This window comes from Halobellus captivus (assembly GCF_007655485.1).
GTDB classification, from domain to species: Archaea; Halobacteriota; Halobacteria; order Halobacteriales; family Haloferacaceae; genus Haloquadratum; species Haloquadratum captivum.
In genome coordinates this window covers 184063-225390 of record NZ_VJXQ01000005.1, presented here as the reverse complement: position 1 = coordinate 225390, position 41328 = coordinate 184063, and the positions used below count along the sequence as shown (strand labels likewise).

The following is a 41328-nucleotide window of genomic DNA, read 5'->3' as shown; positions in this document are numbered from 1 at the left end:
CCTCACCCTTCATCCTTAACTAAACACGACCGTTGACAGACACCGAGAGGTGATCCGGGAGGTTAGCGACGAGACGCTTGAGAGCGTCCTGTTCACCGGCGATCTCGAAGACCATCTCACTGTCAGTGCCGTACTCGACCGGTGGCACGATGAGCAGTTCCGTATCGGTGAGGAGATCCCGAAGACGACCGGCGAATCCTTCACCACTCTCCCGGATGTAGACATAGAAACTGCGGTCATCGATCAGTGTCACATCGAACTCTTGGATGGACTCTGTGGCTTCGAGTGCCGCGAGGTATTCCTCACGTCCGTTCTCACCGTTTCCGACGATCTGGAGTAACGTAGCGACGTACTCAGGGTTCGAGAAGTTCCAGTGCCGCAGGTACACCCGTTGAATCGAATTTTGCTCGGTGAGGAACTGGTGCATTGGGTGCCGTGCCCCGGGGGGGATCCGGATCTGTAACTGGAGGTACCGCATTACTAGAGGGTTATCTCCAACGATAGTTAAATAGAGGTGGACGTGTCCGACAGAAAGCCGGAGTTCGAGTATCGAAAATACGTATATATGAGTTCAAAAGTGACATATCCTCCCGGTCCACGCGGACTGCCAGTTATCGGCAACACTGTTGATTTGAGCCGTGACATCCTCGATTTTTATGAGCAGTTGCGTGATGACTATGGTCGCGTCGCAAGCTACGAAGTATTCGGGACAGACGCGTGTATGGTCGCCCACCCGAATGCGATCCAGCAGGTGCTCCTTGACAACCACGAGGCTTTCGAGAAAGGTGAGGTTCTAACCCGGAACCTCTCCGACGCGATGGGAGAAGGGGTATTTTTGACCGGCGGCGATCAGTGGCGGAACCAGCGGACGCAGATACAACCAGCGTTCTACCGCGAACAATTGAACACGTACGTCCCCGAGATGCGTGCTACTGCAGCAGAGACAGTCGAACAGTGGCGCGACGGGATGGTCGTCGACGTTAACGACTGGATGACTAGGACGACGATCGACGTGCTCGGTCGGACGTTATTCGGTGTGGATGTGACGGAGAACCCCGTCATTTCGGAGGCATCGGATGCAATCCTCGCACGATTCGATACGAGTCGGTTCTGGTCGTTTCTTCCAGACCGGATTCCAACACCGACGAATCGGCGGTATAGACGGAAACTCACCGAACTCCAGACGTTCGTTGATGAGCTAGCCGACCGGCGCCGGGAACAACACCCCGAGAACCGTGGCGATGACCTACTATCGATCCTCGTGAACTTTGTCGAGGCAGGCGATTTGACCCAAGAAGAGCTCCGTGATAACATCGTTACGTTCCTCTTTGCGGGGCACGAGACGACGGCTCTAGGACTGACGTACACATTACTCTGTCTCGCTCAGCACCCCGACGAGCAAGCCAAGCTCCAAGCCGAAGTGGGTGCGGTCTGTGAGGGCGTCGTAACCGCAGAAAGCCTACCGGAACTCGAACGACTGGAGTCCGTGATCGACGAGGCGCTGCGTCTCTATCCTCCAGTGTATATGTTCTTCCGCGAAGCGACGCAGGACGTAGAACTACAGGTCTTCGATATTCCTGCTGGCACGACGTTAGTCATACCACAATGGGCTGTCCACCGTGACTCGAAGTGGTGGGACGATCCTGAGACGTTCCGTCCGGAACGGTTCGCCAGCGATACCGACAGGCCAGAATACGCGTACTTCCCGTTCGGTGGTGGGCCCCGTCACTGTATCGGGATGCGCTTCGCACGGATGGAGATGAAGGTCGTCCTAGCGACGATTCTCGGAGAGTACACGTTCGAACTGTCATCCGACCCGAATCCGGACCTAATCGCCAGCACGAACCTCAAGCCTGGCGAGCCGATCGAAATCAAGCTAGGAAACGATGACGCAGAGGATCGCAGTCGGTGAGGGAAGCGATCAGAGGAGTATTGTTGTGACTTATTGCCGTCTTGCGATTTTCTGGAAAGATAGTTTTCATCGAATCATCAAAAACGGGATGGTGCGTTACTTATCTGGAGATCGTCAGTAGAGGATGTCAGATGTACCAAGAAGACGACATATATTACGAGCGCCCGCTGCTGTCAGCAGTGCAGTTAATCGAGCATACAGTGTCGATATCGTCGAATTGCGTACCGGTACGATCCATATGAGATCCCTACAGTCAACAGTAGATAGATCCCGAAGCTCACGAGGAAGACGGGCGTGAAGACGGGATTGCCGGTGGCGGCAAACCACGTCACTACCAATCCGAGGATTGCCCCGCCCAGAGCTTCCGGATGCCGTCGCGGAGGACCTTGAGTTCGATGAGCCCGATCTCGACGTCGTCGATGGTGGTACAACCCGATAGTTCGTCGTCGAGTAGCACTGTTCTCAACGCTGGAATCTGGACGTACGTTCGACCTCGTACCTTGGCCAGGACCCCGACAGTGCCAGCGTGGCCGGTTTCAACCGTCGTTCACCACTGGTTTGACTGATCCCACGCTTCTCAGGGCCACCAAACAGGGCGGAGGTAAGTTCAAAAACTCATTTGACAATTAGAGCATACTATCCTCACAATGGCTGTACTGAATGAACTCTCGGGATGTCGTCGAGGAACTCTCTCGGGGGGAACCACGATGTCGCCATAACCAGCGTATTCGGTACCCACCCATTGGCCAGTGTTGGACAATTAACGATCGTCTAGATCGGGAATGAGCCGATTCATCAGGAAAACGTACTACTTCTGGCGAAGGTATTTACAGTAGTCCGATGAATCGAAATTATGCAACGCCGAGTATTCATCGGTGGCATCGCATCAGGAGGGATCGGATTTTTCGCTGGTTGTCTCTCCGCAGACCGGGACGGTGGTGAGGTCAGGGGGGAGTACACGATCGATCCAGCGACGACCGAATTCGACTACGACTGTCAGGAGGCAGAACTCTTCGAAGACACGTTCAGTCTCTCGGGGAAACTAACCTCTCGTGTTGTCGGCCACTCGAGTGTCGAGTGGCACATCGATATGGACGCAGACAGGAGACTCGACGTCTCCATCTACAGTACCGAGCCTCGCTCGAGAACCAATGGTCGATTCCCAGCTATCGAGATCGTCGACCCGGACGGCGAGGTCGTCCTCGAGGGCCGGGATTCGTCGAACCTTTACGATATCGCGACGGAAACCGAGGGTCGATACGTGGTGCGGGCTCTGAGTAGAAATTTGACGAAAGGTGGAGACAGGTGGCGGGTCGAGGTTTCGTGGTACCAGAGTGCTGACTGTGAATGATCCAATACTCGATTGGTTGTGTCACCTGCTTGTTCTCGCCATCGCTCAGTTCGCCGCTGTTCCCGTCCTCGGAACCGACACCTGTCGGCAAGGGATCGATGCACCCACGGTCGGCGAATCTGCAGACGGCGGGGGAAGAACTTGACCAGAGCTGGATGAGAAACTCGAACGGCCTGTGACCCCGAATCAACCCAGACAGCAGAGCTTTCCGTGCCTACTGGTCGCTCCACCTCATCAACGCTTGGAACGGAACAGCTGCGACTCCTTGATAGGCGTGGTAGCTGACGACGGTCGCCCGGGGACAATGGGATACACTCGATCATCAATGTCTGCGGTCTCGGTGGCCTTTCGCGAAGTTCGTCAAAAGGTGAACTGATGAAGTCTGTGATCGTCCAGTAGTTGGGCCCCATACAGCATATTGTTCGAAATATTGTTGGATAGGTTTACGCCGATGAGCGATTCACGCTCTGTATCTCACACGCCGATCTGAACCGCTTATCGAATTGGAATCTCAGTTGCGATGTTGTTGGATCTGTACTCGTTCTGAGATCATCGATTCAGCAGTATTCTCCCAACTACCCCAGAGAAATCCCACACCAATAATTATAACCCAACAAATATACGACAGAACAATCCCCATATAAATCCCCATCAATCCAAGATTTAGTACAATTCCAAGCAGATAGGACCCTCCAAGCATAACTACGAAGGAACCAATTAAACGTGCATAGAAGGGTGTCCGGGTATCACCAGCCCCCCGAAGTGCGCCCGCAAGAGGGAAGAAAATACCGAAGAGGAACATTGATACGGCAAACACTCGCGTGAACGTGACTGCATAATTGAGTGTTGACGCATCCTGGGTAAATAGCCCCACAATCTGATTAGCACTCACAAATAGTATGCTACCAGCAATCGTGAGTGTAATAACACTGAATCCGAGGATTACAGTTGCAGTATTCCGTGCACTACCAGGATCTCCCGCTCCTAATTCTTGGCCAACCATAATACTTGTCACAGTACTAAACGTTCGATGTAACGGACCGCTCACTTGCTGATAGATCCGTCGGCCGATATGGAATGCAGCGTTTACTTCGGTGCCAAATAACAACAACAGTGCATTGAATGGAAAGTTTGCGAGAGAGGTAGCCATTCCTTCTGCGAAGGTTGGAATACTAATCGTGATCAGCTGCCGAGTAATCGTGAACGATTCAGGTCGAGTGAATGAGAGAGATGTCCAACCCAGACCAATCACCGAAACTGTTGCGAACGCCTCAAATGTTCGACTAATCGCGGTGGCAACGCCAACACCAATTATCCCCCACCTCGGCGCGATCCAGATCCCAAGTCCCAAACTTACTGTTAACAGGATATTGATGACATTTGTGCTGACATTGATGAGCATAGGCGTCCGTGTATCACTTGCTCCTTGAAGCGCGCGAGAGCCAACGAGCCCGATAATTCTCATCGGTGCAACAGCAAAAATGATTGCTAAGTAAATCCCTCCTTGGCGTACAACTGCTGAGTTAGCACCGAGTATCTCGATAAGTGAATGACTAAATAAGAGTCCGACAATAACTATTGGGATACCGCAAACTGCACCAATGAGGAGAGCCTGCGTAATCGATTCATCACGAGTTAGCGTAGCACCTCGCCCTGTATCTTGACTTGAGAGAGCAATTGATCCTGCACCAAGCCCAAGTCCGACTCGAAGTGGAATCTGTGCATACAAATCTGCAAGCCCAATTGCGGCTACCGCAGCAGGTGAGAAAAGGCCTGTGACAATAATATCGACAGTTCGCATTAGCGTATTTAACATCTCTTGAACAGCAATGGGCCATCCGAGAGTCAACATCCGTGACCAAATTGAGAAAGCTCGGTCCGGGATCCATAGCATACAGTCCTAAAAGAGGTACTGTATGTATAAGAGGGTGGTTCAAAAGACAGCACTTCTGTATGTATACTCTCTACTGACTCTGGGGAAGAGTACCGTCAGGCTGTTTTCGACCAAGGAATCGAGACCGGTCAATATCTACGGCGGTACGGTCACAAAGTTTTCAGTGTTGATAAATTTATGATAATCTAAGTTAGCCCGGCGGTAGCAACCTCGGAACAGCGGGGCGAATAGAGCCAAGACTAACGCAGAAAGTAACATCATCGATAGTCGAACTATTTCCTGTTGCTGATAGAAATTTATTTGATTCCTCGGTGTCTCATTTCACTATGGCTATCCTAGCTGCGGTTGATGAAAATGAACGGTCAAGGCAGGTTGTAAAAATCGGCTACGATCTCGCAGAGAAATACGACGATACACTTATTGCACTACACGTTGCCCCACAGGAAGAATTTGAGGCACACAAGGATTCGCTTCGGGAGATCTCGGGATTCAATGATATCTCATTCACACAGCACGAGGACAGTGCCAAGCGGTTTGTACAAAAATTCGTCCAAGATACGATTGAGGACCTTGATGAGGATCGACTTGACCCACGCGGACGGGTTGGAGACGTCACAACCCAGATACTCGCAGAGGTGTCGGCTGTTGACCCCCGGTTCCTTGTCATTAGCGGCCGCCGTCGGTCCCCGACCGGGAAGGCGGTCTTCGGAAGCACCGCACAGAACATCTTGTTGCAAGCGGAGTGCCCTGTAGTGTCCAAATTAGATTCCTGAGTACGTGTTCTGAGATTTCGACAAGTTCGGATCAACAAGGGTTTTGACGATACGTATCGTTTCGACGCTGGAGTTACAAATCGAACTGCTCGATTACTTCCGGAACCACGTCGAAGAGGTCATCAACGATACCATAGTCGGCAATATCAAAAATTGGCGCATTAGGGTCACTGTTGATTGCGACGATCGTATCGGAGTCTTTCATTCCTGCCACGTGTTGGACGGCACCGGAGATACCGATCGCGATGTACACCTGCGGTGAGACGACCTTCCCTGACTGACCGACCTGATGGTTGGCAGGGAGCCAGTCGTTGTCGATAATTGGCCGCGAGGCTGCGACAGTCGCATCGAGAGCATCCGCGAGATCGAAGACGAGAGAGAGGTTTTCCTCACTATCGATACCCCGGCCGACGGACACGAGCACGTCAGCCTCGGTGATATCGACATCTCCGGCTGCTACTTCACCGAACCCGGTTACTGTCGATCGAATCGCGTCTTCGTCGATCGATACATTAACCGCTTCAACAGCGGCCTTCCCGGGTGCGATAGTGGGATCCCATTCCGATGGCCGAATCGTAATCACGGAACGGTCGCTTCTGATACCGATCGTGGTCTCGACTTTCGAGCCGTACATTTCTCGGGTCACAATGAGACCATCTTCGGTTTTGATCGAAACCACGTCAGTGACGATCGGACGATTAAGTCGAACGGCCAGAGCAGGAGCGAAATCCAAGCTGTTCGACGTGTGTGGAAGGAGAATCGTACTCGGATCAATCGCATCCACGAGTTGGACGATCACCTGGAGGTAGACATTATGGTTGAATTCCTCGTTGCGATCAAAAGTGTGAACGGTGTCTACCCCATCGAGATTTAGCTCCGAAGCAAAGTGGTCGACCGGGTTTCCAATGACGACCACGTGGAGAGGTTCGCCCCGGTCCTCAGCCAGTTCACGCCCAGCAGTGATGAGCTCAAAACTCACGTCGCGGATCTCACCATTCCGATGCTCAGCGACGGCGAGCACACTCATTCTTTCACCCCCAACTCCTGCAGAACGCCAGAAAGCTCCGTGGCTGTTTCCTCGGGGGTTCCTTCGAGGAACCGCACTTCTGATTCGCTTTCGGGTTCATTCATAGAAAGTAAGTGAATAGAGGAGTCAAGATCGCTTTCCGAGAGACCCAGGTCAGTTAAGTCCTTGACGTTCAGGGGTTGGCCCTGAGCCCGTCGGATACCCCGCATACTGGCGTAGCGGGGTTCATTGATCCCCGTCTGGATCGTAAACACTGCAGGCAACTCGATATCGACAAATTCCTCGATACCACCTTCGAGTTCCCGGTGAACGCTCGCAACACTGCTATCCGATCCGATATCGAGAGCGTTCACGACTGCTGCCCACTCGTATCCGAGTTCCTCAGCCAGTGCCACCCCCGTCGCCCCGAATCCATCGTCGCTTGCCTGAACGCCGGTCAGAACGATGTCTGGATCCTCCTCACGTGCAACTGCGGCGAGAATTGTTGCCTTCACATTGGGACTGACTAGACTCTGCTCAGTGAGCCTGTCGTCCCAAACCCGGATGGCACGATCCGCTCCCTTTGCAAGGGCCATTCGGATGGTTTCCTCGCACCGCTGTGGCCCGATAGAAACGACGACTACCTCGACATCGTCGTTTGATTCAGCGAACGATACTGCCTCTTCGATGGCGTAGTTATCCCATTCGTTCAGAGTGTAGTTCAGCGATGATTCAGCAACCTCAAGCCCCGAGATTTCGAAGTCGTCGTATACCTCTGCGACTTCCTTGACTGTGACAAGGATTTTCACACCGTCGAGCTACCACTAGCGGTGTAATGAAGATTTTGTTTCCCTCGCTGAAAAAGGTCTGCCGTCACCGTCACTTATATATCAGTACTATATGGTGGAATATGTAGGTTATGGTGAATTCGCTGGAGACCTCAACGGTAGTTGTGACAGGGGCGGCGTCCGGTATTGGAGCGGAAACCGCGCGAAAGTTTGCCCACAAGGGTGCGAACGTCATTGGATTCGACATCGAAGCAGAAGACCTCCGTGAGCATTTTGACGACTTAGAGGAGGAAACGGGAGCGGAACTCGTTCCAATTCAGGTAGATCTCACGGTTGAAGACCAAGTCGAGGCCGCGGTCCAACGGGCGGCATCAACGTTCGACGGCATCGATATCCTCGTAAACAACGCGGGCGTGGCTTTATCCGACGAGGTTGAGGGAATGGAGACGGAAACGTACCGCGCCGAAATGGGCGTGAATGTTGACGGCACGTTCTTTACGACTCGCGCCGCGCTTCCGCACATCCGAGCCGTCAGTGGGAACATAATTTTCCTGGGGAGTTACGCAGGCTGTTTCCCTCGACCGTACTCACCCGTCTACGCGGCAACAAAGTGGTGGATCCGGGGGTTCGCTAAGAGCCTTGCCGGACAGATCGCCGATGATGAGGTCGCGATCACAGTAATCAACCCCTCGGAAGTGCACACGAATCTCGCTGACGGAGCGATGAAAGAGCGGTTCGATGAGGAGAAGATCGCGAGTCCAAAAGATATCGCATCGGCGATTACGTTCGCCGCCTCACAAGAAGAACCGCTGACCGTGAGTGAACTCGATCTGTACCGTCGTAACCGGTTCAGAGATTTCTGAACTGAGACTCACTCAATCGGGAAACCTCGACATTCAAGCATTGATAACGCCGGTTCCGTCCTCGAAGCAGACGTTGGTTCCGAACGGTTCCGAGATCGTACTGATGTACTCAATGATTGCTTCCGCCTCGGCGACCGATGGTTTCGTTGGGATCCCGGAGTGAGAGATTGGTTCATCCTGCAACCGTGCAGGATGGAGCGTGATCGTTTGTACGCGCCCCTCGTCGGTAAACTCGCAAACGGGAACCACAGGGCGACGGCCGAACGGTGGTCCCAAGTAGCCGTCGGGTGGGGAGATTGCACGCTTGTATGCGGTGGGCCGAGCAGCCTGACCGTCAGACGGAGAAGCCAAGTGCGGGTCAACATCCAATGTGTGCGGGAATCGCTCGTAAAACTCCATAGGGAGCCGATCGACAGTGTTGTTCGTCATAATCAGATCCCCGGGATCGTAGAAGATCGGTTTTCCATCGTAGATTTCGATTGGACGCAGCACGTGGCTTCCCTGACCGACAAAGAGATCGGTCCCTGCGTCGATGCAGTCCCGGGCAAACTGTTGGACGAATGCTGGTGGGTCGGCGAGCCCACCATCCGGATCCCACGCGTGGGTGTGGAGATGCGTAATGACGAAGTCAGCCTGTCTTGCTGCAGAGCGAATCGCCCGTAGATTTCCCTCGCGGTCACGTTCGTCCGCGATCATTTGGGGTTTCTTGTGGTCGCTCTCGTAAAATTTTGTGAGCGTATTATGTAGCCCTGGGGGGTGTAGGGCCCATTCACCGTCACGAAGTTCTGTGATCCACAACCCGAGCTGTTCGGCGAGTGATTTGATGCGTTCCAGCGTCGGCTTATCCACCGCGTGATGGAACCCAAGCGGGTTCAATCCTGGTCGCCCGCGGTGATCATACCGCGCTGCTCCCGCGCGACTCCACGGCGCAAAAGATGTGGTCATCGATACGAGCGCGACGCGTCCTATGTTAGTATCGAGAAACACAGGTTCACGGGCTTCGCTCAAGTCTTCACCAGTTCCGGCGATGGGGAAATCTGCGGAATCAAACGCGTCCCACGTGCGTCGGAGAGCACCATACCCGTAATCAAGCGCGTGGTTTGAGGCGTGAGAGACTACATCGATCCCGAGCCACTGTAACTCCTCAACCACAAATGATGGCGACCGCATCCATGTCCCACCCGCCTCGGCTGCTGCGTAGACACCGTCATCGTTGTAGTCGTGAATGAGTGTCTCGAAGTGTGTAAAGCCGACATCCGCGGAGCGGAATATCTCAGCGATGTCGTTAAGTCCGGGGTCGTTCAATGACGAGAGACGGCGGTTGATAATCGAATCGCCCGAAATCGCGATTGAGTCAGTCACAGATAATGACCTCCTCAGGACTGATCTTCTGCCCGGCTGACACTATATGGGGGCTGTACATCTTGTGAGTAGCGTACTGGACCAGTCTGCTTATAGATTCGGTTCACGTGCCGGAATCGGACAGCGACAATTACGGTCCATTATCGGGGTTAGTGAAAGCCGACGGAAGTAGATTAGCTAAATTCAACCAGATCAAACAGATCATCGATCGATTCCTTTGTCTCAAGCGTATCGATCCACGAGATTACTGCATCGAGACGGTCTGTTGGCAATCGGTTCCCGGCTGCGATACGAAGCTTGGTTCGCATTTCATCGCTTCTCAGCTCGAAGGTGTTGGTGGGTCCTTCTCTGACTTTTCGTTCGAAGGAGTCTGTTTCAGTCTCAATTCGGAGTACAAACGGGTCGCGGTGTTCTGTTACTTCAATTCGGTCAATAAGTGTGTGTACCCGTTCATCGTCGATGTTCTTTTCGGCGAACTGCTGGGGTCCCATCTCTTGATCAATCAGTGCTCGGGCAACACACCACGGGAGGGAATGATCCGCGGTGTTTCGATTCTGCGGCTTCCATTTCGCGCCCGTTGCACACACGTCGATAGTGTGTTTTGAGACACCCATCTGGATACCGACAATCTCCGTCCAGTGGAACTCTTGTTCCGCTAACAGAGAAAAGACCGCATCCATCGCGTCCTGAATGCCACCACAGACCGGATAGGGTTTGATCGACGTATCGGCGATCAAAAAGTCTCCCCCGTTTCCAGCAAGATCACCGACTTCGATATCGATGGGGTGTGTGAGGAGGTTCGAGAACCCGGACTCACCTTCAACTACGTGCGTCGGGCCAGAGAGTCCTGACTTCGCTAGTTTTACCGCTACAACAGCGTTACGAGCGCCGTTTCCAAATGCAAGACCCTTCCATTCTGTGAGTTCCCCAGCTCGAGCCTGCCACAGGCCTATGTGACTGCTTAGCGCGATGTTCACCGCCTCCGCGAGCTCCGTTTCAGTGAGTCCGAGAAGTCTCCCGATCGCGAGCGTACAGGATGCCTGTCCGATCGTCACATGATCGATTCCGTCAACGTGCAACGCGGTCTCGTCGATGAGTCTGCAGTATATCTCGTAGGCGAGGACGGTCGCGGTTAGCAACTCTCGACCATCACTCCCGGTGGCCTGAACGACCGGCAGGAGCGCACCGATGTTGCTTGACGGATGACCAGCGGATGGCGACTCGTATCGATCGTTCCAGCTCAAGTAGCTGTCATTCCAGTCGAGATAGCGAACCAACCCGGCGTTAGCGAAAGCGGCGTACTCAAGCGGAGCCACCTTCTGTGTAGTCAGAATCCGGCCCGATCTTTTGGCCGGTTGAGAAGCCGAAAATTCGATGAGCCGTTCGAGTGCCGGGTCTTCACTCCGTGCACCTCCGATTCCACATACTATCGTGTCGAGGATTCGCCCCTTCGCTATCCGAACCGTATTGTCGTCAAGGTCAGCGTAGGAAAGATTCGAAGCGTACTCAGCGAGATGATCGACGACTGATTCATCGGGCATACTGTCGGGCACGGCGTGGTCAGAAATAAAGGTGGCAGTTGGAAACAAACAGAAGTCTGCGTGGTCGAATGGAGCGGTTATACTTCGATATTTATGCCGACGTTCTTCGTCTGTGTGTAAGTTCTGATCGCCTCTAGACCTTTCTCTCGGCCGATCCCGCTTTGTTTGAAGCCGCCGTGCGGAGTTTGAGTACCGAAAGCATAGTACTCGTTGACGAATACGGACCCTGCTTGGATGTTCCGTGCGAACCGAAGAGCTCTGCCGACATCACTCGTGAAAATACCGGCTGCGAGTCCGTAATCTGTGTCGTTGGCGATTTCGAGCGCTTCAGATTCGTCGCTGAATTCGATAACGGTCAGCACCGGCCCGAAAATCTCCTCACGTGCAATCCGCGAATCGTTGCTCACACCGTCAAATATTGTTGGTTCGACGTAGTATCCGGTTCGGTCAGGTGCGCCACCAATAATCGGCTCTCCGACCTCTTCCCTGCCGATCTCAATGTAGTCGGTGACGCGTTCGTACTGGGCGGCGGAGACTAACGGTCCCATATCTGGATCATCCATCGGTGGACCGAGTGTAAGTTCGCTTGCGGCCGCAACGACGCGGTCGACCAGTTCATCGTGAATGTCCTGGTGTACGAGGAGGCGAGAACCTGCCGTACAGGACTGTCCGGAGTTTGCACTGAATATCCCACGGAGGATGCTAGGAACTGCGGCGTCGAAATCGGCGTCCGGGAAGATCACGTGAGGACTTTTTCCACCGAGTTCCAAGTGAGGTGCTGCAACGTTGTCAACCGCCAATCGGGCCACTTCACGGCCGGTTTCCACTGAGCCGGTGAAGGTGAGGCTGTCGATATCTCGGTGGCCAGCAAGCGCGGCACCAGCCTCCGTCCCTCTGCCGGGAACCACGTTGAACACTCCCGGTGGGAGACCAGCATCAACCGCCAGACGGGCTACTTCAAGCGCACTGATTGAAGTCTCTTCGGCAGGCTTGTGGACCACAGTGTTCCCAAAGGCAAGTGCCGGAGCTATCGAACGCCCGATGATGCTCGTAGGAAAGTTCCACGGCGTGATGTGGGCGGTAACGCCCATCGGCTCCCGGATTGTAAAATCGACGTACTCCCATCCCATTGGGATAGTGTCGCCCTGTACCTTGTCGGCGAGCCCAGCGAAATACTCAAAGTAATCGATGCAGCTTTTGATGCTGAACACCGCCTGTGTATACGGTTTGCCAGATTCCAGTGCCTCGATGACGGCCAGCATCTCCGAATGATCTCGAATCGCATCCGCAATTTGGAAGAGCACCTGACCCCGTTCCGTGGCTGAGGTCGCACGCCACTCATCTAGTGCTTGTCGTGCAGACGATACAGCGCGGTCAACATCTGCTTCGGTTCCTGCACTGATCTCGACAAGCGGCTGTTCCGTCGAAGGGTCGACGGTTTCGAAGCGTTCTCTGTCGACAGGCGTGTCCGGCTTTCCGTCGATGAAGAAACCGTATTCCTCCCGTAATTTACCCTCTGGTGGCTCAAATTGTCCCATACGAGGTTGAAATCCTCCCCACGCATATATATTTCCCCGGGTTGGGAAACCAGCTATCAATGAAAAGTGCGGCACGAAACGGGGATCGAGGGACCGAATTATGTTGTTCAATACTCGAATCGGTTACCGATCAGCCGTCGATCGAATCCGGGAGTTTCTCACACTTCTTGGCCTCTTCGACGAGGACTGAGACAGTATCGCTCGCTGTGTGCATACTGAGCACGCTTGCCGTCTCAATAGCAGCCATAATTTCATCAGTGGAGGCCCCACAATCGAGGGCGTTGTTGACGTGCCGCCGGACTGCATCTGCGTTAAGGTAGGTCGGCGAAACGCAGATGGCAATACAGATCAGTTCCAAGTCGACGTCGTCAAGCGGGCCGTTCTCCACTGGGTGTATCCAGTACTCGAGCGCATACTCTGCCCAATCTTCGTCAAATGCCGAAATCGCCTCGAACGCATCCGCCCAGTCGCCAACAGGCCGGTCTGCTGTGACTCTCCCGTGCCCATCCGTGGCGTCTCCCGTCTCTCCATTGAGTTCCTCTCGAAGTATCTGTGAGCCCTCCATTGCTGAATGGACCCCGATGGTGCTCGCGAGCTCTATCACCTGTAAAATCTCCCAAAACGTAGCCCCGTGATCCTGCATAGCCATACTGATGTGAGCCCGCGTCGCTGGGACGTGGAGGTGTGTAACGGAACAATCGATGGCGATGTGGATCAGGTGCTTCAACTTCGTCCCAAGGACGTCCTTCGGGTGTGCAGAAAAGTCGAGGTAATATTCGAGGAACGCCGGGTCCGCCTGGAGGAGATAATCTTGGGGAACCCAGAAGCCCCGACGATCCCTGTACTGTTCTTTGACCCGGCGTTGCTGGTCGGTTAGCTGTTGGTCGCTCACCATCTATACCGGCTACAACTAAGCACCTTCTAATAAAATTGCGTTACCTAACAACTGATCGGATGAACAGTCGGACACTGAATGATAGCGGCCACGCACTGAGGAGTGGTGATTCCAATAAAACAGAAGACGTCCGGATATTGAACTCGGCTCCTTGATGCAAGTTTGGCGGACCAGACGATGTGCGCGTTTTACCAGGCACATCAACGTTATCCAGGCAAAATAAACTCGACAGGAGCGTGACGCAAAATTTAATGACTCAGGCGATGCCCGCTACGCATATGGGAAAGACCCACAAAGCAACTCGTACCGCCTACTTGGCACTGACCAAATTCACTAACGTACAAGAGGGGGAACACGTCTCTATTATCGCGGATGAATCAGGGATGGAGGAAAACGGAGAGATCGTCGATGCAATGTTCGGCATCGCGAGACAGATCGGTGCGACGACAAACTTGATCGTCATCGAAGATAAAGCACCCGGGCAAGAAGAAGGTGATACGCTGACAGCGGTGGCCAAAGCTGGGATTGAGGCCGCAGATGTACTGATCGGGATCACGCTGACGACAATCGCGTCGGTCACTCACCACGAATTTCCAGATACGCTGCGCGAACAGGGCGAACACCGCGGACTCGTGATGGCAAAACGGTCCTACGAGACACTGACGAGTCCATTCACGCTCGAGGCCGACTACGAGCGTATTATGGAGATTCAAGATGCGATAGCGGAGGTCTTCAACGACGGAGAGGTGGCTCACGTCACGAGCGAGAAGGGGACAGATGTCACGATGCGCATTGACGAACACGGCAGACCCCACGGTGGCGGTGGGTTTGCCACTGAACCGGGCGGATTTACCACTATGACGTGGGGAGAGTACGGACAGGCACCGAATGCGGGGAGCGCGAACGGCACGTTTGTCGTCGATGGTCCGGTCCAAGATCACGGCTGGCCGGAATCGCCGCTGGAGGTCGAAGTTGAGGACGGACGTGTGACGAACCTATCCGGAAACAGCGAGTACGTTCGGATGGTCGGCAACACCGTCGAGGAAAATAACAATGGGGGCAATATCGCCGAAATCGCGCTGGGAACAAATCCCATCCAGATGGAATCAGAGGACGAGAACGTAGTCAAAAAGACATTGGGGACGTTCCATACGGCTATCGGTAGTGGTGCGGCTTACGGTCAAGATGTCTACTCACCAGTCCACCACGATCTGGTGCTAATGAGTCCAACTGTCGAGGTCGATGGGACCACAATCCTCGACGAGGGTGAGTACGTGCTGTAAGCAACGCGATCCGCAGTCAACGGCGTTTCAAAACCATATCAACACGACCCAGATCAGTCATTGACCGCAACTGAACAAGTTGTAACCGCGATCAGTGATGGAACGTTACTCAGCTAGTGTTTCAGACGTGTCTGATATTCGGATGCGGTGCTGTTCACATAGGATAAATCCGGAACAGCACCTGTCTCCGTAGATGGTGCACGGACGTGGTCTCAATAACCAAAGTTGCGAAATTCACTGGTCTTGGCATCTCAACACGGCTCGGTTGTGGATTTCCAAATCTATATGACAATGTAAGCCTGTGAACGTAGTATGCGTCTAGAGAGTCGAAACACTGATGTCGTAGTCGTCGGATCGGGAATGGGTGGCCTTGTTTCTGCGGTTAGAGCGCTTGAAGAGGGTGCAGACGTGATTGTGCTGGAAAAAGGAGACAAGGTTGGTGGGACGACACGTGTCACAGGAGGGTACATCGCGGTCGACGAAGACGCAGACCGAAACGTCGACCTATCTGAACCGATCGAAGACGGGCTGCAGTGGCTCGAAGGTAACGACGTCGAGGTCAACCGGATGCAGGAATGGGAGCACGGAGAATCCGTAACGTCGCGGATTCGGATCAATCCACCTCAGTTTGCCGATCGAATGCAGGAGCTTATCGAGGAGATGGGTGGAGAGTTGCTGACCGAAACGCCGTTCAAGGAATTGCGTACTGATGAAGACGGAGAGGTTACCGGTGTGGTCGCAGCCACGCCGGAAAACGAGCCGTTTGAGATCAACGCGCCAAGTGTCGTTCTCGCTGCCGGTGGTCGGAGCGCGAACGGAGCGATCCTCTCAGAGTACTTTCCACACTCTGACCTCCTTTTGGGGCGTGATCCGTGGTCAACGGGCGACGGGTATTTCGCGGCGAAAGAGGTGGGAGCGAAGTCTACCGAAAATCTCTCCGAGCCGATCGGGGTAACACGTCCCTCACCGCCAGCAGAGATCGCGTTCGAGGATATGCGTTGTGGGCAGATATACGACACGTCATCAATCGCAGTCACGACCGAGGGATATCGATTCACGGATGAATCGGCCTCCGCCTCCCAGAGTGATAAATTCGTGAAGGATTATCTGAAGGACGTTGAAGGCGAGGTCTACCTGATCATCGATCAGGACATATACGAGATGGATAGTCGGTACCAAAGCACAGTCGAAGAACGGCTTGAAATGGCCCGGGAGTTTGGCGGTACGGTAATCCAGACCGACTCTCTCGATCAACTGTGTGATAAACTTGATGCACAGGGCGTCGACGGGGATCAGGTCCACAAGACAATTACAGAGTTCAACGCCGTTGTTCGCGGTGAACGCGACACGGCACTCCAACCACCACGGGAAGGGTACCGGGATCCGATCGACCGTGCACCGTTCTACGCAGTCAAGGTGCTGCCAGCCATTTTGTATTTTGTCGGCGGCCTCGATATCGATGAAAATGCCCAGGTTGTGTCTCGTACGGTCTCTACAAGCACACTACCGTATAAGCCGGAAACAAACGGTGAGTCTGCACGGGAACCCATTCCAGGATTGTATGCCGCCGGAGTTGAGGTTGGAAAACGCACGGAGGAAGGTTACTATGGCGGTGGCCTTTCACTTGGACTTGCGGCGGGACGAGTGGCAGGAGAGCACGCAGCGAAGCGGGCGAAACAGACGGTATCCGGTCAACACTGAGGCGCTGCCGTTAGTCGGTTCGATGACGATCGATCTCCGTCTCCAAGACGGACTGGGCGTACGCACCATACATTCGTGCTTCGACCTGCCCATCGGAGAAAAATAGCGTCGCGGGTCCGCCGACCACATCGTACCATTCATCCAATTTTTTTGCGGCGTCAGGCCCATAGGTCGCAAAGAGTGCAATATCAGTTGGTGCAGAATCAAATATGGCGTCGAAGGTTGTGCGTACCTCTTCACATGGCGGGCAATCGTCGCGCCAAACGTAAATGATCGCCGTATCGTGAAGCAGTACGTAGAGCGGGAGTCGCTCTCCAGAGATTGAAACGAACGCTTCGGGGGCACCTCCGTCTGGCGGAGAATTGAGAACGGTATCGAAGAACGGGAGTGTCCGCAACCGGTCGGTGTGTGTCAAACCGGTCTGTTCGGCGAGCGTCAGATATTCGGGAACGATAGCTGGTACTTGATCACTCAGCGTTAGTAGAGTGTCTGTTTCTGTTGCGTCCGTTGTCACTGCATCGACGATGGGTCGCTTGTCGTCCCGACTCGTTCCGTTCAGGCGATCACGTGTCCGATCGAGTTCTCGGAGAAAATCATCAGAAAACGCGATTGAGTCGGCTTGCAACTGGAATACGCCTGCCTCGATCAGGGATTCGAGGAGGTTTTCGGGATCGACGTGAGGTTCGGCATTCATACGATCGGGGCTTGGGATTACTGCCGGTTAAATATTGATCCCCGTTCCAATCCTCTCGTTCAGTACCCCACTTACCGGTAATGCCCCAACAAATACTTATATCACGAAGAGAATTCAGCGCTATGCCGGAGATTACTGTTGGCCAGATAGGACTTGGAAGTATGGGCGGAAGTGTGGCTAAGTGTCTGATAGATGATGGCTTTGACGTACTCGGGTTCGACATCAGTGAGGAGGCTTGCGATTCACTTTCCGAATACGGTGGTGACATCGCTGCTTCGGGAGCCGAAGTCGCTGCAGAGTCAGATATTCTCCTAACCGCACTCAATTACCCCGAAATCGTCGAAGAGGTGTACCTTGGGGACGGCGGAATCGTTGAGGGTGCCCACGACGGACTAGTGTGCATCGAACAGAGTACGATCCCACCAGAACCAGCGAGACAGCTCGCAAAGGAACTCGACGAGCGAGGTATTGAAATGTTGGATGCTCCATTTCTCTCTGGCGGGCCACAATTCGCCCGAAATGGGACGATGGTGCTACCCATCGGCGGCGACAGAGCACTATACGACGATGAAGACATCCAGTCAGTGTTGGCTTCAATGTCACGGGAGTTCCATTATATGGGTGCCGTCGGGAACGGAAAAGCGACGAAGCTTGTGAGCAATATCATGGCGCTAGGACACGTGGTCCTTTCACTCGAAGCACTGTCACTGGGCGTAGCGCAAGGCCTCGACAGTCAGGACCTCTTTGAAACGCTGAAGTATGGTGCGGGTAGTTCGGTGATGTTTAGGGTTGCGGTGCCGTCTGCGCTGAACCGGGATTTCTCCCCGAGCTTCCCGGTGAAATCTTCACAAAAGGATCTTCGGTTTGCGCTCCGGGCTGGCGAAGACATCGACTTCCCAATGCACGTTACGAATTCGATACTGCAGCTCTACACTGCTGCCGCGGCGAGCGGATACGCCGACGAAGGATCTAGTGCCGTGGTGAAGGTATTCGAGGAGTGGACAGGAAGCTCCCTCGAATCTGATGACGAGGTCGAAGTTGACATTGACGACCCGGTTTACACCGCCTAATTGAAACTGACCCTGGCGAGTCACCGGACCGATTCGCTGAGGTAGTCGGGTGAGGAATTATATACAAGTCGATCATTGGTCGGGTATGGAATACACCACACTGGGTGAGACTGGGATGACTGTTTCGAAGATTTGTCTTGGCTGTATGAGCTTCGGCTCGAACGCACGACGGGACTGGGTGCTTGGTGAGGAACAGTCCAGAGAGATAATCGAGCGAGCGATTGATTTGGGTGTCAATTTTTTCGATACTGCAAACGTATACTCCTACGGAGATTCAGAGCGGGTCCTCGGGAATGTGCTCTCCGAATACGATCGGGAACGACTCGTCGTTGGAACGAAAGTCCTTGGACAGATGGACGAGGACAACCCGAACTCTGGTGGACTCTCCCGAAAGTCAATCGATCAAGAGCTACGACATAGTCTAGACCGCCTCTCGATGGACCGAGTCGATCTCTATCAGATTCACCGGTGGGATTACTCCACTCCGATTGATGAGACGCTGAAAGCACTCGATACGGCTGTTGAAGACGGGTTAGTCCACAACATCGGTGCCTGCTCAATGTGGGCGTATCAGTTCGCAGAGTCGCTACGTCAAAGCGAGATCCTACACACCGAGTCATTTTCGACGATGCAGAATCAGTATAATTTGACCTACCGGGAAGAAGAACGGGAGATGCTTCCGTTGTGTGAACAGAAAGGAATCGGCGTCGTCCCGTGGAGCGCACTCGCGCGTGGGTTTTTAACTCGACCGCACGAGGAATTTACTCGGACTGAACGCGGACAGCACATCAGCAAGGATGATCGGATCAGCAAACGCATCGATGCCTACAGAGCCAACGGCGGAATCGAAATCAACGAGCGTGTGGAGGCGCTCGCTGAAGAGAAGGGTGTGAGTATGGCCCAGATCGCTCTCGCGTGGTTATTCCAGAATGACTACGTTGATGCCCCTCTTATTGGCGTGACAAGTATTGAGCACCTTGAAGATGCAGTCGAGGCACTGGAAATCTCGCTGTCGAAAAGCAACGTCACTTACCTAGAGGAGCCCTATAATGCAGTCAATGTTGTGGGTCACAAGTAGGCGGGAAACTTCGCCGCTACCGTATCTCTAGATTTGTTGGCCTATTCTAGCCGCGGAGCGAAGTACATCGCTGATATCGGTCGCACTGTCGATCTCCTCGATAGCTGTTCGGAGATCATCGACGGCTGTTGGTGAGCAGTGGGAGTGGTTGAGAACCTTGTCGGCCACATCCTGGGTTTTGAGCGGATTCTTGAAATGCCCTTGGGGATAATCGACACGATGCTCAACCTCGTCAGTGGTTGTTTCGATAGTTACCCTGTGTGAGAAGGTATCTCCGTATCGCTCGGTGAATGACTCATCATGATGAACCTCGATCGTATCCATCAATGCCACGACATCGTCTTCCTCCAATCGGCTCTCGTCAAGTTCATCGGGACCGATTGTCCCGTCGATAAGCGTCCGTGCGAGGCAGTAGGGAAGCGAGTGGTCTGCGGTACCACGAGTCGTCGGACGCCATCTTCCGGATCCGGCAGTTGCTCGAATCGCGATGTCGTAGGTATCTACGTCTATGGAGCGAATGTCTGTGGGATCTAAACCTGTCTCTTCGACAATGTCGGTTACACAGTCGATACCAGCAAGGATGTGGTGACAAATTGGGTACCGCTTGAGATGTGTCTTGTCGATTAGAAACCCATCACTAAGGGCCAGGTCAGCGGGATTCAAACCAGGATCAACAACGCTATCAATACCGTATGTCCCGGTAAATACCTGGGATGGACCCCGGATTCCACTCTGGGCCAACTCCGCCGCGACTACCCCATTGCGCGCAACGTTGCCAAACGCGAAGCTCTTCCACTCCGAGAGCGGGGCTTGTCGCGCCTGCAGGAGCCCGAGGTGACCAGTTAACGAAATGCTCACAGCTTCTTTTAGCTGCTTTTTCGAGAGGTTCATCAGTTTCCCGACGGCGAGGGGAATGGAGGCCAGACCGTAATTCACGTGATCAAACCCGTTGCCGGTAAAGCTGGCCAGGTCGCAAAGTCGGCACTGGATCTCATAAGCGAGAACTGTTGCCAAGAGTATGTCGCGCCCGTTGCTCTCATTAACTTCACCGGCTGCCAAGATGGCACCCACGTTACCGGATGGGTGAGCAGCCTCGGCTGTCAGGTATGTATCGTTCCAATCGAGGTATCGAATCATTCCAGCGTTGGAGAAAGCGGCATACTCCAGAGAGGCGGTCTGATCTGTTCCAAGTATCGACGCGTTCTCAGTACTACTTTTCGTTGCTGCGTGGGAAACCAGTCGTTGTACGGGCTCCTCTTTGAGGGCCATCAGACCGACCGCTACTGAATCAAAGAGCCGGAGTTTCGCCGTTTCAATCGTCTCTGGGGGAATATCCTCGTATGATAGCTCAGTGGCGAACGAGCATAGTGCATCTACGAGATCGTCGTTTGCGGATGAATTACTGGTGGACACTGATCGATTGATCAGCGGAGTAGTCACAAATAATTACTGGTGGATGTGGTCGTTCTGTGAGTAGTACTGTGCCGATGGGTCCAGCACTACAAACAGGATGTGAAGGCTGATAAGCGGAGAATATAGCTCAATATTGGCAGTTATTTTATAGATCCCACATATGCGGATGTGGTATGAATTAACATTACAAGCCATAGGTCACTTGTGAACGAATAACAATTAGGTTTTGAGATACCAAATGGAACAAGACACCAAAAATCCCGATCGAACTACCAAAGGATATCATAGATGTACGCTTGTTATTTCCACAGTGCACAATCCAAATTTAAACTCAAATCCGGCAATATTGGATATTGTATGCCCGGCTCGTATCCTCGATTGTCAACTCGGAGCATCCAAAGCGGACGGATGCTTCTCACGATCCAGCCCTCTGAACTCCGTTGAGGGATGAAATATGGGTGATCTAAGCGTCGGTTGCCTCGGTGAGCAGATTCGCTATGTGGAACCACCACCGCCGTATTGGTAATTAACAATAATTGTATCAGCAGCCTCTCTGACGTATCGTATCAATTTAGTCCGATACTCCTGTTCACGAATACGCCCTGTTGGGCAGTTGATAGTCACTGATCCAAGTATGTCGACGTCAACGCCCCGAACGCTGTTGGAATCCGCCTTGTTGATGAGAAGTGGCGCGGCAACCATCCCCATTCCAATCACCTGCTCGTCCCAGTCGGCAGCGTATCCATTCTCTCGAACAGCCTCTAACTCATCAGTGAGCGTCGGGAGGTCCGTGATTGAATGCTCAGTAACGGGGTCCAGACCTCGTTTCTCCGCAATTTCGCGAACACGATCCTGAGAGTAGTGTGCGAGGATAGCTTTCCCGCCTGCAATCGTATGTAGCGGTGCACTGATCCCAGGGTAAATTCCAACATCAACTGCTTGTGACCCCTCTTCGATGTGAAATACAACCGCTTTCCCCTTGTATTCAATGTGGAGCACAGCGGCTTCCCCAGTTTCGTTGGCTATTCGCTGCAGCTCCGGTTTGGCTTTGTGGAAGAGTGCTTCTCGGTGTTTCAATTTATTGCCGTTTGTGAAAAATAATAACCCCGGTTTATAACGGCCCTTCTCTCGGTCCACATATCCTGTTTCCGCAAGCGTGTGCAAATAGCTATGCGCGGTACTCAAAGGAATATCCATCTTATTAGCCAATTCTTTTGGGGTCAAGCTTTCGTGTTCCCACAGAATATCAAGAACAGTGAATGCCCGCGTGACGGTGGTGAGCGTTGATTTAGATTCCATATCAGAGGATAGATATCCAAGATAATTAAACCCATTCACGGAGCCGACGCGCGGGTTCCGATAAGTTTGAGAGGTCGTGGAGAATCGTAATCCGACATCCGTTACCGCAGTAGTATGGGTAATTGCTAGAGAGTCAGCTGAGACGGTGGTAGTTACCCGTCTGTAGAATTATCGCTTGCCCGTTCGAGGATATTTTCAGCCTGCTTGAGTACCGGTGCGTCGATCATTTGACCGTCAACACTGAATGCGCCATCAGAAGCGTCCTTGTTGGCCTTGACGACCTTTTTTGCCCAAGCAATCTCTGCATCGTCCGGGGTGAACGCAGTGGTGATAACCTCTACCTGTGATGGATGGATCGCGAGCTTCCCATCAAATCCCAAATCCACGGCTTGCTTCGATACTTTCTGAAGCTCTTCAGTATCCTCATAGTTGGTATACACCGTATCTATCGCATCCACATTGTGTGCAGCTGCTGCCACAATCAAGTGCTGACGGGCATACTGTATCTCTGCTCCTGTCGCCGTGCGCCGGGCATTGATATCCGTTGCAAAGTCTTCACCACCTAATACTAATGCGTCAGTCTGCGATCCACTTGCGATCTCAGCGGCCGAAAGAATCCCTTTTGCAGTTTCGATGAGAGCGAATACCTTGAGTGAGTCACCCTTATCGGGGAGCGCCTGTCCAATCCGATTGACATCAGCTACAGACTCTGTTTTGGGGAGCATCACGGCGTCAAGGTTCGGAAGTACACCATCCCGTTTGAACGATTGGAGCTCGGCTATCCCATCATCTCCCCGATTGAGACGGACACAGAGTTCCGTACCGGGGGGCGTTGAAACCTCTGTCAAGAACCTCGAAACGGCACCGATCGCCGAATCTTTTTGTGTTGATGGAACAGCGTCCTCAAGATCAAAAACGACCGTGTCAGGGCTCACTTTGACTGCCTTGCTGAACAGGTCCGGTTTGTTACCAGGCGTGAATAATACACTTCTTCGGGGCATACGACCGTAGATTAGCGATTTCAAAATAAGGATTCCGGTCGGGTAATTGAAGGACTTCTATTCGGTTGCGGTTCATTCCAGAGCCGAGTGAGTCCACAGATTGGACAGTATTCCCGCGAAACAGTGCTGGTCGATACTACTGTAACGTAGACTGCTCAAATTGAACGCCGTACAGTGGTTCTCCGCTAGGATGCGAAAGCCGTCAGAGACACCACCGAACCGAGAGATACGAACGTTTTTTACAGAGTCTTGCTTCAGACCATATTACTGAAGTCTACGACTATGACAGACAACGACCCCAAAAGCAAACAGATAGTTGAGGGATGGCACGGAAGGTATTACGAGGACTTTGAGGTCGGCGACGTGTACAAACATCCGTTTGGTAGAACCGTAACCGAGACAGACAATGTCTGGATGACAAACATCACAATGAATCTGAATCCAATGCATTTCAACGAGGCCTACGCCGCCGAAACGGAGTTCGGCGAGCGACTCGTCGATGGAACGTTCGTCATCGCTCTGTCAGTCGGAATGTCCGTTATCGACATCTCGGTTAACGCTACGGCAAATCTGGGCTATGATGATATCAGACATCACGCACCGGTATATCACGGAGACACCCTCTTTGCGGAGTCCGAAGTAACCGCAAAACGTGAGAGTTCTTCGCGAGACCACGTCGGAATCGTCACCACGAAGCTGCGGACCTACAACCAAGATGGAGAACTAGTCCTCTCATTAGAGCGTACACCGATGGTGCTGAAGCGCGAGTACGCGAAACCATCTGCGGAACGACCGCCAGGATGGCCGGAAGACGTTGGTACCACGTCGGAGGACGTATCGTGACCGTCGAAAACCGGATAAACGGCGCGTTACCCATACAGACTGCCACGGAGGCGGCTTCCAAGGTCCCGTCTGAGGCTACTGTACTCGTAAGTGGCTTCGGGAGCGTTGGATATCCCAAAGCCGTTCCACTAGCACTCGCAGAAAGTGCACAGAACCATTCGCTGACCGTTATCAGCGGTGGAAGCGTCGGTGAAGAGATCGACGAAGCACTCGTGACAGCGGAAAAGATAGAACGGCGGTTCCCATATCAATCCCAGCCACAGCTACGTGCAGCCATTAACGAAAATCGTGTCGCCTATCACGATAGAAACGTTTCTGACGTTGCTGATGAACTCCAATATGGAAACCTAGCAGATCCCGATATCGCGATCATCGAAGCAATTGCCGTCGGCGAGGATTGGTTAATCCCATCGACGTCAATCGGCCAGACACCAGCGTTCGTCGAGAGCGTCGACCAGTTGATCGTTGAAGTCAACTCCTCACAGCCTCTCGCGCTCCAAGCGGTGCACGATATCTATCGGCCAGGACCACCTCCTGAGAGAGAACCAATTCCGCTGTCGTCACCGGGAGACCGGATCGGACAGTCGAAAGTAGAGTTCTCACCGGATGCGCTGTGTGCGGTCGTTGAGACCGACCGCGCAGATTCCCCGTACTCATTTCGATCACCAACAGAGACGGACAGAGCCATCGCAACGCAGTTTGGAGAATTCGTCCGTGAAGAGATGGAACGCTCATCTGTGTACGACGATTCATTGCGTCTCCAATTCGGGGTTGGCAGTCTAGGAAACGCGCTGATGGGCGAACTAAACGAGATGTCATTCGACGGCCGAGAGGTGATCTACTACGGGGAAGTAATTCAGGACGGATTGCTCGATATGATTGACTCTGGCAGGCTTTCGAGTACGAGTGCCACCTCCCTCGCACTTTCCGAAGACGGACAAAAACGGCTGTTTGAGGATATCGATCGATATAGTGAGAACATTGTTCTCCGACCCACAGATGTATCTAATAATGGGGCAGTTATCGATCGGTTCGGCGTGATGGCCGTCAACAGCGCCGTGGAAGTCGATATCTATGGAAACGTAAATTCCACACACGTCGGGGGGACGACGGTGCTGAACGGAATCGGAGGAAGCGCTGATTTCAATCAGAATGCACTTGTTGCCGTCTGTACGCTCCCCTCTGTATTAGCGGATAAAGGGATCTCACGAATCGTCCCGAAAGCAGAGCATATCGACCACACAGAACACGACATTGACGTGGTGGTCACCGAACAAGGTGTAGCGGACCTTCGTGGCCTGTCACCACTGGAACGAGCCACTGAAATCATTGAGAGCTGCGCTCACCCGGATCATAGAGACAGCCTGAGAGAGTACCTTCAAAAAGCGAAAACACAGGGTGGCCACATCCCGCACACCACCTAGATATCCAGGCGCATACTGACCAGAATAATAAGCAGGCAGATTGGCTTCCGAAACCACCCAATTCCAGGTCTCCGACTGAATCATCAATGAACGGTCATCACAGGAATCACATTCTCGTTCTATGCACGTCCGCATTTTTTGTCACGATGGCCGCTCGATTAGCGGTTAGTCCGCTGACACCGTTCGTGCTCGACGAGTTCGAGATTTCCAAATCGTTAATTGGGGTAGCACTGACGGGGATGTGGCTTGCATATGCCCTGACACAGTATCCTAGTGGGGTCCTCGGTGAACAGCACGGAGAAAAGAAAGTTATCCTGTTATCTCTCGGTGGAGTTTGTGTTATGAGCGTGTTGTTAGGCCTCACACCCGTATTTGAGCTATTTTTTGTAGGATGTATTCTTCTCGGTGGATTCGCCGGTTTGGAGTACGCCGCAGCAACGACGTTTCTGACGAGGAAGTTCGACAGAGATGGCAGAGTCATAGGGATTCATGCTTTCGGGGCTCCATTTGCCGGTCTCGTTGTACCTGTGCTTATAACGTGGATTGGAGTCCGATACGGATGGCGGCTGGCGGTTATATCTACAGTAGCGGTATCGCTCCCGGTGTTCGTACTATTTTATTCGAAGGTCGGACCAACCGCGCCCACGAACCCAACACAATCGTTTACTGACAGCGTTAATCTGGATATCGTCACCGAGTTAATCCGACAACCGCCGATATCTTTCTCGATCGGCATCGCAGTCGTGGGCGAATTTTATAATCAAGGGCTGATTTCATTTCTCCCCGTGTTTCTCGTCCAGTACCACGGCTACAGCGCAACGGCTTCTGGAGCCCTTTTCTCGCTCTTCTTCCTGGGCTCCGCGCTTGGTAGCGTTACTATCGGATCAGTCTCGGATCGCTTCGGACAGGATCTGACAATCGCGGGGTGTCTGCTACTGGTGGTCGTCGGCATCGCTGTGATTTTGACACCCTTCAGTTTGGCTCCTCTTCTCGGTGTTACACTGCTCGCGTTTGGAACATGTCTCGTTATCGTAGTTCAGACCCGTTTTCTCGACCGAATGACGGACGGAGACCGTGGTACCGAGTTCGGTCTCGTCAGAACCGTATATATGATTCTGGGATCGCTTGGATCGGTTACGGTCGGTATCCTCGCGGAATCGTTCGGTTGGACCGTTGCATTTGGTTTGCTTGCAGCATTATGTGTAATGAGTATGGCGTCTATTGCGGTAAATCGATGGCTCCAGCTAGGGTTGTGAGCCAAGGATCTCAGCAGAATCGCCTCGGGTCAAACGGTTTACAGGGATAATGATTTATTATGAGTGAGATGTTTCATTTGCGTATGGCCCTACGTGAACAATCTGAGCACTACCAGCATTTTATTAATGGCGAGTTCGTCGAATCGACCGGAGATACGCGGATAGACGTCGAATTCCCCTATAACGGAGAGATCTGGGGATCCGTACCGCACGGAACCAAAGAAGACGTTGATCAAGCGGTCAACGCCGCGAAAAAAGCCTTCCGAGAGTGGAGACGAACGACCATTTCAGAGCGATACGACTACCTGCATTCGATCGCGGACGCGCTCGACGATCACGCCGAAGAACTCGGCGAACTCGAAACGAGACAAAACGGTAAACTGATCCGCGAGATGCAGGGTCAGGCCTCTGGATTCGGTGGTACACTCCGTCACTACGCAAGTCTCATCGATTCTGACCGTGGTGAGGTCATCCCGGTCAACACCAAGGATGAGGGAATGTTCAACTACGTTGTTCACGAACCCTACGGAGTCGTTGGTGCAATTACGCCCTGGAACTCCCCGCTCCTATTAACAGTCGGAAAGCTCGGTGCCGCACTAGCAGCGGGGAACACATTTGTTCACAAGCCGAGCGAACAGACACCGGTGAGCGCACTTCGGATGGCTGAGATCATCACTGAAGAAACGAATCTCCCAAAGGGAGTGTACAACGTCGTCACCGGACACGGAGACACCGGTGCGGCGCTCGTCGACAATGAGGATGTAGATAAACTGGCGTTCACTGGAAGTTCCTCGACCGGGCGGAGTATCGCAGAGAGCGCCGGTCGTAACCTGAGTCCAGTGACGCTCGAACTCGGAGGGAAGAGCCCGAACATTATGTTCCCCAGTGCTGAACTCGAGAACGCCGTAACTGGGGCGGTTAAGGGTATCTTCGCTGCGACCGGCCAAACGTGTGTTGCGGGTTCGAGAGTGTTGGTGCACGAGGAGATTTACGATGAGTTCGTCGACAGGTTTGTCGATCGAGCGTCGCAGATCCGTCTCGGCGACCCGCGAGAGCCTGAAACAGAGATGGGGCCGATCGCCTTCGACAAACAGTGGGAAAAAGTGCGGAAGTACATCGACATCGGAACGTCCGAGGGAGCGACAATCGCGTACGGTGGCGACCGACCGGATGATCTCCCGGGCGACTGTTTCATCGAGCCAACCATCTTTGTCGATGTAGACAACGAGATGACGATCGCCAGAGACGAAATATTCGGGCCTGTCGCAGCCGTTATTCAGTTTTCCGATGAAGAGGAGGCAATTGAAATCGCAAACGACACGCGGTACGGACTCGCCGCTGGCGTCTGGACCGAAGATATGCGACAAGCACAGCGCGTGGCGAATCAAATCGATGCTGGAACAGTCTGGATAAATGAATACCGTACGGGTGCGACTCGTGCGCCGATCGGCGGCTTCAAAGATAGCGGACTCGGACGAGAAGGTGGAAAGGAAGGGCTAGATGAATATCGACAAGAGAAGTGCATCTACATTGACCAGACTGGTGAAGTAGCGAACCCGTTCCAACTACGCTAAGTGCGCTATTAGCCGTAGATTCGTCGAGACAGTTTATCGTCGTCCCCAGTAACCCAAAGCGCTTAATATTTCCCACATTTTATCCTGACGTATGGACTTCGATGCGGACGTAGTCGTTGTCGGCGGAGGTATTGCTGGGCTCGTGTCGACCCTTCGATCGTTAGAGTACAGCGAAAACGTGGTTTTGCTCGAAAAAGCTCCCACACTAGGGGGGACACTCCCAGTAACTGGCGGCACGTTCGCCGTAGAGAAGAACAAAGATCCAGCGATTGACGTGTTTGAGCCGGTCGAAACGGGAATCGAATGGCTAAGAGATCATGGAATCTCCGTCAATGATCCCGATGATCGGTGGTTGACTGACGATGCCGAACGGATCGGTCGGATAGATACGTTACAGTTCATCGACGAGATGGCAGCGTTAATCGAGGAGAACGGCGGCGAGATCCACAGGGAGACGGCGTTCAAGCGACTGAAACTTGACGACGAGGATGAAATCTCTGGTGTGGTTGCCCACAACGAGAATGGAAAATTCGAGATTAATGCAGCCAGCGTAATCTTGGCGACCGGCGGGTTCAGTGGAAACGCGGATCTCATCGAACAGTATTTTCCGCACTCAAATATCTGGAATGGCCGCCACCCGTGGTCAACGGGAGAGGGCTTCATCGCAGCACGAAACATCGGTGCGAAGACCACGCGAGGGCTCTCGAACGCGCTGGGCGGGGTTCGACCAGCGCCGCCTGCTCAGATCACAGACGACAACCGTCGAGACACAAGTACCGTATACCGGGACCAAACGGTTATTCTCAACGCCGACGGTATCCGATTCACCGACGAGTCGAAAGCCGTGAGCGGATCAACCGGTCTCGTCTCACAGTTCCTCAACAACGTCGAGGAAGACGGGTATCTCGTCTTAGATCACGATATCTACGAGTCCCATACGGATCAAATGGCCTTCAGCCCCAAAATCGGAACACTCGTTGAGGGCGCACGAGATGCAGGTGCGCCCGTCGTCGAGGCTGAGACGCTTGAGGAGTTAGGGAACGGACTCGATGAACTCGGCGCGGATGGCTATCAAGCGGTGGAGACGATCAGGACGTTCAACGCAGCCGTCCGCGGCGAGAGCGACGAGCGGCTTCGACCACCAAGGGAGGATAACCGGTATGCGATCGATGAACCACCGTTCTATGCGATCGCGGTTCAACCAACTATCGTGTACATCCGCGGTGGACTCGACATTAATCATAATGCAGAGGTAGTCTCACAGCAGCGATCGACAACCGGACTGGAGTACGTTCCGACGGATATGACCCAGATTAGCATCGAACCGATTCCGGGTCTGTACGCCGCTGGGATCGAAGTCGGTCGTTCTGAAGATCACAGCTATTACCACCTTGGGCTCTCTCTCGGTCTCGCTACTGGTCGAACTGCAGGTAAACACGCTGCGAAGCGTGCCAAAGCCAAACAAGGAGAGCAGCCTCCTGCTGGAACGTCATAGGCTCGTTACTGACTGCATCTCCTCTGTTGGTTTGCACCGGAGATAGTATCTAAATACCTGTCCAAAAGTCCCTACTATTTGTCCGAAAATATTCTGTTGGTGACGTGTTACAACAACTTATTTATACTTGCAGATTTTTGGTAGGGCCGAATCTATGAGTGAAGAATCACCACAGATTACAGGGGGTACTATCAGCCGACGGAGGGCCTTGCAAGTTCTAGGAACGACGTCAATTGCAGGACTCGCAGGCTGTGGCGGAAATAGTGGGTCTAGTGACGGGGGCGATGACAGCGACAGCGGGGGAGGCGACTCAGGCGGGGGCGAACTTGGCGAGCGGGTCGCTACACAGCAGTTCGAGTTCTGGTCCAATCTTGGGGGAACCTCAAGTATGCTAGAGCGCGTCTGTCCAATCGTTCAAAGCAATATGCAAGACCGAATGGGAGTGGAGGTCGAACTAGTCCCCACCGAATGGGCTACGAACGTCGAAAATTTCCTGCACGACGAACGAACAGCTTCCCTGACGCTCTGGGCGCACACTAACAATCTCTCCCGACTCGATCCGCAGGGGTTGACGCGTCGGTTTTCGGCTGATTATGCAGGTGCGAATGGACAGTCCAACACGCCGAACTGGGCAAACTGTGAGTACACGTATCACGCTGTCCAGCAAGGGCAGGCACCGGACGACGAGACACGCAGAGAGCACGTGAACAGCGCGATGGAGATCTGGAGCGAAGAGATGGCTGGCGTTCCCGTGTTCAGTTATCTCGCATACGGTGCAGTCAACACTGAGCAAGTCAACCCCGGGAGTATTGGTGATGCCGGAGTTCTCGACCAGAACCCGCTCGCGCTCATCAACTCCGAGCCCATTGATGATAACCAGATCGTGTACAATATATCATCAGTGACGGTCCAGACAACAAACTTCCCAACGATCGATTACGTACCGGGAATATGGACGCGTCTCGTTCACTCGCCGCTCGTTTCCTACGACGAGAACTACGAACTTCAGAACGTGCTGGCAGACAGCATCCAAACATCCAATGAGGGTAGGCAAGTAACGGTAGAGCTCATTGACGGTGGTACCTTCCACAACGGCGATCCGATTACTGCCGAGGACGTACAGTTCACGTTCCAGCTTATGTCCGAGAATGCCACCAACTACCCGTACGCATCGTCGCCGCCGTACGAATCGATAGAGGTTGTCGACGATCAAACGGTCCAGTTTAACCTCGAGGAGCCGTACCCACCGCTAGAGGGCAATGTCTTCGCGCGCTGGGGAATTCTCCATAAGGACACCTGGGAGCCAGCGATGGATGATCCGGACGGATTCGAATTTGATCCGATTATCGGGTCGGGACCGTTCGAGGTGTCGAATATCACGATTGGTTCGAGTATGCAACTTACTCCAGCTGATTCCCACCCAGTATACAGCCCGGACCACGATCTGTACCTTCAGGTGTATCAGGACACCCAAACGATCATCCAAGCATTCCTAGCTGGTGAGATTGATATGGCTGCGCGGCTCTCGACGGGTACCGCACAGCGGGTGCGAGACGAAATGGGAGATGCCGGAGATGTTGTCATTGCTGGCGGCATCGCCAATTACGCTGTGTACCCGCAGGCCAACTGGGGCCCGACGAAGTTCCAGGAGTTCCGGGCCGCTATCGGCGCTGCAATCGACCGGCAGCAAGCGAATGAACTGGGTTGGCGGGGCGATTCAAATGTGGAACTCTACTCGTGTCCGTTCACCGAGATTCATCCGTGGCGACCACCAGAGGACAGGCTAACACAAATGACTGATGACCCGACGGGAGACGAGGAACTGGCACGCCAGCACCTCTCAGAGGCAGGTTGGGGGTGGGACGACCAAGGTCGGCTCCACTACCCACCGGATGCTGATCTTGATGCACTCTGGCCGCAAGGTGAGACGCCATCCCCTGAGGATTTCGCGTGTGTGACTGGGGAAAACGATTACAATTCGGACTACACTCCCTCCTAGCTGATCTCCAGACCCAGTTTCGCATCGTATAACCGTTTACTCGAGCTGCTGACTCTGCGTGACGTGTTCACTCCGTGGAATTCCGCTGATTCTCTGTTAGTTCTTGTTTCACGGAGTCGCGATCCAATCATTGGCCGATGATTACCCCTTCCATTTTTCTCCGCGTATGACACCTAACTACAATTCTAATTCTCTTCCTTCTCTGTGTGTGAACTGATCAGTATTCGTCTGCCGCTTCCCAGTTGGGTTTCGTGATATCGAATACGGTAGTGTAGAAATCCTCGTGTCGTCGTGTGCTTTTCTGAGCGACCTGTTCCGAATTGAGTCCACAGCAAGTGGTGGAAGTGTAGCTTTTCCTGATGTCACTACTGGCGGGTTTACCCACCTCGAATATCGAAACAGGAGTTTCCCCGCAAGCAAGTCACCAACTGAGAAAAATAGGTTGGGTTAGTTGTTATCGACTGAGACTCGTGGGTCGATGTAGCCGTACAGGATATCGACCGCGAAGTTCCCGACGACGACGAAGGTTGCGACTAAGAAGAAAACGAATTGTACCACCGGGAAGTCACGGGCGAACACAGCCTGTACGAGTGCGTAGCCAATTCCTGGCCAGTTGAAGACCATTTCGATCACGACGAGACCTCCGATGGCTCGCGTCATCGAGATCGGGTACAGCGTGACGACTGGGAGGATTGCGTGGTTCATCAGCCGTTTGAGTTGCTGTTCTCCAGGAAGACCAGTCATCCTGTGATAGTAGAAGAAGTCCTGCCCAAGGACCTCAACGACGTTGGTTCGCATAACGAGTGCCGGTAGGTAGGTATATCTGGCCACGATCGTCAGGAACGGCAGCGCGTAGTGGATTGCGAAGTCTTTGGTTAAGTAGGGCCGCCACCACGCGAATTCGCTGCTGTTGTACGGGTTGGAAAAGCCGAACATTCCGGACGTCGGCACCAAGTTTAGCCATCCCGCGAACACGATGATAAACATAATTGCTGTGACGAACGATGGGAATGATCCGGTCAGGATGAGCGGGATCAGACCATATTTCTCTTCCTTTGATCCCCGTCTGTTCCCGAGGAATCCACCGATCAAGGTACCGAAGATGTAGCCAACCGTGATCGCGGGGCCAACAAGGAGAAGTGAGTTGAAGATTTTCATCTTCACGAAGTCCCAAACGGGGATTCGGAACTGGAGTGACGATCCAGCGTCACCTGTCAGGAGGTTAGTGACATATCGGAAATACTGGACGTACAGCGGGTCGTTCAACCCCCATTTTTCTTGCATTGCTTCAACGGTCGCCTCGTTTGCGCCTTGAAACGCCATCAGATCTGCGTAGGAACCGGGGAGCATCCTGAAGAAGAAAAACAAGAACGTCAGGATCAAGAACAGTAAGACGACCGTCTGTACGGACCTGAAAGCGACGTAACGAACGCGGCTCATCGGTGATCACCCAGCGAATGGTTCTGATTAAGCACTGTACGAACCCCGCAATCGGCGGGTTTACTAGTCGGTTGTAACATCATTGTGCGGACACCTCCGGTTCCTGTTGCTCCTCGTCTGTATGCGCTGTTTCCGTATGCTGTGGATGATCATAATACAGGTGGCAAGCCACCTTCCGGTCATCATCCGATTCGACGTCGATGAACTTGGGCGTCTGCTCACAGACGTCCATTCGATCGGGACATCGATCTCGAAACCGACACCCGTCTCCGATTCCGACGGGGTTCTGTACATCGCCTTCTAGCGTTGTGTAGCCACGGTTGTACTTCGGGTCCGGAATCGGAACTGCATCGATCAATGCTTGGGAGTACGGGTGTTGTGGATCTTCTAACAACTCACTGGTGGGTGCAGATTCAACGATCCGTCCAAGGTACATCACGTTAATCCGGTCACAGACGTACGATACCGTCGAAAGGTCGTGAGAAATGTAGAACATCGACACGTCCAGTTCATCGACTAACTCCGAAAGCAAATTCAAAATCGATGCCTGAGTCGAGACGTCGAGCATTGAGACCGGCTCGTCCGCAAGGATAACTTCTGGCTCCAAAATAAGCGCACGGGCGATTGAGACACGCTGGAGTTCTCCGCCACTCATCTGTCGGGGGAACCGATCGAGATACTTTTCCGGTGGGTTGAGCTCCACTTGTTCGAGGATATCGACGATACGCTCGTCAACGTTTGAGATGTTGTGTATCTTGAGTGGCTCTTCGAGCGTTTCTCGAATGGTCAGCTTCGGGTCGAGTGAATCGAAGGGATCCTGGAAAATGATCTGAACGTTGCGGCGGAACTCCTTCCAGTCTTTTCGGCCGAATTCGGCCGTATCATTGCCCTTGAATAGAATCTTTCCATTTGTCGGTTGGTAGAGCCCCATCAGCGTCTTGAGGAGGGTCGTTTTGCCACATCCGCTCTCGCCGATGACACCCTGAGACTCGTTACTGTCAAGCGCAATCGACACCCCGTCGACTGCCTGTACCTTCTCGTTCTCCCTGCGCAGGAGCGTATCAATTATGCTTGTGCTTTGATCGAAGTACTTCTCGAGGTTCTGCGTCTCGAGGACCGGCCCCGCGTTCTCCGTCATTGGTCACCCCCAGTCTGCGCCACAGTTTCGTTTTCAGCGCGGTACTCCTCGAGGACTTCTTCTCGCCTGAAACAAGACACCGGATGATCTTCGTCTCCGCCAACAGGTTCCAGTGAGGGCGCTTGTTCCTGACACTCGGGGACTGCCCACGGGCAGCGGTCGACGAACGTGCAGTAGTCGACCTCCCCCATATTCTGCGGAGGGTTCCCTTCGATGATACCGAGTTCGCGATCCGGATAACGGAGATCGGGAAAAGCCTCCTTGAGGAGGATCGTATAGGGGTGGTGAGGTTCCTCGTAGATGGTTTCGACAGTGCCGGTTTCGGATATCTGTCCTGCGTGCATCACCGACATCCGGTCGCAAGATTCGAAAACAAGACTGATATCGTGGGTGATGAGGAGCATTCCAATCTCCCCGTCCTGTTTGATCTCGTTGAGATATTTGAACACCTGATCCTGCATAATGACGTCAAGGGCAGTCGTCGGTTCATCGGCGATCAGGAGGGAGGGTCGAAGAAACAGAGCGAGTGCAATGACCGCACGCTGTTGCATCCCGCCGGAGAATTGGTGCGGGTAGTCCGTCACCCGTTCCTTCGGAAGGCCAACGATATCGAACATCTCACGGAGGCGTTCAACCGCCTCATCTTTGCTGAGATCTGTGTGGACTCTCGCGATCATTGCCGCCTGTTCGCTGATTCGCTGTAGGGGGTCCAAACTGTTCATCGACCCCTGCGGGATCCACGAGATCTCTTTCCACCGGAGCTTCTCATTGAATTCCTTCTCGGTGTAATCCTGTATCTCTTCACCCTTGTAACGGATCTTTCCGGCCGTAATCCGTCCGTTATCATCAAGGCCCCCTAATGCTGCCTTGGTTATCGTGCTCTTTCCGCATCCAGATTCGCCGACGAGCCCGAAATACTCGCTGGTGTTAATCGTAAACGAGGCATCGGAAACAGCGGTCAACATCCCGTTCGCTGTTTCGTACTGGACTGTGAGGTTTTCGGCTTCAAGTAGTGGTGTAGTCATTGTGATTATCCAGCCTGTACGAACGCTTCTTCGTTACCCTGTCCAGCGATGTTCTCGTAGCTACGACCGAACATAAACGTTGCAAGTACGGTAAATGCGATCATCAATCCGGGCGGGAGCGACCACCACCAAGCTTGTGACATCAATCCCGAGTTGTATGCACTTCGAACCATAACGCCCCAGGATGGAATAAACGGACTGGTAACCCCCAGGAACGCGAGCGTTGCTTGGATCAAGATGCTGAATCCGATACCGAGCGAGAAAAACAGCACCGCCATCGGCGCAATATTTGGTAACACGTGTTTGAAGACGATTCTGGTCCTACTCGCACCGGCCGCCTTGCTGGCTAGAATGAAGGGCCGCTCGCGTATCTGTAGCACTTGTGATCTGAGAACTCGAGCATTCCCCCGCCAGAGTAATAGTCCGATCACTACGATTGATTGGACAAATCCGATTCCGAAAAGCGAGACGAGGACGATCGCGAATGGGATGAGGGGGACACCGTACACAACATCAGTAATTCGCATCAGCGTATTGTCGACGCGGCCACCGACGTACCCGGCAGTAACACCGACGGTCATTCCAATGCTAATAATCATTGATCCGCCGAGCAGACCGGTGATCATTGTCGGCCGAGCTCCGTAAAGGAGCCTAGAAAAGATATCCTGCCCGATGTTGTTCGTCCCCAGTGGATGGGCGAGAGACGGTGGCGCCGAACGGAGTATTTCCCCATTCACGTAGAGTGTTTCATCGTATGGGTAAGGCGCGAGCATTGGTCCGAACGCACCGAGAAACAAGACAAAAACGAGATAGCTGAAATACACCATTGTCGCTTTGTCTTCCAGCATAAGTCTCAGAGATCCAACTACATTACGCACCACGTAATTGTTGGCAAATCGATTATCCATCAGACTGAGGTTATTCTTAACCATTCTTCCTCTGAATCCCAATGAGGAAACCCCTACATATAGGTTTTACCTTGATATACTGCCACTTTTGCTAGGCGGAAAACCTCTTTTTCGGAGACCAGTGTGGCAGGCTACAGCCTTCTCCATCGATCACTTTCGCAGTATCTATCAGTAGCTATTTGTAGGCGATCACCTTACCGATTTGTATGGCATCAGTTACCGTTGGGCAGATCGGGCTAGGAAGAATGGGAGGAGGCATCGCATACCATCTTGTCGATGAGGGATTCGATGTAATCGGTTTCGACATTCAAGACGATGCCCTTGCAGAGTTTGAAGCGCACGGTGGGCGGATTGCCGAATCAAACGCGGAACTCGCTTCAGAGGTGGATATCCTCCTTAGTGCACTGAGTTATCCGGAAATCGTCGAAGCGGCTTATCTCGGGGATGACGGAGTTGTCCACGGAGCACACGAGGACCTCATCTGCATCGAACAGAGCACTGTTCCGCCGGAATCAACGCGGGAACTTGCCGCCGACCTCCGAACCCACGGGATCGATCTGCTCGATGCCCCATTTTTCGGAGGCCCAGATAATGCAAGGAATGGCACAGTACTCCTGCCAGTAGGTGGCCCGAAAAGCGCATTCGATGATGATAACGTCCAAGCCGTTTTTAGTTCAATTGCTAGGCATACACAGTACATGGGCGAAAGCGGTGCTGGGAAAACAACGAAGCTCGTAAACAACTGTATTTCGCTCGGAAACACCGTTCTTGCGCTGGAGGCACTTTCGTTGGGAGCAGCGCAGGGGCTCGATGTGCGTGATCTATTCGATACACTAAAATTCGGGGCCGGGAGTTCGGTAGCATTTCGCGTGTTGATGCCATCGGCGCTTAATCGGGATTTTGAGCCCGGTTTTCCCGTCGAATACACACAAAAAGACCTCAGATACGCTCTACGGGCTGCAGAGGACGTTGATTTCCCAATGCACGTGATGACGTCGATACTTCAACTGTATACTGCGGCCGCGGCCAGTGGGTACGCAAAAGAGAATGCACCTGCAGTAATCAAAGTTTTCGAGCAGTATCTCGATGAGGCCTTGGAAGTCGAAGAGAAAATCGAGGTCAACGCAGCCGAGGATCCGATTCTCAGTAGTGGCCCCTGAAAATCCCAAGAGGCTCCTTTCTCGATCCGACGCTAGCAGGGTAGATATGGACCGCTCGGGGGTGAAGACGCCCAGTCTGTGGGGTAACGCCTAATATTAACAAATTTATGTAAAGGTTTATACCGTCTTATCATATTGGTAGGGGTATGGCTGACAGGCGACGAGATACCATACCACGACGAAAAGTGTTAGGATCAATCGGTGCCCTCGCAATGGCTGGGCTCGCCGGGTGCGGTGGAAACAGTTCCGGCGATGGCTCCGGAGACGGAGGTAGCGGTGACGGTGGGGGCGGGCAGAATCTCGGTGAACGTGTCCCCGAACCGGTCACTGTGGAGTACTACGCGAATATTGCTTGGACATCATACCAAGAGTCAATGGCCCCTGTGATAACCGAGAACCTCGAAGAGCTTCTTGGTGTCTCCGTGGATGTCCGGCCGGTTGCGGCCGGAACGATGATCGAGAACGTTATTGAAGATCAGCGCAATTCGCACTTCTCGTTTTTCTCTTCGGGGATGAACCCAATGCGGTTAGATCCTCATCAGATGACCCGCCGCTGGGCGATCGATTGGGCCGGTGGAGACGGCCAATCAAACCTCGCAAACTACGCTAACTGCGAGTATTCAGAATTGGCGATGGCCCAAGGTTCAGCCACGTCTCCTGACGAGAGACGAGACCTCGTCAACCAAGCCCATTCGGTGATGAGTGAAGACGTTGGGCTCATTCCAGTTCTTCCCGATATCCTGCGGGGTGCGTACAACTCCGAACGAGTGGATATCGGTGGTCTCGGAACAACAGGAATCCATGATACGGCACCATATCCGTTAATCAAGTCGACTCCGACGCAGGGAGACCGAATTGCCGTGAATGGCAATCCATCCCTCCTCAGACTAAAGAATTACTACAAGCAATCCGCAGGACCAGCACTCGCACGCCTCAATACATATCTGCATTCGCCGCTCGCAGAATTCGATGAAAACTTCGAGTTAACCCCGGTCCTCGCAGACGACTGGCAAGTTTCCGAGGATTCCCAACAGATCGACGTTCAACTCAGAGAGACGACGTTCAGCAATGGAGATCCCGTCACGGCAAACGACGTCAAATACACCTTCGAACACATCTGGTCGAACGTCGGAGTATACCCGTATGCCGAACCACCTGAGGAGTACACGATCGAGGTCAATGACGAGCGCTCGCTCACGTTCCAGTTTGGATCCCCCCGTCCGGCCTTCGTTCCAACGAAGTTCCCCCGCTGGGGAATCGTGAGCGAGTCAGCATGGACTGAAGCAGGCGCAGAGGAGGATCCAGAGACGTTCACGCCCCCGTTCGTGAACTCAGGTCCGTTTGAAGTGACGGAATGGACGCAAGGTGAGTTCCTCTCGATGGATCCGCGTGAGGACGAACATCCGGTACACAACCCGAGTCACGGCGTCGATTACGTGTCCTATACTGAGGAATCCGCAGTGATGGAAGCATTCCTCGCAGGTGAACTCGAAATCGTGAGCAGTATCTCTGCCGGTGCCGCCCAACGAGTCGAAGAGGAATTCGACGCGGGTGAGACAGTGATAAACTCCTCAATGTGGCCTCACTATCTCGCTCCGCAGCATCCGATAGCTCCGGTCAAATTCCGTGAATTCCGTGCGGCTGTTGGTCAATCCTTGGATCGATCCCTCATGAATGAGCTGGCGGCGAACGGTGGGGCAGAACCCGAGCAGACGCTGCATTCGGTTGTATTCCTTCCATCACACCCATCGCGTCCACCGGAAGATATGCTCTATCAGATGACCGACGATGTCACTGGTGACATCGAGGGCGCGCGGCAACGGCTCGAAGACGCTGGTTGGGGCTGGGATAACGATGGCGTCCTACGGTATCCTGCAGATGCAGACACCTCCCCGCTCTGGCCAGCAGGCGAGGAACCCACTTCCGAGAACTTCAGCTGTATCAACGGTGACGGCGAGATGACGTTTGAATAGTCGTCTTCCGTCGCAACCCTCTCCTCAGCCTGTCGCTTGCCGCTCCAGAAACCGTTGGTTCTGACTCACTCACTAGGAGTGTGAGTCATCACACGGGGCGAATGGCGTGTATATAATAAAACTTTATACCACTTCTGCGTTTACCGGTTCCTATGGATGTCAGGTCAGGATTGGGAAAAATAACGAGGGTTGATGTCAGCGGTGCACTGGGGGATTCCGATTTCCGGAAAGCCCTCGGAGAGCGTTCGACGAAACTCGCGATGCTCTTTCTGTTAACGTTGCTGATCCTAGCGCTTTTCGGCCCGACAATTATGCCCTACGACCACGACGAGCGGATACGCGGTGAAGATGGGGGGCTTCTTCGCCTTGCTGAACCATCGCTTACACACCCGCTTGGAACTACCGACTCGGGATACGACGTTCTGACTCGATTAGTCGCGGGTGCGAGGCCGACAGCGATCACCGGTCTGCTGGGTGGCGGGATGATCATCGCAATCGGTTCGTTTATGGGACTGACTTCGGGGTACGTTGGTGGTAGATCTGATGACGTGCTTATGCGAATTACCGACGTGGTGTATGCAGTGCCAGTCATCCCGTTCGCGTTGGTTCTCGTCGCTATTCTTGGAGTGGGATTCTTTCAATCCATCCTTGTGATCGGCCTAGTGCTTTGGCGAGGGAGTGCGAGGGTTATCCGATCGCAGGCGTTACAGATACGTGAACAGCCGTTTATCCTCTCCGCGAAGGCGGCGGGAGCAAGTACACCATACATTATCGTCAAGCACGTACTGCCGAACGTATTACCGATGGCGTTTCTGTTCTTTGCGTTGGGTGCTGGATACACGATTATCCTCCAAGCAGGACTCGCGTTCTTGGGCGTCTCAGATCCGACGGTCCCCTCTTGGGGGATTATGATTAGAAACGCGTACAATTCGGGTCGGCTCACCACGGCTTGGCCGTGGGCGATCGCACCCGGACTGATGATCTCATTCACAGTACTATCGTTGTATACACTCGGACGAGGATACGAAAACGTTGCCGGGGATGGCGATGGCGACGCGGCGGCATACGGGGCCGCATAAAAGAAACATAAGTTACACAAAACAATGAGCGAGCCACTACTCGAAATCGAGGACCTCACGATCGAATATCAGACCAAAAACGGGGCCGTCACGGCTGTCTCAGACGCTTCCTTCGCTGTAGATGTGGGGGAATACTTCGGACTTGCGGGTGAATCAGGGTGCGGAAAGTCAACTGTTGCAAAGTCTCTGTTAGGCATCCTGGACGATAACGGGCGCGTTAGCGCAGGGTCAATTAGATACAACGGTGAGGAGCTGCAAAATAAATCCCAACAGTACCTGAACGAAAACATCCGATGGAAGGAGATCTCCTACGTGCCGCAGAGTTCGATGGATTCGCTCGATCCGCTAAAGAAGATCAGCAAGCAGGCCTTGGAGATCGCAAACACTCACTCCGATATGAGCGAATCTGAGGCACTCGATCAATTTAAGGAGATGTTCGAGATTGTCGGCATTCAGGAAAACCGAATTCACGATTATCCCCACGAATTCTCTGGTGGGATGCAGCAGCGTGCAATCATTGCACTGGCACTCTTCTTGGATCCTTCTCTCATT

Annotated in this window: 35 protein-coding genes; 18 read left to right on the top strand and 17 right to left on the bottom strand. The window is 53.3% G+C overall.

Annotation, left to right across the window (positions count from 1 at the left end; translation table 11 throughout):
• Window positions 1-19: 19 nt before the first annotated feature.
• Window positions 20-478 carry a hypothetical protein gene (locus FJT57_RS13615; protein WP_203229190.1) on the bottom strand — a complete coding sequence of 153 codons (459 nt, stop codon included), beginning with the start codon at window positions 476-478 and terminating at the stop codon, window positions 20-22.
• Between the two features lie 42 nt (window positions 479-520).
• Here FJT57_RS13615 and FJT57_RS13610 point away from each other — a divergent pair, with 42 nt between their 5' ends.
• Window positions 521-1912 carry a cytochrome P450 gene (locus FJT57_RS13610; RefSeq protein ID WP_238994000.1) on the top strand — a complete coding sequence of 464 codons (1392 nt, stop codon included), beginning with the start codon at window positions 521-523 and terminating at the stop codon, window positions 1910-1912.
• Window positions 1913-2243: 331 nt separating this feature from the next.
• Here the strand turns inward: FJT57_RS13610 and FJT57_RS17215 are convergent, their stop codons facing one another.
• On the bottom strand, window positions 2244-2369 hold the full coding sequence (locus FJT57_RS17215; protein WP_275264670.1) for a hypothetical protein: 126 nt from the start codon (window positions 2367-2369) through the stop codon (window positions 2244-2246).
• Window positions 2370-2765: 396 nt separating this feature from the next.
• Here FJT57_RS17215 and FJT57_RS13600 point away from each other — a divergent pair, with 396 nt between their 5' ends.
• Entirely contained in the window at window positions 2766-3263 is a 498-nt protein-coding gene (locus FJT57_RS13600) for a hypothetical protein (RefSeq protein ID WP_144906133.1), read from the top strand.
• A gap of 511 nt (window positions 3264-3774) precedes the next feature.
• Here FJT57_RS13600 and FJT57_RS13595 read toward each other — a convergent pair.
• Window positions 3775-5157: an MATE family efflux transporter gene (locus tag FJT57_RS13595; protein ID WP_144906131.1), complete on the bottom strand. Its 1383-nt coding sequence runs from the start codon at window positions 5155-5157 to the stop codon at window positions 3775-3777.
• Window positions 5158-5483: 326 nt separating this feature from the next.
• Here FJT57_RS13595 and FJT57_RS13590 point away from each other — a divergent pair, with 326 nt between their 5' ends.
• Entirely contained in the window at window positions 5484-5930 is a 447-nt protein-coding gene (locus tag FJT57_RS13590; RefSeq protein WP_144906129.1) for a universal stress protein, read from the top strand.
• A gap of 73 nt (window positions 5931-6003) precedes the next feature.
• Here FJT57_RS13590 and FJT57_RS13585 read toward each other — a convergent pair whose 3' ends face one another.
• Both FJT57_RS13585 and FJT57_RS13580 read right to left on the bottom strand, forming a co-directional pair.
• Window positions 6004-6957 (bottom strand): electron transfer flavoprotein subunit alpha/FixB family protein, encoded by a 954-nt coding sequence (locus tag FJT57_RS13585; RefSeq protein WP_144906127.1) that lies wholly within the window; start codon window positions 6955-6957, stop codon window positions 6004-6006.
• The gene (locus FJT57_RS13580; RefSeq protein WP_144906124.1) at window positions 6954-7745 is read right to left on the bottom strand and encodes an electron transfer flavoprotein subunit beta/FixA family protein; all 792 of its coding nucleotides are present in this window, start codon (window positions 7743-7745) and stop codon (window positions 6954-6956) included. Before FJT57_RS13580 ends, FJT57_RS13585 begins: the two co-directional genes overlap by 4 nt.
• A gap of 110 nt (window positions 7746-7855) precedes the next feature.
• On the opposite strand from FJT57_RS13580, the gene FJT57_RS13575 reads away from it, so the two are divergent.
• Entirely contained in the window at window positions 7856-8587 is a 732-nt protein-coding gene (locus FJT57_RS13575) for an SDR family oxidoreductase (RefSeq protein WP_144906122.1), read from the top strand.
• Between the two features lie 33 nt (window positions 8588-8620).
• Here FJT57_RS13575 and FJT57_RS13570 read toward each other — a convergent pair whose 3' ends face one another.
• The 4 genes from FJT57_RS13570 to FJT57_RS13555 all read right to left on the bottom strand — a co-directional run bounded on the left by FJT57_RS13570 (window position 8621) and on the right by FJT57_RS13555 (window position 13923).
• Window positions 8621-9949, bottom strand: coding sequence for a CapA family protein (locus tag FJT57_RS13570; RefSeq protein ID WP_162524364.1), 1329 nt, complete (start codon window positions 9947-9949; stop codon window positions 8621-8623).
• 173 nt (window positions 9950-10122) lie between these two features.
• Window positions 10123-11490 carry an MmgE/PrpD family protein gene (locus FJT57_RS13565; protein WP_144906118.1) on the bottom strand — a complete coding sequence of 456 codons (1368 nt, stop codon included), beginning with the start codon at window positions 11488-11490 and terminating at the stop codon, window positions 10123-10125.
• A 77-nt stretch (window positions 11491-11567) separates the two neighbouring features.
• Window positions 11568-13028, bottom strand: a complete 1461-nt coding sequence (locus FJT57_RS13560) for an aldehyde dehydrogenase family protein (RefSeq protein WP_144906116.1) — start codon at window positions 13026-13028, stop codon at window positions 11568-11570.
• A gap of 130 nt (window positions 13029-13158) precedes the next feature.
• Complete coding sequence (locus FJT57_RS13555; RefSeq protein WP_144906114.1) at window positions 13159-13923, bottom strand: carboxymuconolactone decarboxylase family protein; 765 nt, start codon at window positions 13921-13923, stop codon at window positions 13159-13161.
• 278 nt (window positions 13924-14201) lie between these two features.
• On the opposite strand from FJT57_RS13555, the gene FJT57_RS13550 reads away from it, so the two are divergent.
• A complete protein-coding gene (locus FJT57_RS13550) occupies window positions 14202-15206 on the top strand; it encodes an aminopeptidase (RefSeq protein WP_162524363.1) in 1005 nt (334 codons plus the stop codon).
• A gap of 312 nt (window positions 15207-15518) precedes the next feature.
• Entirely contained in the window at window positions 15519-16907 is a 1389-nt protein-coding gene (locus tag FJT57_RS13545; protein ID WP_144906110.1) for an FAD-dependent oxidoreductase, read from the top strand.
• A gap of 10 nt (window positions 16908-16917) precedes the next feature.
• Here the strand turns inward: FJT57_RS13545 and FJT57_RS13540 are convergent, their stop codons facing one another.
• The gene (locus FJT57_RS13540) at window positions 16918-17601 is read right to left on the bottom strand and encodes a thioredoxin family protein (protein WP_144906108.1); all 684 of its coding nucleotides are present in this window, start codon (window positions 17599-17601) and stop codon (window positions 16918-16920) included.
• Window positions 17602-17723: 122 nt separating this feature from the next.
• Here FJT57_RS13540 and FJT57_RS13535 point away from each other — a divergent pair, with 122 nt between their 5' ends.
• Window positions 17724-18671 (top strand): NAD(P)-dependent oxidoreductase, encoded by a 948-nt coding sequence (locus FJT57_RS13535; protein WP_162524362.1) that lies wholly within the window; start codon window positions 17724-17726, stop codon window positions 18669-18671.
• An 85-nt stretch (window positions 18672-18756) separates the two neighbouring features.
• Window positions 18757-19749: an aldo/keto reductase gene (locus FJT57_RS13530; RefSeq protein WP_144906104.1), complete on the top strand. Its 993-nt coding sequence runs from the start codon at window positions 18757-18759 to the stop codon at window positions 19747-19749.
• Between the two features lie 27 nt (window positions 19750-19776).
• Here the strand turns inward: FJT57_RS13530 and FJT57_RS13525 are convergent, their stop codons facing one another.
• From FJT57_RS13525 to FJT57_RS13515, 3 genes are all read right to left on the bottom strand, one after another.
• Window positions 19777-21162, bottom strand: a complete 1386-nt coding sequence (locus tag FJT57_RS13525; RefSeq protein ID WP_162524361.1) for an MmgE/PrpD family protein — start codon at window positions 21160-21162, stop codon at window positions 19777-19779.
• Window positions 21163-21657: 495 nt separating this feature from the next.
• Window positions 21658-22461 carry an IclR family transcriptional regulator gene (locus FJT57_RS13520; protein ID WP_144906100.1) on the bottom strand — a complete coding sequence of 268 codons (804 nt, stop codon included), beginning with the start codon at window positions 22459-22461 and terminating at the stop codon, window positions 21658-21660.
• 152 nt (window positions 22462-22613) lie between these two features.
• The gene (locus FJT57_RS13515) at window positions 22614-23462 is read right to left on the bottom strand and encodes an HpcH/HpaI aldolase/citrate lyase family protein (protein WP_144906098.1); all 849 of its coding nucleotides are present in this window, start codon (window positions 23460-23462) and stop codon (window positions 22614-22616) included.
• Between the two features lie 282 nt (window positions 23463-23744).
• Between FJT57_RS13515 and FJT57_RS13510 the strand changes: the two genes are divergently transcribed.
• The 6 genes from FJT57_RS13510 (at window position 23745) to FJT57_RS13485 (ending at window position 32053) form a co-directional block, all read left to right on the top strand.
• A complete protein-coding gene (locus FJT57_RS13510; RefSeq protein ID WP_144906096.1) occupies window positions 23745-24305 on the top strand; it encodes a MaoC family dehydratase in 561 nt (186 codons plus the stop codon).
• A complete protein-coding gene (locus tag FJT57_RS13505; RefSeq protein ID WP_238993998.1) occupies window positions 24302-25729 on the top strand; it encodes an acetyl-CoA hydrolase/transferase C-terminal domain-containing protein in 1428 nt (475 codons plus the stop codon). The genes FJT57_RS13510 and FJT57_RS13505 overlap by 4 nt, the downstream gene beginning before the upstream one ends.
• 86 nt (window positions 25730-25815) lie before the next feature.
• Window positions 25816-26985 (top strand): MFS transporter, encoded by a 1170-nt coding sequence (locus FJT57_RS13500; protein ID WP_144906092.1) that lies wholly within the window; start codon window positions 25816-25818, stop codon window positions 26983-26985.
• An 83-nt stretch (window positions 26986-27068) separates the two neighbouring features.
• Window positions 27069-28559, top strand: a complete 1491-nt coding sequence (locus FJT57_RS13495) for an aldehyde dehydrogenase family protein (protein WP_203229188.1) — start codon at window positions 27069-27071, stop codon at window positions 28557-28559.
• A gap of 91 nt (window positions 28560-28650) precedes the next feature.
• The gene (locus FJT57_RS13490; RefSeq protein WP_144906088.1) at window positions 28651-30054 is read left to right on the top strand and encodes an FAD-binding protein; all 1404 of its coding nucleotides are present in this window, start codon (window positions 28651-28653) and stop codon (window positions 30052-30054) included.
• Window positions 30055-30208: 154 nt separating this feature from the next.
• Entirely contained in the window at window positions 30209-32053 is a 1845-nt protein-coding gene (locus FJT57_RS13485) for an ABC transporter substrate-binding protein (protein ID WP_144906086.1), read from the top strand.
• 447 nt (window positions 32054-32500) lie between these two features.
• Here the strand turns inward: FJT57_RS13485 and FJT57_RS13480 are convergent, their stop codons facing one another.
• The 4 genes from FJT57_RS13480 to FJT57_RS13465 form a co-directional block, all read right to left on the bottom strand.
• Window positions 32501-33493, bottom strand: coding sequence for an ABC transporter permease (locus FJT57_RS13480; RefSeq protein ID WP_144906084.1), 993 nt, complete (start codon window positions 33491-33493; stop codon window positions 32501-32503).
• Between the two features lie 79 nt (window positions 33494-33572).
• Complete coding sequence (locus FJT57_RS13475; RefSeq protein WP_144906082.1) at window positions 33573-34631, bottom strand: ABC transporter ATP-binding protein; 1059 nt, start codon at window positions 34629-34631, stop codon at window positions 33573-33575.
• Window positions 34628-35656 carry an ABC transporter ATP-binding protein gene (locus tag FJT57_RS13470; protein WP_144906080.1) on the bottom strand — a complete coding sequence of 343 codons (1029 nt, stop codon included), beginning with the start codon at window positions 35654-35656 and terminating at the stop codon, window positions 34628-34630. The genes FJT57_RS13475 and FJT57_RS13470 overlap by 4 nt, the downstream gene beginning before the upstream one ends.
• Before the next feature lie 5 nt (window positions 35657-35661).
• Window positions 35662-36588, bottom strand: coding sequence for an ABC transporter permease (locus FJT57_RS13465; RefSeq protein ID WP_144906077.1), 927 nt, complete (start codon window positions 36586-36588; stop codon window positions 35662-35664).
• A 182-nt stretch (window positions 36589-36770) separates the two neighbouring features.
• Between FJT57_RS13465 and FJT57_RS13460 the strand changes: the two genes are divergently transcribed.
• From FJT57_RS13460 to FJT57_RS16715, 4 genes are all read left to right on the top strand, one after another.
• Window positions 36771-37724 (top strand): NAD(P)-dependent oxidoreductase, encoded by a 954-nt coding sequence (locus tag FJT57_RS13460; RefSeq protein ID WP_144906075.1) that lies wholly within the window; start codon window positions 36771-36773, stop codon window positions 37722-37724.
• A gap of 146 nt (window positions 37725-37870) precedes the next feature.
• Window positions 37871-39697 (top strand): ABC transporter substrate-binding protein, encoded by a 1827-nt coding sequence (locus FJT57_RS13455; RefSeq protein ID WP_144906073.1) that lies wholly within the window; start codon window positions 37871-37873, stop codon window positions 39695-39697.
• Between the two features lie 152 nt (window positions 39698-39849).
• On the top strand, window positions 39850-40776 hold the full coding sequence (locus tag FJT57_RS13450; RefSeq protein ID WP_144906071.1) for an ABC transporter permease: 927 nt from the start codon (window positions 39850-39852) through the stop codon (window positions 40774-40776).
• Window positions 40777-40800: 24 nt separating this feature from the next.
• Window positions 40801-41328, top strand: a 528-nt coding sequence (locus FJT57_RS16715) for an ATP-binding cassette domain-containing protein (RefSeq protein WP_203229187.1), incomplete at its 3' end; no start/stop codon positions are given.

What these genes read in the sequence shown, in the direction of transcription:
- FJT57_RS13495 (WP_203229188.1), top strand. Translation starts at nt 27,069, where the DNA reads ATGGCCCTACGTGAACAATCTGAGCACTACCAGCATTTTATTAATGGC.
- FJT57_RS13555 (WP_144906114.1), bottom strand. Translation starts at nt 13,923, where the DNA reads ATGGTGAGCGACCAACAGCTAACCGACCAGCAACGCCGGGTCAAAGAA.
- FJT57_RS13450 (WP_144906071.1), top strand. Translation starts at nt 39,850, where the DNA reads ATGGATGTCAGGTCAGGATTGGGAAAAATAACGAGGGTTGATGTCAGC.
- FJT57_RS13475 (WP_144906082.1), bottom strand. Translation starts at nt 34,631, where the DNA reads ATGACGGAGAACGCGGGGCCGGTCCTCGAGACGCAGAACCTCGAGAAG.
- FJT57_RS13480 (WP_144906084.1), bottom strand. Translation starts at nt 33,493, where the DNA reads ATGAGCCGCGTTCGTTACGTCGCTTTCAGGTCCGTACAGACGGTCGTC.
- FJT57_RS13550 (WP_162524363.1), top strand. Translation starts at nt 14,202, where the DNA reads ATGGGAAAGACCCACAAAGCAACTCGTACCGCCTACTTGGCACTGACC.
- FJT57_RS13490 (WP_144906088.1), top strand. Translation starts at nt 28,651, where the DNA reads ATGGACTTCGATGCGGACGTAGTCGTTGTCGGCGGAGGTATTGCTGGG.
- FJT57_RS13510 (WP_144906096.1), top strand. Translation starts at nt 23,745, where the DNA reads ATGACAGACAACGACCCCAAAAGCAAACAGATAGTTGAGGGATGGCAC.
- FJT57_RS13585 (WP_144906127.1), bottom strand. Translation starts at nt 6,957, where the DNA reads ATGAGTGTGCTCGCCGTCGCTGAGCATCGGAATGGTGAGATCCGCGAC.
- FJT57_RS13595 (WP_144906131.1), bottom strand. Translation starts at nt 5,157, where the DNA reads ATGCTATGGATCCCGGACCGAGCTTTCTCAATTTGGTCACGGATGTTG.
- FJT57_RS13530 (WP_144906104.1), top strand. Translation starts at nt 18,757, where the DNA reads ATGGAATACACCACACTGGGTGAGACTGGGATGACTGTTTCGAAGATT.
- FJT57_RS13470 (WP_144906080.1), bottom strand. Translation starts at nt 35,656, where the DNA reads ATGACTACACCACTACTTGAAGCCGAAAACCTCACAGTCCAGTACGAA.
- FJT57_RS13565 (WP_144906118.1), bottom strand. Translation starts at nt 11,490, where the DNA reads ATGCCCGATGAATCAGTCGTCGATCATCTCGCTGAGTACGCTTCGAAT.
- FJT57_RS13545 (WP_144906110.1), top strand. Translation starts at nt 15,519, where the DNA reads ATGCGTCTAGAGAGTCGAAACACTGATGTCGTAGTCGTCGGATCGGGA.
- FJT57_RS13455 (WP_144906073.1), top strand. Translation starts at nt 37,871, where the DNA reads ATGGCTGACAGGCGACGAGATACCATACCACGACGAAAAGTGTTAGGA.
- FJT57_RS13460 (WP_144906075.1), top strand. Translation starts at nt 36,771, where the DNA reads ATGGCATCAGTTACCGTTGGGCAGATCGGGCTAGGAAGAATGGGAGGA.
- FJT57_RS13535 (WP_162524362.1), top strand. Translation starts at nt 17,724, where the DNA reads ATGCCGGAGATTACTGTTGGCCAGATAGGACTTGGAAGTATGGGCGGA.
- FJT57_RS13540 (WP_144906108.1), bottom strand. Translation starts at nt 17,601, where the DNA reads ATGAATGCCGAACCTCACGTCGATCCCGAAAACCTCCTCGAATCCCTG.
- FJT57_RS13520 (WP_144906100.1), bottom strand. Translation starts at nt 22,461, where the DNA reads ATGGAATCTAAATCAACGCTCACCACCGTCACGCGGGCATTCACTGTT.
- FJT57_RS13485 (WP_144906086.1), top strand. Translation starts at nt 30,209, where the DNA reads ATGAGTGAAGAATCACCACAGATTACAGGGGGTACTATCAGCCGACGG.
- FJT57_RS13575 (WP_144906122.1), top strand. Translation starts at nt 7,856, where the DNA reads ATGGTGAATTCGCTGGAGACCTCAACGGTAGTTGTGACAGGGGCGGCG.
- FJT57_RS13590 (WP_144906129.1), top strand. Translation starts at nt 5,484, where the DNA reads ATGGCTATCCTAGCTGCGGTTGATGAAAATGAACGGTCAAGGCAGGTT.
- FJT57_RS13560 (WP_144906116.1), bottom strand. Translation starts at nt 13,028, where the DNA reads ATGGGACAATTTGAGCCACCAGAGGGTAAATTACGGGAGGAATACGGT.
- FJT57_RS13615 (WP_203229190.1), bottom strand. Translation starts at nt 478, where the DNA reads ATGCGGTACCTCCAGTTACAGATCCGGATCCCCCCCGGGGCACGGCAC.
- FJT57_RS13600 (WP_144906133.1), top strand. Translation starts at nt 2,766, where the DNA reads ATGCAACGCCGAGTATTCATCGGTGGCATCGCATCAGGAGGGATCGGA.
- FJT57_RS13500 (WP_144906092.1), top strand. Translation starts at nt 25,816, where the DNA reads ATGAACGGTCATCACAGGAATCACATTCTCGTTCTATGCACGTCCGCA.
- FJT57_RS13465 (WP_144906077.1), bottom strand. Translation starts at nt 36,588, where the DNA reads ATGGTTAAGAATAACCTCAGTCTGATGGATAATCGATTTGCCAACAAT.
- FJT57_RS13515 (WP_144906098.1), bottom strand. Translation starts at nt 23,462, where the DNA reads ATGCCCCGAAGAAGTGTATTATTCACGCCTGGTAACAAACCGGACCTG.